The organism is Epibacterium sp. MM17-32, assembly GCF_022348205.1.
Taxonomy (GTDB): Bacteria; Pseudomonadota; Alphaproteobacteria; order Rhodobacterales; family Rhodobacteraceae; genus Epibacterium.
Window position 1 is genome coordinate 388953 of the sequence record NZ_JAKRFC010000003.1, and the last position, 55892, is coordinate 444844.

Consider the following 55892-nt stretch of genomic DNA (forward strand, 5'->3'; position numbering starts at 1 on the left):
CACATCCGCAGGCAGCAGAGACGGGACAAAAGTCGCCACCAGAGAATAGATCCACGCGGCCCCTGCCCCCAGCGCCACAAGGCTGTTCATATCCGGCGCGCCCTTGCGCAAGGCGGGCAGCCCCAGCGCGAAAAAGGCCCGCCCCGGAAGGAACAGCACCGCCGTGGTCAGCACGGCCTGGATCACCCATGAGGTCTGCATGCCGATGGTCTGCGCGATCCAGTGATGCACCGCCGGGACCATGTGGCCGCCCATTTCCAACAAAAACACCGGCAGGGTCAGCATGCCGGCGATCCAGACCTGACGACGCAAATCGCGCGCCTCACGGTGCTTGCGGGCGCCGCGGTCCTCACTGTCGCGTGCCTCTGCCGGGCGGGCGCGATAGCCGGCCTCGGTGCTGGCTGCCGCCACCTGCGAGGGCGTCACCACCCCTTGCAGGATCTCCACCTGCGCACTCTCGGCGGCGAGGTTCACATTGGCCGAGACCACACCGGGCAGCGCCTTGATGGCGCGCTCCACCCGGCCCACACAGCCGCCGCAGGTCATGCCCGCGATGGACAGCTGCACGGTCTGATGCCGTGCCGGTTTGCCCAGATCGCGCAGGGCGCTGTCGGCCTGCTCCAGCGCCTCGGCGGTGTTGGCGGTGATCTGCGCGGTCTCATTGGCGAGGTTCACCGAGACATCGCTGAGCCCCGGCAGTGCGGCCAGGGTGCGGTCGACACGCCCCACGCATCCAGCGCAGGTCATGCCCTCAATCGAGAGGCGGGCGGTGATCGGTTGGGTCATGGAACGACTCCGTTATTGCCTGTTGTGTTCCATGTAGGGGTTCCAGTCACTGGAGGCTCAAGGGGCGATGTGAGATTTTTTGCCGCTCATGAGGAACAGGCCTCCGGACGCAGTGATTGCCGCGCCTGCTTCACAATTCAGGCATAGCGCGAGATATACCAACTGTCGTCCGCCGGGACCGGGAGAACATAGGTCTGCATCCGATCCTCAACCTGCAACTGAAGATGCAATTCCTTGCCGCCCACCTCGGCACTGTCATAGACCGCAAAATCATCACCGCATGTCACCAGATAGGAGAAAATCTTCTGTTGCGTCAGAGGCGTGCCGTTTGTGTCAGGCTCGATCGGGTGCAGGATCTGGTCTGCGTCCACATCGTCCGGGATAGACCTAAACCGGATCTTATCGCCTTGGGACAGTTTGGCAGGCGTCATCAGCCTTTCCTTGCGAAATAGCCAGTAAAGACCCCCCAAGTGGACAACCCAATAAAAAAGCGACACCAGTAGGCGCGCCACATAGGCGCTCCCATAGGCCGCGGCAACGCCACTCATCAGCAGCCACACGCAAAAAGGCCCAGCCGCATAAGCCCCAAAGAGAATAACCGTGAACCGTTTGGTCTTTGAAAAATGCCACTGCCAGAATGTCAGCGGTTGTCGTGTCGCCACAGCGGCCCCCTACTCCACGTCCCAGTCATCCTCGAACGGCATATCGCCGATGGCCATCCAGGCGGCGCGGACGCGGGCGACGCGGCTGTCGGACCAAGTGCGAAAGACCACGTCGAAGCCCTCGGCAGTGATCTCTTCGGCGATCAGTTCGGCACGATAGGCGGCGGCGTGGTCCATGTCCATCAGCGAGGCGGTCAGGTGGATGGCTGGCGGGGCCGCAAAGGCCTCATCAAAGCGCAGGTGAAGGCGGCGTTCCCGCTCCCCCTCGCCTGTCCACATGGTGCCGCCCGAGTCGAACTCGGAAAACACCTCCACATCGCCCTGAACGATGCTGGTACGGGGATTTCGCAGTCGGGTGGTGCGCAAGGCGACCTCTGGTTTCAGATCCTCAACAGGTGAAGAGTATCACCCAGGCCTTACCAAAAAGAAACCGGCCCGCAACATGCAGGCCGGTTTCATGTCTGTTGACGTCTGACAGTGGTGTCAGAGGCTCATGTGGGTCCCGAGCGCTTCCATGTCTGCAAGCAGCTTGGCCGCGTCTTCCACCAGACCGTGTTCGGAATCGTCTTCCTTGGCGGTCTTGTACATGGCGCGGGCTTCCTCGATGAGCTCGTCCATATGGGCGCGGGTCATCTCGTCCATCGGAATTGCCCGTTCCGCGAGGACCGACAGGCCCTCTTCGGTGATCTGGGCAAAGCCGCCGGTGACGAGATACTCCGACGCGCCGTCCGGTGCGTCGACCTTCAGGATGCCCGGGCGCAGAGTGGTGAGCGTCGGCGCGTGCAAAGGCATCGCCGTCATGTCACCCTCGGAGCCGGGGATCTGGACCGCGCGGGCCTGAAGCGAAGCAAGGCTCCGCTCCGGGCTCACGAGGTCGAATTGCATCGTATCAGCCATGAGGCCCCTCCTTAGGCCGCGTCAGCAGCCATTTTTTCGGCTTTTGCGATCACTTCGTCGATGCCGCCAACCATGTAGAAGGCGCCTTCGGGCAGGTGATCGTATTCGCCGGCCACAACGGCTTTGAACGACGCGATGGTGTCCTCGAGGGAAACCTGCACACCGTCGGACCCGGTGAAGACCTTTGCAACGTCGAACGGCTGCGACAGGAAACGCTGGATCTTACGCGCACGCGCAACGGTCAGCTTGTCCTCTTCGGAGAGTTCGTCCATGCCGAGGATCGCGATGATGTCCTGCAGCGACTTGTAGCGCTGGAGGATCTGCTGAACGTCGGAGGCCACTTTGTAGTGCTCTTCGCCAACGATCTGCGGGTCCATCAGGCGCGACGAGGAATCGAGCGGGTCCACAGCGGGGTAGATGCCGAGCTCGGAGATCGCACGGTTGAGAACGGTGGTCGCGTCCAAGTGGGCAAAGGTTGTTGCAGGTGCCGGGTCGGTAAGGTCGTCCGCGGGAACATACACAGCCTGGATCGAGGTGATCGAGCCGTTCTTGGTGGAGGTAATACGCTCCTGCATCGCACCCATGTCGGTCGCCAGCGTCGGCTGGTAGCCCACAGCGGAGGGGATACGACCCAGAAGTGCGGACACCTCGGAACCCGCTTGGGTAAAGCGGAAGATGTTGTCCACGAAGAACAGAACGTCGGTACCGGACTGGTCACGGAACTGTTCCGCGAGGGTCAGACCGGTCAGAGCAACGCGGGCACGCGCACCCGGAGGCTCGTTCATCTGGCCGTAAACCAGAGCAACCTGCGACTCTTCGAGGTTGTCGGGCTTAATCACGTTGGATTCGATCATCTCGTGGTAAAGGTCGTTGCCTTCACGGGTCCGTTCACCAACACCCGCGAACACGGAGTAACCCGAGTGCACTTTTGCGATGTTGTTGATCAATTCCATGATGAGAACGGTTTTACCAACGCCGGCGCCGCCGAACAGGCCGATCTTACCACCCTTCGCATAAGGCGCGAGCAGGTCGATCACCTTGATGCCGGTTTCCAGCACTTCGGATTCGGTGGATTGTTCGTTGAACTCGGGCGCAGGCTGGTGGATCGCGCGGGTCTCTTTCGCGTTGATCGGCTCACCTTCGTCCACGGGCTCACCCACAACGTTCAGGATGCGGCCCAGAGTTGCGTTGCCGACCGGGATGGTGATCGGCGCACCGGTGTCGGTGACTTCCTGACCACGAACGAGACCTTCGGTCGCGTCCATCGCGATGGTACGGACAGAGTTCTCGCCGAGGTGCTGAGCAACCTCGAGAACCAGCGTCTTGCCATTGTTGTCGGTGGTGAGGGAGTTCAGGATCGCCGGCAGCTCGCCGTCGAACTGGACGTCCACAACGGCGCCGATGATCTGGGTCACCTTGCCTTTTGCATTTGCCATGTTTCGTCTCCGGTTGTCTCTTAGAGCGCCTCGGCGCCCGAAATGATTTCAATAAGCTCGTTGGTGATGACGGCCTGACGCGAGCGGTTGTACTCGATGGTCAGTTTGTCGATCATTTCGCCCGCGTTCCGCGTAGCGTTGTCCATCGCGCTCATCCGGGCACCCTGTTCGGACGCCCCGTTCTCCAGCAGACCCGCAAAGATCTGGGTGGCGACGCCGCGCGGCAGAAGATCCGCAAGGATCGCCTCTTCGCTGGGCTCGTAATCCACCACACCGGAGGTCGCCTCGGCGCCCTCGGCATCGAATTCCGCCGGGATGATCTGCTGAGCAGTCGGGATCTGGGTCACGACGTTCTGGAACTTCGAGTAGAAGATCGTAGCAACGTCGAACTCGCCCGCGTCAAAGCGTGCAAGGATGTCCTTGGCGATGCCCTGCGCGTCGACATAGCCCACGCGCTTGACTTCGGTCAGGTCCACGTGGCCGACGAAGAGATCGCCGAATTCACGTTTCAGGACATCACGGCCCTTCTTGCCCACGGTGAGGATCTTGACGGTCTTGCCCGCCGCCTGAAGGTCGAGGACCTTCTGACGCGCCAGTTTCGCGATATTGGCGTTGAAGCCACCGCACAGGCCGCGCTCGGCGGTCATGACCACCAAGAGCTGAACCTGATCGGAGCCCGTGCCCGCGAGGAGCTTGGGCGCGGTATCGCTTTGACCGACAGAAGCTGCCAGCCCCGCCATCACGGCATTGAACCGCTCGGCATAGGGGCGTGCATCCTCAGCCGCTTCCTGGGCGCGGCGAAGTTTCGCCGCCGCGACCATCTGCATGGCTTTGGTGATCTTGCGAGTGTTTTTCACACTCGAGATCCGGTTTTTTAGGTCCTTGAGAGAAGGCATGTGCTGTCTCTCTCCTTACGCGAAGTCTGCGGCGAATTCGTCCAGAACAGCCTTCATCTTCTCGACCGGTTCGCCCTTCTTGAACTTGGGATCCTCGTCGGTGATCCACTGCAGGAAGTCGGCCTTCTTGGAGCGCAGGAAGGTCAGAAGCTCGGCTTCGAAACGACCCACTTCCTTGACGTCGACGTTGTCGAGGTAGCCGTTGGTGCCCGCGAAGATGATGCAGACGATTTCAGAGTTGGTGAGCGGCGAATACTGCGGCTGTTTCATCAGCTCGGTCAGACGCGCGCCACGGGCCAGCAGCTGCTGGGTTGCGGCGTCGAGGTCGGAACCGAACTGCGCAAAGGCTGCCATCTCGCGATACTGGGCGAGGGACAGTTTCACAGGGCCCGCAACGGAGGACATCGCATCGGTCTGTGCCGAGGAGCCCACACGAGACACCGACAGACCGGTGTTCACGGCGGGGCGGATGCCCTGGTAGAACAGTTCGGTCTCAAGGAAGATCTGACCGTCGGTGATCGAGATCACGTTGGTCGGGATAAACGCCGACACGTCGCCGCCCTGGGTTTCGATGATCGGCAGCGCGGTCAGCGAGCCAGCACCAAAGTCTTCGTTCAGCTTTGCCGAACGCTCCAGCAGACGGGAGTGGAGGTAGAAAACGTCACCCGGATAAGCTTCACGGCCCGGCGGGCGGCGCAGCAGCAGGGACATCTGACGGTAAGCAACAGCTTGCTTGGAGAGGTCATCATAGATGATGAGCGCGTGCTTGCCGCTGTCGCGGAAGTATTCGGCCATCGCGGTTGCCGCATAGGGCGCGAGGAACTGCATCGGCGCCGGGTCGGACGCGGTCGCGGCCACAACGATGGAGTATGCCATCGCGCCGGACTCTTCGAGCTTTTTCACCAGCTGCGCCACGGTGGAACGCTTCTGACCAACCGCAACATAAACGCAGTAGAGTTTCTTGCTCTCGTCGTCGCCTGCCGCTTCGTTGTAGGATTTCTGGTTCAGGATGGTGTCCAGAGCAATCGCGGTTTTACCGGTCTGACGGTCACCAATGATCAGCTCACGCTGGCCACGGCCAACGGGGATCATCGCGTCCACGGACTTGAGGCCGGTTGCCATCGGCTCGTGCACGGATTTACGCGGGATGATGCCCGGCGCTTTCACGTCTGCAACCTTGCGCTCTTTGGCTTCGATCGGACCTTTGCCGTCCAGCGGGTTGCCGAGGCCGTCGACAACGCGACCCAGCAGCTCGGGACCGGCCGGCACGTCCACGATGGAGTTGGTGCGCTTGACGGTGTCGCCTTCTTTAATGTCGCGGTCGGAGCCGAAGATCACCACACCGACGTTGTCGGATTCGAGGTTCAGCGCCATGCCCATGATGCCGCCGGGGAACTCGACCATTTCGCCCGCCTGGACGTTGTCGAGGCCGTAGACACGGGCGATACCGTCACCGACGGAGAGAACGCGGCCGATCTCGGCCACTTCGGCTTCTTGACCAAAATTCTTGATCTGGTCTTTAAGGATCGCGGAAATTTCCGCAGCTTGGATACCCATTTATCCGACCTCTTTCATTGCATTCTGTAGGGAGTTGAGCTTGGAGCGGATCGAGCTGTCGATCATCTTCGAGCCCACTTTAACGACGAGACCGCCGATGATGCTGGCATCGACGGTGGCATTGATGGTGACCTTCTTGCCCACGCGCTCGGCGAGGGTCTTGGCCAGTTTTTCGCTCTGGGTCTTGGTCAGCGCCTTGGCGGACACCACGTCGGCGGTGACTTCGCCGCGGGCCTCGGCCAGACGGGCGCGCAGGGCGTCGATCAGGGCGGGAACCACAAACAGGCGGCGTTTGGCCGCCATCAGCGCGAGGGTGTTGCGCAGCACCTCGGCAAGCCCCATCTTGTCTGCCACGGCAGAGATGGCGGCTGCCTGCTCGTCACGCGACACCAGAGGCGAGGTGATGAGAGTGCGCAGGTCTTCGCTGTCAGCCAAAGCGGCTGCCAGATCATTGATGCTTGTCTCGAGAGTATCGAGAGCATTGCTCTCGGCAGCGATGTCAAAGATCGCTGTGGCATAGCGGTCGGCAATGCCTGCGGAAATCGAAGCTGGTTCGGACACGTCCACCCTTCCGATATTATTTTGGCCCCGGTTTCTATGCGTCCTGGCAGGTAGCATCCGGGGGCGTGAGGTCGCCCGATTTTGGCCGGGCATCGAAATCAGCGTGGATGTAGCAGAGCCTTTGCGACCTAGCAACTCCCTCTGTCCGCAGGCCGAAAAACCGATTTCGCGATTTTTCAATGACTTAACAAAACCGTGACGCTTTGTGGCAGGGTCAGGTGTAAAAAAATTGCGGCATGGAACAACAGGAATGCGATTCCGCAGGGGGAATTTGCCCCGATGCAGCACACAACCGCATGCGAAGGTACACAATGTCGAATCTAGGCCCGGTCCTGTCGTGTCCGGTCTTCAGGCCGGTTCGGCGGTCGGATTGGACAGCCCTTCCAGCACCCGGATCGGATTGGCGCGGCGGGTCTTGATCATGTGGCCCTTCTGCGGGTGGGTCTGTTTGGAGACCTCGACCAGGAACACCCCCGCCGCCATCATCGCCGGCAGACGGTGGCCCATGCGCTCGATCATGGCGCCGGACTTGAGCCAGAACCGGCGCTGGCTTGGCGGGCGGTAGAGCGCCGCGGCATGCTGCTCGATGGCGAATTGATGCCCCCGCAGCTGGTTTTCCACCTGGGTCAGCGTATAGGGCCGGCCATAGCCAAACGGCGTCGCATCGGAGCGCGCCCAGAAGCCGCCGCGGTTGGGCACGATGAAGATCGCCCTGCCCCCCGGCCCCAGCACCCGCCAGCATTCATCCAGCAGATCGGAGGGGCGTTCGGAGGTTTCCAGCCCGTGCAGCACCACCAGCCGGTCCACCCGACCGGTTTCCACCGGCCAGGATGTCTCCTCGCACAGGACCGAGACATTGGGCAGGCCGGCGGGCCATTGCATCACCCCCTGCGGCCCCGGCATCAGCGCCATGATCCGCCGCGCCTCCGGCAGATAGGGCCGCAACAGCGGCGCGGCAAAGCCAAACCCCGCCACCGTCTCGCCGGTGGCATCGGGCCACATCCGCAGCAATTGGCCCCGCACCGCCGTCTGGGCGGCACGGCCCAGCGTGCTGCGGTAGTAGAAATTCCTCAGATCCTGCACATCCAGATGCATTGCAGACGCCCACTGCTTCGGTCACTCTGGACGCAGTCTAGCAATGTGAAAGCGAATGACCATGCCCGATCAGACTTCCCCCCGCACCACCCGCGAAAATGGCCTCGAAATCGTCACGGTTCCCTGCCTGGCCGACAATTACGCCTATCTGGTCAAGGGCCCCGACGGGGTGGCGGTGATCGACGCGCCGGAGGCCGGACCGATCCTCGCGGCGCTGGAGGCGCGGGACTGGACCCCGGGGGTCCTCATGATCACCCATCACCACCCCGACCACGTGGGCGGCATCCGGCAGATCCGCGAAAAATACGGCTGCCCGGTCATGGGCCCCAGGGCGGAGGCCGACAAGATCGCCGCACAGGGCGAGGCGCTGGATATCGAACTCGATCCCGGTTTTGAGGGCGGCAGCGGCGCGGGGCGCTGTCAGGTGATCGCGGTGCCCGGCCATACGCTGGGCCATATCGCCTTTTACTATCCGGAGGGCGGCGCACTGTTCACCGCCGACAGCCTGATGGCGCTGGGATGCGGGCGCCTGTTCGAAGGCACGCCCGCGATGATGTGGCAGAGCCTGAGCACGCTGGCCGCCCTGCCCGATGACACGCTGGTGTTCTCCGGGCATGAATATACACAGTCCAATGCGGCGTTCGCGCTCAGCATCGACCCGAACAATGCCGCCCTTCGGCAGCGGGCCGAAGAGATCACGCAAACGCGCGCAAAAAATGACCCCACCGTGCCGGCCCGGCTGGGGCTGGAAAAAGCCACCAACCCGTTTCTGCGCGCCGGCGCTGCGGATCTGAAGAAAACCCTTGGCCTGGAGGGGGTTGAAGACGCCGAGGTCTTTGCCCATATCCGGTCGGCAAAGGACAGGTTCTGAGCCCGAAACGGGCCCGCATCCGCAATTTTGCGTAAGATATGTGAGCACAATAACATGTTTTGTGACCACAATCGCACAAAAAGCCCTTGAAGCTTACGCTCTATCAACCAAACTCTAACAGTATGAGGACATGGTCATGGGACAGGACCGGCCCGCCCGGTGGCGACCGATCCCCATGACCCAAGACAGAGGAGCACGCCTGTGCCTTCATTCTCGAGCACTTTGGAACAAGCCATTCACGCGGCGCTGGCGCTGGCGAATGAACGGCGACATGAATTTGCAACTCTTGAGCACCTGCTGCTGGCCCTGATCGAGGAGCCGGACGCCGCCCGCGTGATGCGGGCCTGCAGCGTGAACCTGAACGAGCTGCGATCGACCCTGCTGGAATTCGTCGATGAGGATCTGGCGAATCTCGTCACCGATATCGACGGCTCCGAGGCGGTGCCGACCGCCGCCTTCCAGCGCGTGATCCAGCGCGCCGCCATCCACGTGCAGTCCTCGGGCCGCACCGAAGTGACCGGCGCCAACGTGCTGGTCGCGATCTTTGCCGAACGCGAAAGCGATGCCGCCTTCTTCCTGCAGGACCAGGACATGACCCGCTATGACGCGGTCAACTTCATCGCCCACGGGGTCGCCAAGGATCCCGCCTATGGCGAAAACCGCCCCGTCACCGGCGCTACCGAGGCCGAAGAGGACATCGGCGGCGGCGCGGGCGCTGGCGCGCCAGAGGGCGAGCAGAAGGAATCGGCGCTGGCGAAATACTGCGTCGATCTGAACGCCAAATCCCGCGAGGGCGACATCGACCCGCTGATCGGGCGCGACAGCGAGGTGGAGCGCTGCATCCAGGTGCTGTGCCGCCGTCGCAAGAACAACCCGCTGCTGGTCGGCGACCCCGGGGTCGGCAAGACCGCCATCGCAGAGGGTCTGGCCCGCAAGGTCGTGCAGGGTGAGGTGCCGGAGGTGTTGTCGGAAACCACCATCTATTCGCTCGACATGGGCGCGCTGCTGGCGGGCACCCGCTATCGCGGTGATTTCGAGGAACGCCTCAAGGCCGTGGTCACCGAGCTGGAAGAACACCCCGACGCGGTGCTGTTCATCGACGAGATCCACACGGTGATCGGCGCCGGGGCCACCTCCGGCGGCGCGATGGATGCCTCCAACCTGCTGAAACCGGCCTTGCAGGGCGGCAAGCTGCGCACCATGGGCTCCACCACCTACAAGGAGTTCCGTCAGCATTTTGAAAAGGACCGCGCCCTGTCGCGCCGGTTCCAGAAGATCGACGTGAACGAACCGTCGGTGGAAGACAGCATCGAGATCCTCAAGGGGCTGAAACCCTATTTCGAGGAACATCACTCGATCAAGTTCACCTCGGATGCGATCAAATCCGCGGTCGAACTTTCGTCGCGCTACATCAACGACCGCAAGCTGCCGGACAAGGCCATCGACGTGATCGATGAGGCCGGCGCGGCGCAGCATCTGGTCGTCGAGAGCAAGCGGCGCAAGACCATCGGCGTCAAGGAGATCGAGGCCGTGGTGGCCAAGATCGCCCGCATCCCGCCGAAGAACGTCTCCAAGGACGATGCCGAGGTGCTGAAGGATCTGGAATCCAGCCTGAAACGGGTGGTCTTTGGTCAGGATGCTGCCATCGACGCGCTGTCTTCGGCGATCAAACTGGCCCGTGCGGGCCTGCGCGAGCCGGAAAAACCGATCGGCAACTACCTCTTTGCGGGCCCCACCGGCGTCGGCAAGACCGAGGTGGCCAAACAGCTCGCCGACACGCTTGGCGTGGAACTGCTGCGGTTCGACATGTCGGAGTACATGGAGAAACACGCGGTGTCGCGTCTGATCGGTGCGCCTCCGGGCTATGTGGGTTTTGATCAGGGCGGCCTGCTGACCGATGGTGTCGACCAGCATCCGCACTGTGTGCTGCTGCTCGACGAGATCGAGAAGGCGCATCCGGATGTGTTCAACATCCTGTTGCAGGTGATGGACAACGGCCAGCTCACCGACCACAACGGTCGCACGGTGAACTTCCGCAACGTGGTGCTGATCATGACCTCGAACGCGGGCGCGTCGGAGCTGGCGAAATCCGCCATCGGCTTTGGCCGTGACCGTCGCGAGGGTGAGGACACCGCCGCCATCGAACGCACCTTCAGCCCCGAGTTCCGTAACCGTCTGGATGCTACCATTTCCTTTGGCCCGCTGCCCAAGGAGGTCATCCTGCAGGTGGTCGAGAAGTTCGTCCTGCAGCTTGAGGCGCAGCTGATGGACCGCAATGTCTCCATCGAACTGACCCGCAAGGCCGCCGAATGGCTCGCCGACAAGGGCTATGACGACAAGATGGGCGCCCGCCCCCTTGGCCGCGTGATCCAGGAACACATCAAGAAGCCGCTGGCGGAGGAGTTGCTGTTCGGCAAGCTCGCCAAGGGCGGTGTGGTTCAGGTCGGCATCAAGGACGGCAAGCTGGACCTGCGCATCGAAGGTCCCGGCAAACCGCGCCTCAGCGGCAACAAGCCGCCGCTCCTGACCGCGGAATGAACATCAGGCCGCCGGCCTCCTCCGGGAGGTTGGCGGCCTCTCCCCCCTGATCCGCGTGGTCCACGGCAAATGCCCTAGGTCAGCGCAGGAGAACAGCGGACCTCGGCTGCCGGCCTACTTTGCTGTACCAAAGCCTCTCCGACATGTCTGACTAAAAGCCCGGCTGACTGGACAATCTGGCTGGACTGGTTGATTGCGATCTGCGGCCATATGCGCGTTGCCATCCCTTTGCCAAGGCACGGCTCAGTTCCGACCGCACGCGCACATCCGGGAACAGATGGATCAGACTGTCGCCAGGCCCGGAAACGACGCTCCCGGTCCGGCCGCCCGGGTGAATTCAGGGATCAAGCCCACGGTCAACTCTGGGGCGCGCGATGCCGCAGGGCGCGAAACACCAGCATCAGCACCAGCATCGCCGCCACCAGCCCCAGCATATCCCCCAGCGCATAGGTCACGATCACGCCCAGCTGATGGCCCGGTGACATCAGGCCGGAGAACACCACCGTCTGCCCGATCGAGTTCAGGATCGAGGCCAGCATCCCGGCCAGCAGCAACCGGCGCCAGTCCATCCGGCGCGCGCCGTCACGCTGGGTCAGAACGCCAAGCAGGCGCAAGATCGCAAAGGCGACGGGGGCGGACAGCGCCCCCACCAGGATCGAGAACCAGATCATGTGCTGCATCAGCGCCCGGATGTCGGCCTCGGTGAACCACCATTCCGACAGGAACGCCCCCACGACCAGCGGCACCGCGGCGCGCCCGCCCATCAGCCATGTGCTGAGCACGCGCACCCCGTGCGGCAGGTAGAGGACACTGGCAAAGACGGTGATTTCGCTGAAGAAATAGCCCTGCACCGGCGCCACGATGCGGGCCGTGACGCCGTGGCACACGACGTAGATCACGGTCACCACCGCCATCGCCTTTATGCAGGAAAGAAACCCGTCAACCGCTCTCATGCCTCCGGTCTAACGGCGCCCCACCTGCCAGACAATTGCCCGCGTGCCGAAACACGCGTTTCGTAGCCTGGTGCGACGCAGAGCCGCAACGGATCAATCGTGCAACAGATCGCGACGCACGATGTAGTGCTTTGCCTTGGCCCCTTCGGGCCGTTCCAAAAACCCGAGTTCCAGCAGCGATTTCAACGCCCGGTGAAAGGTGGCCTGTGCCACGCCCTTGACCAGGTCATGCTGCCGGATCTGCTCGGAGCGCACCAGTTGTCCCGGGGTATCCGTCAGCCGATGCGCGGCCTGGAACACATCCTTTTCTGCCGGGCTCAGATCCTCCAGCCCGAGGTCGCGCTCCATGTCACGCAACATATCGCGAAGTTCAAAAATCGCGCGCAGCCTGTCCAATGCGCCTCACCTCCCATGCAGCTTGCAAACGGCAGACAGAACCGTTGCAGTGTTCGCCCCCATTATAGCACAAGAAAATTGTCACGCATGATAATTTATTGAAACTTAGGTATGTTCATGCTACCCCAATGGCGGACGAACCCAATGAGCCGTGAGTGGTGGAGGCGTCCATATTTCAGTCACGTTATAGTAGAGTTCTGGCTCTGGCGGTTCCTGATCGCCGGGGCCAATTTCTTTTGGCTTTGCCAAATCCGGTGCCGCCTCCTACCCTCGCGACTCAGCGTTCCGTGAGCTTGAGTTCGATGCGGCGGTTCTGAGCGCGGGCGGCGGCGGTGTCGGCGGGGTTGATGGGCTGGAATTCGCCAAACCCGTTGGCGGCGAGGCGGCTGGGCGGGATGTCCAGCTCATCAATCATGTAGCGCACCACGGAGAGCGCCCGGCCCTGGCTCAGCTCCCAGTTGTCGGCGTATTTGCCGGTGCCGAAGAACGGCTGGTTGTCGGTATGCCCATCGACGCGAATGATCCAGTTGATCTCGTCCGGAATGGCGGCGGCGACGTTCTGCAGGATGCGGGCCACCTTGGCGATCTCGCGCTTGCCCTCTTGTGACAGCTCCGCACTGCCCAGCGCAAAGAGCACCTCGGAGGCAAAGACAAAGCGGTCGCCCTCGATGCGCACCCCCTCCTGATTGCCCAGCACGTCGCGCAGCTGGCCGAAGAACTCCGACCGGTAACGCTCCAGATCCTCGGCCTGATTGGCAAGCTGTTCCCGTTCGGCCTCCAGCCGTTTGCGCTCCTGTTCTTCGAGCAGGCGCCGGCGGCGTTCTTCGGCGGCAGCGCGGGCCAGCGCGGTGTTGAGATCCTGACCGAGGCTTTGCAGTTGCACGTTCTGGGCGGCGTCGCGTTCCTTGAAATCATCCAGAAGCGCCTGCAACCCGCCAAGCTGTTCGCGCAGCGCCGCCACCTGTTGGTTGAGCAGCGCGGTTTCGCGGCGGGCCTCTTCGGAGACCTGTTTTTCCTCGGCCAGAGCGGCGCGGGCCTGGGCCAGCAGATCGGCGCGCTGTTCGGCGAGGGTCTTCTGTTCGGTGATTTCCTCGGCAAAATCCTCCTTGTCGGCCAGCGCGGCCAACAGGCGGCTTTGCAGGACCTCCTGATCGGAGGCCGCCGCCTGGGCCCGTTCCAGCGCCTCCAGCGCCACCAGCAGGCGCTGTTCGACAGAGGCGCGTTCCTCGGCGGTGGAGGTGGCGGCGGAGCGTGCCGCGGCCAGATCCGCTTCGGCGCGCGCCAAGCGGGTCTCGAGCCCGCTGCGGGTCTCCTCCGCCTCGGCACGCAGGGCGGCGAGCTGGTCCTCCAGCTCCCGGCGGCTGTCCTCGGCCTCGGCCTGAAGCGCCGCCACCCGGTCTTCGAGCGCGCGGCGTTCGGCATCAAACCCGTCCTGAAGCGATTGCAGCTGGTCCTGATACTGGGTCTCGGTCTCGACCGTGGCGGCGCGCTGCCGGGTCAGCTCCGCTTCGAGCTGGCTGCGGGTGTCGGCGGCCTGCTGGCGGGCGGTGTCCAACTCCGCATTGAGCCGCGCGCGGGTGGCGCTGCTGTCGCGCCGCACCCGGTCCAGCTCCGCCTCCAGCGCGGAGACACGGGCGCTGGCCTTGCTCTCGGTCACTTCCATCTGTGCCAGCACCCGGGTCAGCCGCTCGGCCAGTTCATCGCGGTCCTGCGCCTGTGCCTTGGCCTGTTCGATGGCTGAGAGCGCCTCGTCCAGTTCCGCGTCGAGCCGGTCGCGGGCGGTCTCGGCTGCGGCCAGCAGGGTCAACGTGTCTTCGGCCTTCTGGCGTTCTTCTTCCAGCGCCAGCGTCATCGCGGTGAGTTCCGCATCCGCATTTTCCAGCCGGTCGCGCAGCGCCTCGGCCGCTGCCGCCTCGGCCAGGCGGGCGGCCTCTTCTTCCGACAGAGTGTCCTCAAGATCAGCAACCCGGGCCGATTGCGCCTCGCCCTCGGCGCGCAGATCCGCCACCAGCGCCTCGAGCGCCTCGGTGCGGGCGGCGGCCAGACGGGCGGCCTCGGCCTCGGCGTCGACCTCGTCCCGCAACTCTGCCAGGGCGAGGTTCAGCGCCTCCTGTTCCGACAGGAGATCGGTGCGTGCGGCGTCGAGCGCCTCACGCTCGGCGGTGAGATCGGCAATCTGCGCCTCGGCCCGGTCGCGCCCGGCGATCAAGGCCGCCACCTGGGCCTCGAAATCGGAAATCTGCGTCTGCGCCGCCGCAAGATCGGCGGTCGCCGCGTCCCGCTCCTGCGTCAGGGCACTGATGCGGTCCTGTTGTGCGGTGATCTGATCGCGCGCCGCGTCCAGATCGGAGCGCGCCGAATTGAGCGTCGCCCCCAGCGCGCCGAGACGGGCCTGCAACTGGCTGGCCTCGCGCTCCTTGACTCCCAGCGCCTGCGCCAGCGCGCGCACCTCGGTGGAGAGTTCATCCAGTTCGGTTTCCTGACCGGAGATCGTCTCGCGCAGGACAAATTGCACCACCATGAAAATGGTGAGCACGAACATCAACACCAGCAGAAGCCCGGTCATCGCATCCACAAAGCCGGGCCAGATCGAGCCCTGGAAACGTTGGCCGGTGCGGCGCGACAGGGCCATGGATCAGCTCTCTTTCCGCGTCGCCAGACGTGCTGCGCGATCCATGCCCCGGGGCCCGGCAAAGGCCTTGACCAGAAGGTCGATGTCCTTTCTGAGCTCGGCGAGGCTCTCCTGCCGCCCGGCGGAGATTTCCTCAAGGATGCGCAGCATCTGCACGTCGATCGAGCGCAGCCGCATGCGGCTTTCGGCGTCGATCCCCACATCGCCGTGGGCGCGCATCAGCTCGGCCAGGGTTTCCTGCCCCACCGCCACCCGTTCCAGCGCCGAGGAGATCGCGGCGGTCTCATCCTGGCGGCGGTTCATCTCTTCGATGGTGTCCACCAGCCGGGCCAGTTTTCCGTCCACTTCGGCGCGGCCCTTGGCGGTCTCCAGGAACATCGCCTGAAGCGCGTCCATCTGCTCTGCCATGGTATCGAGCACCCCGGCCACGAGGTTGTTGTCCCCGGTGCCGCCTTCCTCGCCGGAGGAGAAGCTGACGCGGGTGAACGAGGACAGCCATTCCTCCAGTTCGCGGTAGAACCGGTTCTGGCCATGGCCGGCAAACAGCTCCAGCAGCCCCACGATCAGCGAGCCCGCCAGCCCCAGCAGCGAGGAGGCAAATGCGACCCCCATGCCCCCGAGCTGCGCCTCAAGCCCGGTCATCAGGCGGTTGAAGATGGCGATACCCTCCTCGCCCTCCTGCGGGGCGAGGCTGCGGATGGTGTCCACAACCGCCGGAACGGTGGTGGCGAGCCCGTAGAAAGTGCCGAGAAGACCGAGAAAGATCAAAAGGTTGACGATATAGCGGGTGATTTCGCGTTCTTCGTCGATGCGTTCCGCCACCGAATCGAGGATGGAGCGGGTCGAGGCCGATCCCAGCTGCATCCGCGCCCCGCGCGAGCGCAGCAGCGCCGCCAGCGGCGCCAGCATCGAGGGCGCGCGATCCTCATCCGTGGTGACCCCGGCGGCGAAGCGTTCAATCCAGCGTACCGAATTGATCAGCTGCAACACCTGCCAGAAGGTGGCCAGCACCCCGATGACAAAGACAAAGGCGATAAACCCGTTCAGATAGGGGTTGGCCTCAAAGACCGGCATTACCCGTGGCAGCGCCATGAAGGCCCCTGCCCCGGCCAGTCCCAATGCGATCAGCATCATCACAACCTGACGCACCGGCTGTGAAAACTGCGGCCGGCGTTCGCGTTCCTGATGCGCCATATGCGTGCGGCTCCCGATAGGCTTGCTCGTGGTTCTGCGCCCGCAGCCTAGACCGAAAGTCCCAAGATCGCCAAGGATTTATGATAAAATCTGCTGCACCCGCTGCGTGAGCCAGCTGAGGTCCGGATCGCTGAGGCCGATTTCATCCAGATGCCCGGCGGTGTTGAACAGATATTCGCTGTTGGGACCACGCCCGCCCACCGCATGGGCGATGATCTGCGCCTGTTCTTCCAGCTCAAGATGGCAATATTGCACATGGTGCGGGTCGATCACATAGACCACCGCGTTCACCACCTCGCCGCTGGCCAGTTCCACATCGAGAAAGCGCTCCACATAGGCCGAGGAGATCAGTTCGCGCTCGCGCAGGGCGGCCAGCGTTGTCTCCTCGTGACCGGGTTCGACCCGCAGGGCCAGCCCCTTGCAATGGGCCGCGTCCTGCGCATCCAGCGCCAGCACCAGGCCGGGGATCTCTTCGCTGCCGCGGTGGTGGATCGAGCGCATGCAGAACGAGCGGGCATAGCCATGCAGCGTTGCCACCTCGCTCTGGGCGATCGGGAACTCCGGGTTCCACAGGAGAGAGCCGTATCCAAATACCCACATCGTCATGTTACTGGTCCTTTGTTTCGGGCGCCTGTAAACAGCAAAACGGGCACGAACAAAAGGGGCAGTGCGGCATGAAACGCGGTCTGAAGATCCTTCTGGGGCTCTGTGTGATCTGGGCGCTCTACTGGGCCGTGGCCGCCTGGGGTCTGCGCCAGAGCGTGGCGGGCTGGTTTCAGACGCAGGCGACGCGTGGCTGGCAGGTGGAGGTGGGCGAGATTGCTCCCGCTGGCACGCTGGGCGGTTTTCCCTGGCGGCATGTGACCCGCATCGATCTGCCCGCGCTGGCGGACCCCGGCACCGGGGCGGCCTGGCGCGCTCAGTGGCTGGAGCTGCAAAGCCCCGCGATCTGGCCCGGACATCAGAGCCTGCGCTTTGCCGATGGCGATCAACGCCTGTCCTATTATGACCAGACGGCGGTGATTTCGACCGAAGGGTTGCAGGCGGATCTGTTCCTGGCCCCCGGTCTGGCGCTGGAGCTGGAGGAGTTGGGGCTGACCTCAGGCACGTGGCGCATTGGCGACGGGCAGCAGGACATGCTCTCGGCCGACGACCTGGATCTGCGCATGGTGCAGGGGGAGGCGGCCGAATTCTATCGCATCCACGCCGCGGCGCAGGCGTTCCGCCCCGGTTCCGGGCTGCGCCGCCTGCTGCGCGCCGCGCCCGAGCTGCCGCAGACGTTCGAGACGCTGACGCTGCAAGCGGATGTGACCTTTGACAGGCCCTGGGATCGCAGCGCATTGGAAGAACGCCGCCCGCAGCCGCGCCGGATCGACCTCGCTTTGCTGGACGCGCGCTGGGGCGAGATGCGGCTGAAGGTGGCGGGCACGCTGGATGTGGATGCCGCCGGGATCCCCACCGGCGAGTTGGCCTTGCAGGTGGAGGCCTGGGCGGCGTTCCTCGACATGGCGCAGGACACCGGGCTGATCTCGGCCACGGCGCGGGACCAGGCCAGCCGGGTGGTGACCCTGCTGGCGCGGGCCAGCGGCAACCCGGAGGATCTGGACATCACGCTGGGCTTTCGCGGCGGTTATATCACCATCGGTCCGATCCCGCTTGGCCCCGCACCGCGCCTGATCCTGCGTTAAAGTCGCCGCCGCTGCACCAAGAAGGGGACGGGGGCGCTCCCGCCCCTTGCCGCTGCGCCCTTGCAGGGCACATCGTCCCGCGTTGGGCATGGCGCCGGGCCAGTCGGCCCGGCGCCGCAGCCAGTCCCGACCCGGGACTGGCTGCCCGGCCCTACCCCGCCAAGGGGTGCGACTGCAACAGTTGAGCGAGGTCCTCGCCCGGCCAGTCCGCGCCGAGGCCCGATCCGGCGCGCCCGGCTGACGAGGGTCGCGCACCTGCGGGGGCGGGAGCGCTCCCCCCTCCCCGGCACCCTGCGGGATCAAACGTCGCGCGCCGGATCAGCGGCAGTAGCGTCCGCGGCGATGACGCGCGACATCAAGGTGGAAGTGGTCGCGGTGATAGATGTCTGCTTCCGGCCCCAGCACGGTGCGAAACGGCCCGCAGGCGGATTTCCACATGCGCCGCAGCGCCTTGCGTGTCGGTTTGTCGCGCCACCCTTTCAGCACGCTCACCGTGGTGCCGTCAGCCAGGACAAAGCCGGAGATATCGATCGCCCGGCCCCGCCCGTGTTCGGAGATCCGTGCGCCGGGGCGGTTGTTGCGCGTCCGGCAACTGTAACCGGCCGCCACCCGCAGCTGCACCACCCGGTTGGCGCGGCCAAAGGCTTTCTCCACGTCGCGCGACACCCATTTATTCAGCGCCTTTGCCGTCTCGCAGGTCATCAGCGCCGACCGGCTGAGCGTCACCCCCGACACCGACCGCACCCGCACCGCATCACGCGCACCGCAGCCCTTGAGCTTGCCGGGAATATCCCCCGCCTTTTCGCCCTGAATGTCGATATCGCCGCAGACAGAGCCGCGTCGCCGTTTGGCGCGCCCAAAGAGCACCTGCTGCATGAACTCCGGCGTGCGCATCATCGGGCGCAGGGTTTCACCCGGCGCCACCGGAACCAAGTCCACCGGACGGGCGGCGGCGGCGAGGATCTGTGCAGACACGGGCCGGATCTGCGGGCGCATCTGCGGCGTGGGCGCCGTCAGTGTCGCCGCCACAGCAGAGACCTCGGTGACCTCGGTCAGCGCCGGGTCTGCCCCGCGTTCCAGCGGCGGGCGCGGGGTGGTTTCAGGCGCGGCGGCAACCAGCCCGCAGCCGGCATGGATCAGCACCATGGCAACGCCAGCCAGCCGGACCACCCCGCGCGCCCTCATTTTTTCGGCCCGCGACCAAAGTCCGGCGCGGCAGTGTCCTGACCGGCCTCGATAATGCCCCGCCGAATGGCACGGGTGCGGGTGAAATAGTCGTGCAGATGCGCGCCATCCCCGGTGCGGATCGCCCGTTGCAGGGCAAAGAGCTCCTCGGTGAACCGGCCCAGAATTTCCAGCGTGGCGTCCTTGTTGGTCAGGAACACATCGCGCCACATGGTCGGGTCCGAGGCCGCAATCCGGGTGAAATCGCGAAACCCCGCCGCAGAATACTTGATCACTTCGCTATCGGTCACGCGGCGCAGATCATCTGCCACACCCACCATTGTGTAGGCGATCAAATGCGGCGTGTGGCTGGTCACCGCCAGCACCAGATCATGATGATCGGCGTCCATCTCATCCACATGCGCGCCCATCCCTTCCCAGAGGGCGCGCAGCCGCGCCACCGCCTCCGGCGCGCTGCCCTCCACTGGCACCAACAGGCACCAGCGGTTGTCAAACAGCTCGGCAAAGCCCGATTCCGGACCGGAGTGCTCGGTCCCCGCAAGCGGGTGTGAGGGCACAAAATGCACGCCATCCGGAATATGCGGCGCCACTTCCTCGATCACATGGCGCTTGACCGACCCCACATCGGAGACCGTCGCGCCTGGCATCAACGCCGGTGCAATCTCGGCCGCAACCGCGCCCATTGCCCCAACCGGCACGCAGAGCACCACGAGATCTGCGCCCTCAACCGCCGCACGTGCGGTGTCGCAGACCCGATCACACAGACCAATCCGGCGCGCGGTATCGCGGGTCTCGGCGCTGCGCGCATAGCCGGTGACTTCCCCCGCCAGCCCCGCCCGTTTGATGGCCCAGAACATCGAGGATGCAATCAGCCCAAGACCGATCAGTGCCACGCGGTTGTAGACGGGTTTGGCCGACATATCGCTCATTGTGCCGCCCCGGCCTTGAAGTCCTGAACCGCGCTTGCAACCGCGCGGCAGGCGGTCTCGTCTCCGACGGTGATCCGCAAGGCGGTGGGCAGGTTATACCCAGCCACCCGGCGCACGATCAGGCCGCGTTTTTTGAGGAAATCGTCACAGGCTTCCGCCTCTGCTTGGGAGGCAAAGCGCGCCAGAATGAAGTTGGTACAGGATGTGTCCGACGGCACGCCCAGCCCGGCCAGTTGATCCGCCAGCCAGCCGCGCCATTTGGCGTTCTCGACGCGGCAGGTTTCGACATACGCACGATCCCGCACCGCGGCCTCGGCCCCGGCAAGCGCCGTCACCGAGACATTGAACGGCCCGCGCACGCGATTGAGCACGTCGATGATCGGCTTTGGCCCGTAGCCCCAGCCCACACGCGCGCCCCCCAGTCCGTAGATCTTGGAGAACGTGCGGGTCATCACCACGTTTTCACGCGCCTCAATGAGGGATGCCCCGGCGTCAAAGCCCTCGACATACTCAGCATAGGCCCCATCCAGCACGAGGATCGCACCCTCTGGGATACCATCGGCAAGGCGCGCCACCTCGGCCTCGGAAATCATGGTGCCGGTGGGGTTATTTGGGTTGGCGATAAACACCAGCTTGGTCTGCGGCGTGCAGCCTGCCAGGAGCGCATCCACATCCGTGACACGCTCGCGCTCCTTGACCTCGACCGGGGTTGCGCCCGCGGCCAGCGCAGAGATGCGGTACATGGCAAACCCGTGCTCGGTATAAAGCACCTCATCCCCCGGCCCGGCATAGCACTGGCACAGAAAAGCGATGATCTCATCACTGCCCGCCCCGCAGATGATGCGCTCGGCATCCAGCCCGTGGGTTTCGGCAATGGCGGTGCGCAGGGCGGTATGGTCGGAGCTCGGATACCGATGCATGCTGGTGACAGCCTGCGCCATCGCCTCCACCGCCTTGGGGCTCGGGCCCAGCGGGTTCTCATTGGAGGAGAGCTTGGTCACATTGCTCACCCCGTCCACATGGGCTGCGCCACCCTGATAGAGGGCGATGTCCATGATACCGGGTTGCGGTGTGATTTGGGTCATATCGTTGAGCTCCTTCGCGAACCTGTTTGTCATAGCGCCCTCGGCGCAATGGGAAAAGCCGCAACTGTGCTCAATGCTTCATCAACACACCTATGGGGCAGTCTGTCGCTGCCAGAGCACGTCCCCCTTCGCGCGCACGGGGAGGCTCCCGCCCGTCGTCCGTGCCCCTTTGGCCACGTCCGCGCCACACATGCCCCCGTGTTCTCGCTTGCCCCGGATCTGGCAGATCCACCGCAGCAGGGCACATCCTCCCGTTGGGCCGGGCCGCGCCGCGTGCCCTTCGGGCACGCGGCGCGGGTCGCCTCGGGCAAAGCCCGAGGCGAAACACCTCAATCACAACGTCTATTCATAGATTATACTGAGGGATCAGGCCGCACGCGGCTGGAAGCGTGCGGTGCTCGGGTCGGCATCATAGGCGGCAGCGATTTCTTCCGCCTCCGCCACCAGCCTTGCAACGCTCTCGATCACATAGTCCGCGGTCGCCTCCTCCATCAGATAGGAGAAGTTGAGCCGCACCCAACCGGGTTTTTGCAACTCCCGCCCGGCGAGAAGATCCCCGAGCAGGGCCTCGGACTGTGGCTGGTCGATCTCCAGCAGACGATGCGCATAAGGCCCCGCGCAAGCACAACCGCCGCGCGCCTGAATGCCATAGACATCGCTCAACATGCGCGTAAACAACTGCTGATGCACCGGCGCGTCGGATGCCCCGGCCACGGTGAAGGAAAAGATCGGCAAGCGATGGGCGCTCTCATGCCCCAGAAGCGTCAGCCCCGGCACATCCGCCCAAGCCGCGCGCGCCTTGGCGGCATAGCGGGCTTCGCGCGCCTCAATGTGGTCCTGCCCCACGGCCTCCTTGACCAAGAACGCCAGCGCCGCGCGGATGTCACCCACCACATTTGGGGTCCCCGCCTCCTCGCGCGCAGCCAGACTGTCCGCATAGCGGTGCGACCACGGCGACACAAAACTCACCGTGCCACCACCCGGCCACGAAGGATTACACACGCGCACCGCATCCCGGCGCAGCACCAGCACGCCCGAGGCCCCCGGCCCGCCCGGAAACTTATGCGGCGAGACCACCACGGCGTCCTTTGGCTCTGCCCCATGCGCGCCCATATCGATGGGCAGATAGGGCCCGCCACCGGCGTAATCCCAAACCGCAAGTGCGCCGTGCGCGCGCAACAGCCGGGTCACCGGATCGGGATCGGTGATAATCCCCGTCACATTCGAGGCCGCCGAGAAACTGCCGATTTTCAGATCTGCATCCGCATGCGCGACCAAGGCCGCCTCTAGCGCCACCAGATCTACCCCGCCATCGATGCCTTCGGGAATTTCCACCACCTCGGCGCGGCTCTCGCGCCACGGCAGGATGTTGGAGTGATGCTCATAGGGGCCGATGAACACCACCGGGCGCGTGGCCTCATTGATCCCCAAAAGCTTCACCAACCGGTTCAAACCCGCCGTGGCACCGGAGCCTGCAAAGATCACCTCGCACTCCTCCCCCGCCCCCGTCAGCCGCGCAATCTCAGCCCGTGCGTCGCGGCGCAGGCGGGTAACATACTGGCCGCAATAGGAGGCCTCGGTGTGGGAATTGGCATAAAACGGCAGCAGTTTTTCGGAAATGAACGTTTCGACCGGGCGCATCGCACGCCCCGAGGCCACGTAATCCGCATAGACCAGCGGCACATCGCCGTTGAGACCGGGGATCATCACCCCCTCGCCAATCAGCGTCTGAGCCAGCTCCCCAGCATCCGCTGTGTCTTTGATCGCCGTTTTGAACTGTTCAAGGATCATTTTCACGCCCTCATTGCCATTTGAGCAATGATAGACCACCAGTGATTGGTCATTTTCACACAATTCCACAGATGACAGTCCCAAATTCATATCATATGCTCCACATATGTCGAAAAACATCGATCAAATTGACCGCGATCTTTTACGGGCCCTGCAACGGAATGGCAGCCTGTCGCAACGCGACCTTGCCGAACGAGTCGGCCTGTCGCAAAACGCCTGCTGGCGGCGGCTCAAGGCCTTGCAGGACAAGGGCATCTTGCGCGGCACCCGCGCCGAAGTGGATCGCAGCCAGCTTGATCTCGGTCTGGTGGTCTTTGTGATGCTGCGCACCCGGCATCACTCGGCCGAGTGGCTGGCGCAGTTTCGCCGCCATGTGCTGACGATCCCGGAGGTGGTGGATTTTCACCGCATCGGTGGCGATTACGACTACCAGCTCAAGGTCGTGACCCGCGACATGGCGAGTTATGACAAGGTCTATCAACGCCTGATCGCGGGTGTCGAACTGGACAGCGTGACCTCCTATTTCGCCATGGAAGCCATTGCCGAAGGACGCCCGCTGCCGGTCTGATGGGCGCGCGCCTCGTGATCACAACGCGTGGTCACAACGCATGACCTCAGGTGGTGAGAACCAGTTTCTTGCCCACCGCTGTGGGCGTCTCGCGATAGTCGACAAATCCCATGGCGCTGTAATAGCCCAAGCCCTGTGCGTTATCAGCACCGATCTGGGCGTCGATGGCGGGTAAACGCGCATCCTCTGCCGCCGCGCGCGTCACGGCAAACAAGGCGCGCCCAATCCCCTGCCCGCTGGCATCGGGATGCAGATGCGTGCCGATCACGCCCCAGCCCACCGGCGCGCCATAGGGATTGCCCTCCGGCGCGATCTGCAGGGACTGAAACCCCAACAGCCGCCCCGCAGCATCAACCGCGACCGAACAGGCGATGCGATTGTCATTCTCAATGTAAGTCTCGCGTACAAATGCCGCGTCTCCTGCGGTCTTACGCCTGCCCGCCTGACGCAAGGCCTCCAGCACGGCGGCAATGCCGTCGGCGTCCGCTGGCACGGCCGGACGAATGTCTATCATATGTGTTCCAATGGCTTACGTGAAAAATGAGGGGCACAGGTCGCGGCAAACCCGCCCCTGCTCCCTTTCGAAATCAGTGCCCAAACGCCGCATTCGGCATCCATTTGGGACGTTTGCCCGCAGGCCCCGCCCGCATGTGCAGACAGGCGGTATTGGTGCGCTGGAACCACAGCGCCTTGAGCGGATACCACCCGGCCTTCGGCACCTCGACCTCAACCGCAAAGGTCTCCTCGCAGGGCTGGCGGCCATCAAACTCACCCACCACCTGACCGCCGACCACCGCGTGCAGGCCATCATTGGTCAGAAAATCAATCGTGTAGACGCCCGGCGCATCAAAGCGCACATAACCGCGAATATCGGCCACCACCCGCTCGGCACGTTTGGCGGTCAGCACATTCTGCCCCAGCTCGGTGTCGCGGTAATCCAGCCCCGTGAGCGGCGATCCCTGCTCCACCCGGTATTTCAACGCATTGCGGGCCGCGCCCAGGCTCTTGACGTCGGAGGGATAGGCATAGCGCACCGACAGCCCGGGCTTCAGCCCCGAAGGCTGCGGATCCGCCGGTGTCAGCTTCAGCGGCGCCGCAAACGCCATCGCAGAAAGCCCCGCCACGCAGGCTGCGGCCAGGGCAACGGATCGAAGGGCGGCGGATGTGATCGACATGATATTCTCCCAATCTGTCCGGTCCGCGCGTGACAATATCGGTCCCGGCGCCGGTGTCAGCGCCACCATAGGCCCCGCAACCGCCGTTTCCCAAGCGATTCCTGACGTCACCCCCAACCGCGCCGTTCCCATGCAAAAAGCCGCCCCGGGCAGGAGCGGCTTTTCCATGTCTCGTCTCCGGAGGGCCCGCCAGGGGCCGTCGGATCAGTTCTTGGCGTAGAATTCGACCACGAGGTTCGGTTCCATCACCACCGGGTAGGGCACATCGGCCAGCGCGGGCGCGCGCACGAAGGTGGCGGTCAGTTTGGAGTGATCGGCTTCGATGTAGTCCGGAACGTCACGCTCGGCCAGCTGCACGGCCTCCAGAACGGCAACGTTCTGCTTGGACTTTTCACGCACCTCGATCACATCGCCTTCTTTGACGCGGTAGGAGGGGATGTTGACGCGCTTGCCGTTCACCAGCACGTGGCCGTGGTTCACGAACTGACGGGCCGCAAAGACGGTCGGCACGAATTTGGCGCGGTAGACAACGGCGTCCAGACGACGCTCCAGCAGACCGATGAGGTTCTCACCGGTGTCGCCCTTCACACGCTCGGCTTCGCCGTAGATGCGACGGAATTGTTTCTCGGTCAGGTCACCGTAGTAGCCTTTCAGCTTCTGTTTGGCGCGCAGCTGAATACCGAAGTCGGACAGTTTGCCTTTGCGGCGCTGACCGTGCTGGCCGGGGCCATATTCACGACGGTTCACCGGGGACTTCGGACGGCCCCAGATGTTTTCGCCCATGCGGCGGTCAATTTTGTACTTGGCAGACGTGCGTTTGGTCACGGCTGATCTCCTTCTTTAGTGGCATTGCAAGGTAGATCCGAAAACCGGTTCCCACTTTTCGGCTTGCAATCGCGTCTGCCATTGCACCGTCAGCGTTCCCCTGCTCCAGAAAACCTGCAACAAACGAAGGGCGTTGTCCTCTTGGGTTTGGGTCTTGCGACCGCCCACCATGACAGGCATCCCCTTGCGGGGGCCACCAACACCAATGAAGCCGCGCTTCTACAGCACCCCCTGCCCGTGTCAAGAGCGATCCGGCAGTTTTATGCCCGCCCCTTTCGCAAGAGCAACCGCAACAGCCGCAGCCCAGATCAAGGGGCGCAGGAGAGCCCCAACGGCTTTCCCCTTGTGGGAAAGCTCCGGCCTGTGCGCCGCAGGCGCTCCGCTAGGCTGCGTCGTGCAAGAGGATTGCGGCCTCGGACGCCGACAGGTTGCGCCGCGCAAACGCCCCGTAGCTGGCCGGATCCTGTTCGACCCCCGGCAAGCGACGCAGCAAGCGCTTGCGGTCGCTGTCATCCAATGCGGTCAGGGCGGCGTTTGCAGGATGGAAGCTCTCGGTCTCAACCCCATTGGCCCAGATCACCTGATGGTGCTCCAGCAGCAGATGCACATAGGTCACCTCGCGCACGCCGTGATCGACCGCGATGGTGCCGCCATTGATCAGGTCGCGCGCCGCCACCAGCACCTCCGGCGCGTTGAACAGCGCCTGCGCGGCACGGCCACGCACCAGCATGCGGTGTTCCGGCGACACCAGCAATTCGCATTCGGGGCGATCAATCCCCAGGGCCCCGGCCCGGATGCGCACCGGTCGCAGCTGCGGCATCACAAACAGCCGCGCCCCGCTCATCCGGCGCGTGCCGATCCATTGCACCACCTGGGCGCCGTTGTCGCGGGTTTGCACCCGATCGCCTTCGCGCAGGGTCTCCACCGGCTTCGGCCCGTCCGGTGTCGCGATACGGGTGCCGGGGGTAAAGCAGATCACGCCGGGGTCTCGCGGCGCCTGATCCGCCCCCATTCGGCCCAAGGCCTGATGCACCACCCAGAGGTCGGTGTTGCGGGGCGGGATTTCATCGACAAACATCAACAGCGGCGACCGCCCGGGGCCGGCCTCGATCACGGTGACGGTATAGCTCTGCACCCCATTGGTGACGACAAAGCTGCTGTCCATGACCGGATCATCAACATCAATGGCATGAATATCACTGCGATTCTGCACGGCCGCGCCGACGAGGCGGCGCACCGTGCGCGCCGCACGACGCCGAAGGTCCTGTTCCCCATCTGCCATATCCAGACGCAACAGCTCTGATGGCCCGTCCACGCGCACGGCCTCCCCATGCCAAGACCACGCAGCGCCCACCTCGAGCGCCGCAACAGGTGCCGCCTCGAGACCATCAATTTCCGTTTGCGTCCAGGAGATGACAAACGTGCCGCAAAAGCCCGTCTTCATCCGCTCTAGCCTGCCTCAGTTGAGTTTATCTCAATTATTAATGAAGCGTTAACAAATCAGGCCCCTAGGTGGAAGACTTAATCCCCGGGGCCGGTTTGCTTTTGACCCGGAGACCGTGACGAAAAAACCACGTCAGAAGGTCCAGCGCAGCCGCAGGGAGCCGACGATCTGGCCTGTGTCCTGACCAGAGAACTCCTTGCCCAGATAGGTGATGCCATAGAAGAAATCGCGCCCGTCGCCTTGCCAGTGCAGCCCCGCGCGCAGGCGGTCGCGACGTGAATTCAGCGCGTATCCGCGCCCTTCCGGCAGGTAGACCGACTGTGCCACATGCGCCACATCGCCCCCCAGCGTGAAACTCAGGCCACGGGTATCATACATCGTCCGGTAGCGCTGGCCCGTCACCGGATCGCGCACCAGGAGTTCGCCCTGCCCGGCCGTGCCCAGAGTCAGGTCCGCGCCGATTCGCACCAAGGTCTCATCCCCGGCGCGCGCCTCGACAAAGGGGCGCAGACGGCTGCGCGGGCCCAGCGTGATGGTTTTGCCCAGCTCCCCGACCAGCGTGGGGCGTATCGTGTTGGGGATCTGCGCATCGCGCACCGCATCCGACGGGCGCGTGGTGTTGGCCAGATCATGCAGCGCATCCTGAAACCCGTCGAGCCCGGTTTGCGGGCCGATAAAGACCAGATCGCCGCCAAGCGAGATCTCCAGTGACCCGCGCTGCATATGCGTGTGCAGCCCGAGCGACAGGGCCCCCGCCCAAGGCCGATCACCGGCAGCCGGATTGCGCAGATTGTCCGGGGCGATGATCTGGCCAAGAAAGCGCAGCTCCAACAGCTCTCCGAAGGTCGCAGGGGCCTGCCCGTCCCAGCCATAGCCGTAAATCCGCGACGAGGCGACAGACCCGGTGCGCCAACGATCCTTGCCATCGCCGATCAGATCATTGTCGATCAGGTGGCCATAGCCGATCCGGTGACGTTTCTGCGCCTCTGACGGGGCCGCCTCCGCCGCCTGCACAGTGCTGGCCAAAGGAAGCGCAATCGCGGCGCAGAGCGCCAGCGCAAGGGATCGGATCATCTGAATACCTGCTGGTGGGTTATTGGTGTCTTTAGGCCCCAACTGGTTAACCAACACTTAATGGCGCCACTAGTGCAGCCGGGCCACAGCATCCCGCAAAGACCAGCACGCACGCCCCGGAAATGCCGCGTTTTTGTCGCGATATGAACCCCTTGGCCTGCTGTCGGGACGGGGCGCTAGCCTTCGTCGACCGGGGCCACCACCGGGCCGCCTGCCTTGAGCCAGCCGGAGAACCCGTCGCTGATGTGCGCGGCCTCAAACCCCATGTCCTGCAACATCGCCACCGAGAGGGCCGACCGCCACCCCGAGGCGCAATGAAAGACAAAGCGTTTCTCCTCGGCAAAGATCTCTTTGAAATAGGGGCTGTCGGGATCGACCCAGAACTCCAGCATGCCGCGCGGACAATGAAAACTACCGGGGATAAACCCCACGCGCTGGCGTTCCCGCACATCGCGCAGGTCGACAAACACCACTTCCGGCGTGCCATGCAGGGCAATCGCCTCTGCCGCGGTGATTTCCTCGATGCGGGCGCGGGCTGCGGCGACCATCTGCGCCGATGTTGTCTTGAGCTGTGCCATCCGGACCTCCTGCGGCGTGTGTTTCCAACATTCTAGGGGCAGCTTTGCCCCCACGCCAGCCCCGGCGATAGGGCGCGCGATCACAGCGATTGACAGCCGCCCTGCCCTGCCCCAGTGTCGCCCGCAGGCTGGTAAATTATGGCCCGGTACATTGATGCACCGACCCTGCCCCCGAACATGCGAGGAGATCAGCGTGACCACAGACACGTCCCTTTCCCAATCCGCCAGTCAGCCGCGTTCTGAACCCATCTCTCTATGGGACCGCTCATCCGAGGAACCCACCTATGCCAATCCCCTGGCACAGGACGCCCGCGTCGATGTGGCCATCGTGGGCGGCGGCTACACGGGGCTGTCGACCGCGCTGCACGGCGCGCTCAAGGGGCTGTCGTGTCACGTGCTGGAGGCCGAGGAGATCGGCCATGGTGGCTCCGGGCGCAACGTGGGGCTGGTCAATGCCGGTCTGTGGCTGCCACCGCAACAGGTGGAGCAGATGCTGGGCAAGGCGCATGGCGGCGCATTGGTGCGCGAGCTGGGCGAAATGCCCGACTATGTGTTCTCGCTGATCGAGCAATATCAGATCCGCTGCGAGGCCACCCGCGCAGGCACCATCCACGCCGCACATGCCGCATCGGGCCTGCGCGATCTTGAGGCCCGCGCCGCAGGCTGGCAGGCGCTTGGTGCGCCGGTGCGCCTGCTGAGCGCGGGCGAAACCGCCGAAAAGACCGGCACCGCTAAATTTCACGGCGGGCTATTGGATGCACGCGCCGGCACCATCAACCCGATGGGCTATGTACGCGGATTGGCCCGCGCCGCACGAGCTGCCGGGGCAGACATTTCCACCGGGACCAAGGTGCATGCGCTGAAGAAAGACGGCGCAGATTGGAAGGTAGAGACAGACCGCGGCGTGATCACCGCCGGGCGCGTCGTCATCGCCACCAACGCCTATAGCAATGACCTGTGGCCGGGGCTGGCGCAGAGCTTCACGCCGATCCATTTCTTCCAGATGGCCACCCAGCCCCTCGGCGCCGAGGCCGGTTCAATCCTGCCCGAGGGTCAGGGCCTGTGGGACACCGGCAAGATCATGTTCTCGCTGCGCCGCGATCAGGCGGGGCGACTGATTATCGGCTCCATGGGGTCGGTGGTGGGCGGCACCGAGGGCCTCACCCGCCGCTGGGCCGAACGCAAGCTGCGCCGCCTGTTCCCGGACCTCGGCGCGCTGGAGTTCGCGGACGCATGGCACGGGCAGATCGCCTTCACCCCCGATCACCTGTTCCGTATCCACCGGCTGGACGACGGGCTCTATTCCCCGGTGGGCTATAACGGGCGCGGCATCACCACCGGCACGTTGTTTGGCCGGGCGCTGGCGGATCTGTTCTCCGGCGCATCAGAGGACAGCCTGCCGCTGCCGATCACCGACCTGAAACCCGACCGGGGGCGTGCGGTGAAAACCCAGTTCTATCGCAGCGCGTTTCTGGCCAAACAGGCGGCGGAAAGCCTGCTCTGACCACCACAGGGGCGGCGCTCAGGCCGAGGTGCTCAGGCCGGGGGGGCTGTCCCAGACCTGATCCAGCCCTGCGTTGATATCTGCTGCCGCCTGCTGCAAAGCATCAAGATGGAGTTCTGCGAATTCGGGCACGGATTTATAGGTGCGCAGCCACAGCACCGACAGCCCGCCCAGAACCTGCGCGCCGGCCCGGATCGGCACCGCAATGGCGCGCAGGTCGGTGTCCCATTCGCGCTCGCTGAGGTGAGCGGGCAAACGCTCGGCATAGCCGCGGGCGCGGACCTCCTCGATCCGCCGCATCAGCGCGGGCAGATCCAGCCCAAAGCGCACAGGCCCCCAGTGCAGATCGGATTTCAGCGCCTCATAGGTGGCGGCAATTTCGCCATCGCTCAGGGCGGCGAGGCAGGCCAGACCGGTGGCCGAGCCGAAGTGGCTGACCCGGCGGTTGATCTGGCCCTGTTCAACGTGGAAATTGCTGACCTGCCGGGTGCTGTCGATGATCCGCATCGCACGCGCCTCGCGGATATGGATGTCCGACGGCCAGCCGATCGCCTTGGTCAGCGCCAGCGCCCGCGGGATCGCCGCATCCGCCACCTGCAACATCCCCTTCGGCATCACCTCGGTCGAGATGTCGGGAAACACCAACAGCGTGCGATAGAGCTGATCCGCCAGCGAGCGGCGCACGATCTTGCGCGCGATCAGGGTCTGCAACAGCCGCCGGATGGTGCTCTTGGGCAGGCCGGTGGCACGGTGCAGATCCGCCAGCGACATCGCCCCCTCGCGCGCGAGGGTTTCCAGGATCTCGATGCCACGATCAAGGGAGCGGTTTTCTTTCAACATGCCCTGTCATGCCACTGAGCGGCACGATTTGACAAAGGTTTTCTGCGCGCCCGTCCCTCTTCTAGGCTGGCCGCCAGCAGGATGGAGCCGTGCGATGAATATCCTCTTTATCATGTTCGACCAACTGCGCTTCGACTACCTGAGCTGCGCCGGTCATCCGCATCTGAAAACGCCCCATATCGACCGGCTGGCTGAGCGCGGTGTGCGGTTCACCAACGCCTATGTGCAATCGCCGATCTGCGGCGCCGCACGGATGAGCTGCTACACCGGGCGCTATGTCTCCAGCCACGGGGCGCAATGGAACAACTCGCCCCTGCGGGTGGGCGAATGGACCATGGGGGATCACCTGCGCAAGGCGGGCATGGGCTGCTGGCTCATTGGCAAAACGCATATGAATGCCGACAGCGAGGGCATGGCCCGCCTCGGCCTCAGCCCCGACAGCGTGATTGGCGCACGACAAGCCGAATGCGGCTTTGACGTCTGGATCCGCGACGATGGTCTCTGGGCCGAGGGGCCGGACGGGTTTTATGACCAAAAACGCAGCCCCTATAATGAATACCTCAAATCAAAGGGCTACGCGGGCCATAACCCGTGGCACGACTTCGCCAATGCGGGTCTTGAAGGCGATGAGATGGCCTCCGGCTGGTTCATGGCCAATGCGCAGAAGGCCGCGAATATTGCCGAGGAAGACAGCGAAACCCCGTGGCTCACCACCAAGACCATTGAGTTTATTGAACAGGCCGAGGGACCATGGTGCGCGCATGTGAGCTATATCAAGCCGCATTGGCCCTATATCGTGCCCGCGCCCTATCATGACATGTACGGGCCGGAGCATGTGCTGCCCGCCGTCAAGGACCCCGCGGAGCGCGACGATCCGCACCCGGTCTACGGCGCCTTCATGGGCAATGCCATCGGTCAGGCCTTCTCGCGCGAAGAAGTCCGGCAGGCCGCCATCCCCGCCTATATGGGCCTGATCAAGCAATGCGATGACCAGATGGGGCGGCTGTTTCAATACCTTGAGGATACGGGCCGGATGGATGACACGATGATCGTGATCACCTCTGACCACGGCGACTATCTGGGCGATCACTGGCTGGGCGAGAAGGATCTCTTTCACGAGCCCTCCGTCAAAGTGCCGATGATCGTCTATGATCCCCGCCCCGAGGCCGACGCCACCCGAGGCACCACCTGCGACGCGCTGGTGGAAAACATCGACCTGCTGCCGACCTTTGTGGAGGCCGCAGGTGGCGAGATCGCAGATCACATCCTGGAGGGCCGCGCGCTTACACCATGGCTGCATGGCCAGACGCCCGAGGTGTGGCGGGACTACGCAATCAGCGAATACGATTATTCCGGCACACCAATGAGTGTGAAGCTTGGCATCGCCCCCCGCGATGCGCGGCTCTTTATGGTGACCGACACGCGCTGGAAGTTCATGCACGCCGAGGGCGGCCTGCCGCCAATGCTGTTTGATCTGGAAAACGACCCGCAGGAATTTCACGACCTTGGCCGCAGTCCAGACCACAGCGAAGTGATCGACATGATGTATGCGCGCCTCGGCCAATGGGGGCGGCGCATGTCACAACGCATCACCCGCTCAGACGCGCAGATCATCGCGGGACGCGGCGCATCGCGCGGCAAGGGCATTCTGCTTGGGATCTATGAACCCGATGACGTCCCCGCCGAGCTCACCGTGAAATACCGCGGCAAGCCCCCGGTATAAACGCACGCACCCGATGCCTCCCCTGTGGCACGCCGGGAAGGGAGGCTCCCGCCCAGGCCGCAGGGATCACAGATCCCCTTGCCCGGTTGGGCCCGGCGCCGCGCTGGCGCGCGGCGTGCCACCGCCCCACCTTCAGCTTTTTCCAAATATCTCGGGGGTGAGGGCCGCAAGGCCCGAGGGGGCAGCGCCCCCTGGCGCCCGGACCCCGTCCGGGCGCTCGGCCCAAGGCCGCTAACGGGTCCTGCCGCAGGCCGGGCACGTGCGGGCGCGGGAGGCCTGCCGGGTCTATACGCCACACTCAGCTCACATCATAATCCAGCGCGCCGATCGCCGCGTGCAGCGCTTTGAGGAACACCCCTTCCAGCGGCGTCCGCTCTGCATCCTGCCGCAGCATCAGCCCGACCGGCCCCTTGGTCAGCGACATGTCGAAGGGCAGTTCGACCAAGCGCCCGTCGGCAAGCTCATTGCGCACCACCCCGCGCGAAATCATCCAGATCGCATCGGTATCGCGGGCATGCACCCGGGCAAAGGCGCCCGAGACCGTTTCGATCCGCTGCGGTGGTTCCGACAGGCCATGGCTGATCAGCCACCGCTCCACCAACGGGCGAATGGCCGCCGTGGAGGGCGGAAAGATCACCGGCCAGCGGGTCAGATCCGACAGGCTCGGGGCCGCCAGACAGGGATGGCCGGGCCGCACCGCGCACACGACCTCTTCGGTATAGAGCTGGGTAAAGGACACCCCCTGCATCACCGCGGGATCGCCGAGCCGCCCGATCACCATGCTCACCGCGCCGCTGCGCAGCAGGTCGATCAGCATCCCGTGCGGCCCGTCGGACAATCGCAACACCGCCTCGGGCGCGAGTCTGCGAAACTCTTCCGCGACCCGCGGCAGCAGCCCCGCCGCCACGCTGGGCAAGGCGCCCACGGTGACCTCCTGGCGCAACAGGCCGCCCTGGGTGCGATCCACGCTGTCCAGCCCGTGATCGAGCGCGGCCAGGCTCATGCGGGCGAAATGGGCAAAGATCTCCCCGGCTTCGGTCAGCTCAACCCCGGCCCGGCTGCGCCGCAAGAGCGTGGCCCCGAGGATCTCTTCCAGCTCCTTCAGGGTGCGCGACATCGCCGGTTGCGTCAGCCCCAGATGCTCTGCCGCGCCTTTCAGACTGCCGTGCGCCACCGCCTCCGACAGGCATTGCATGTGGCGGATCTTGACCTGTCGAGAACGCTTTAAATTACCCATATCGGCATCTATAAAGCCGTATTTCTCATTTTAGAATACAAAAACCGCATGGTACGCTGCACTCAAAGCGGGAGGCTTGGATGCGGACACAGGTGGTTATTGTCGGCGGAGGTCCGTCGGGAATGTTGTTGGGGCAATTGTTGCACCTGAATGGGATCGACACCGTCGTGCTGGAACGGCGCAGCAAGGCACATGTGCTGAGCCGCATCCGTGCGGGCATCCTGGAGCAGGGCATGGTCGAACTGATGCACAAGGCGGGCGTCGGTGCGCGGCTGGAGCGCGAGAGCTTTCACCACGAGGGCACGCAGATCGCCCATAATGACCAGATGTTCGGCATCAATTTCAAGCAGCTGATCGGCAAATCGGTGATCCTCTACGGCCAGACCGAGGTCACGCGCGATCTCTATGAGGCGCGCGAGAAGGTCGGCGCACAGACAATCTTTGACGTGGCGGATGCCGCCATCCACGACGCGGACACCGATGCGCCCTATGTGACCTTCCACAAGGACGGGCGGGAACAGCGTATTGATTGCGATTTCATCGCCGGTTGTGACGGGTTCCATGGCGTCAGCCGCCGCACCATTCCGGCCTCCGTGCGCACCGAATATGAAAAGGTCTATCCCTTTGGCTGGCTTGGCATCCTGTCGGAAACCCCGCCGGTCAACGACGAGCTGATCTATGCCAATTCCGAGGACGGCTTTGCGCTCTGTTCGATGCGCAATGCCAACCTCAGCCGCTATTACGTGCAGTGCTCCCTGGGCGATGACGTCGGCGACTGGACCGACACGCGGTTCTGGGACACGCTGCGCCGCCGCCTGCCCGCCGAGGTCGCCGAGGCGCTGGTGACAGGTCCCTCGATCGAGAAGTCCATCGCGCCGCTACGGTCGTTTGTGAGCGAGCCGATGCGCTGGGGGCGGTTGTTCCTCTGTGGAGATGCCGCCCATATCGTGCCCCCCACCGGAGCGAAGGGTCTGAACACCGCCGCCTCTGATGTGCATTACCTCTATACAGGGCTGCTCCGGTTCTATCAGGACAAGGACAGCGACGGGCTGGATCGCTATTCCGAAAGGGCGCTTGCCCGGGTCTGGAAGGCGGAGCGGTTCAGCTGGTGGATGACGTCGCTGCTGCATCGGTTCCCGGATCAAAGCCCGTTTGATGTAAAAATGCAGGCGGCGGAACTGGCCTTCCTGCGCGACAATGAGGACGCCCAGCGGGTGCTGGCAACCAATTACGTCGGGTTGCCCTACTGATGCAGGCGGCGCGACTGACACATGCCACGCTGCATTGGCGCGGGGATGGCCCTCCGGAAGGGCCTGCGGTGGTCTTTGCCAACTCTCTGGGCACGGATTTGCGGCTCTGGGATGCGGTGATCGACCGCCTGCCCAAACATCTGCGGCTGATCCGGTATGACAAGCGCGGCCATGGCCTCAGCTCCTGCCCCAAAGGGCCCTATTCCCTCGACGATCTCGCCGAGGATGCGCTGGAGCTGTTGGATCATCTGGGTGTTGAGACTTGTATCTTTGTCGGCCTGTCCATCGGCGGCATGATCGGTCAGACGCTGGCCGCCCGCGCGCCGGAGCGGATCTCGGCGCTGGTGCTGTCCAACACCGCAGCCAAAATGGGCGAGGCGCAGATGTGGCAGGACCGGATCGCGGCCATTGAGGCGGGCGGCATTGCGGCCCTGTCGGATGCGGTGATGGAGCGCTGGTTTGCGCCTGCTTTCCTGAGCACCAACGCGCATCTGCCGTGGCGGCATATGCTGGAGCGCACACCGCAAGCCGGCTACATCGCCTGTTGTCAGGCCATCGCGGGCGCAGACCTCAGCGAGATCACCAAGACCCTGCGCCAACCAACCCTTGGCATCGCGGGCAGTGCGGATGGCGCCAGCCCCGCCGCGCTGGTGGAGGCCACCATCGACCTGATCCCCGACGCCGCGTTCACCGTGATCGAGGACACCGGCCATTTGCCCTGTGTCGAGGCGCCCGAGGCCTATGCCGGGGTGCTATTGGAATTCCTGAAGGAGTTGGGCCATGTCTAAACAGTCCCAAAGCGACCGCTATATCACCGGCATGAAAATCCGGCGCAAGGTCTTGGGCGATGACCACGTGGACCGGGCCGAGGCGAAGAAAACCGCCTTTGACGAACCGTTTCAGACGCTGATCACAGAAACCGCCTGGGGCAATGTCTGGGCCAGCGACGGGGTGTCCGACCGTGAACGCTCCATGCTGACGCTGGCGCTTTTGGCCGCGCTTGGCAATTTTGACGAGATCCCCATGCACATCCGCGCCACCGCGCGCACGGGCGCGAGCAAGTCCGACGTGCTGGAGGCGTTTCAACATGTGGCAATCTACGCAGGTGTGCCACGCGCCAACCACGCGCTGAAACTGGCCAAGGAGACTTACGCCGAGATGGAACAGGAGGCGGGCGAGAAATGAGCAACGGCTATGTAAACCGCGACCGGCGCTGGCACCCGCCCAGCATCACGCCCGACTACAAGACCTCGGTGGCGCGCGGCCCGCGTCATGCGCCGCTGTCCTTTCCCACCACTTTGGTCGAGGAAACCGGGCCGGTCTTTGGCCACGACATGCTGGGCGAGCGGGACAACGACCTGATCCTGAACTTTGCCAAGGACGGTGGCATGGCGATCGGCCCGCGCATCATCGTGCATGGGCAGGTGCGCGACGAATTTGGCCGTGGTGTTCCGGGTGCGCTGATCGAGGTCTGGCAGGCCAATGCAGGCGGGCGCTATCGCCACAAGAAAGAAAGCTATCTAGCGCCGTTGGATCCGAACTTTGGCGGATGCGGGCGCTGCATCAGCGACGAACAGGGATTCTACGAGTTCCGCACCATCATGCCCGGCCCCTACCCCTGGCCCAATACGATGAACGATTGGCGCCCGGCGCATATCCATTTTTCCATCTTTGGTGCGGGATTTGCCCAGCGCCTGATCACCCAGATGTATTTCGAGGGCGACCCGCTGATCTGGCACTGTCCCATCGTCGACACCATCCCGACCCGCGAGGGGATCGAGAGCCTGGTCGCGGCGCTCGACATGGCGCGCACGGTGCCGATGGATGCGCGGGCCTACAAGTTCGACATTACCCTGCGCGGTCGTCGCCAGACGATGTTTGAAAACCGCATGGAGGGGCTGTGATCATGGTACAACCTTTGTCCTACCTGAAGGAATCCCCCTCGCAGACTGCGGGGCCTTACGTCCACATCGGCTGCACGCCGAATTTTTCCGAAATCGAAGGCGTCTACCCGCAGGACCTCGGCCATGAGATGATCACCGGCGACGTGCAGGGTCAGCGCATCCGCATCACTGGCCGCGTCATCGACGGCACCGGCACGCCGCTGCGCGATGCGATGATCGAGATCTGGCAGCCGGACGCGGCCGGGCTGTTCAACTCCCCGGCCGAGACGCGCGGCACGGCAGATCCGAACTTCACCGGCTGGGGGCGCTGTGCCTCGGATATGACCACGGGCGAGTTTGCCTTTGACACGATCAAACCCGGCGCGGTGCCCTTTGTCGATGGCCGCATGCAGGCGCCGCATGTGACGCTCTGGATCGTGGCGCGGGGCATCAACCTCGGCCTGCACACGCGGATGTATTTCCCCGACGAGGCGGAGACCAATGCCGCCGACCCGATCCTGAGCCGCATCGAACATCAGACCCGCGTCAAAACCCTGATTGGCGAGGATCAGGGCGACGGGCACATCCATTTCGACATTCGCCTTCAGGGGCACAATGAAACCGTGTTTTTCGACATCTGAGGCCAGATCATGAGCAATCCTTGCATCCTCTGCGTGGCGATCACCGGCTCGCTGCCCACCAAGGCCAACAATCCGGCGGTGCCGATCACCGTGTCCGAACAGATCGAGAGCACCCATGAGGCGTTTGAGGCCGGGGCCAGCATCTGCCACGCCCATGTGCGCAATGACGACGAGACGCCCTCCTCCGATCCGGAAAAATTCGCGGCGCTGAAAGAAGGGCTGGAGAAACACTGCCCCGGCATGATTATCCAGTTCTCCACTGGCGGCCGGTCGGGCGCAGGTAAGACGCGCGGCGGCATGCTGCCGTTGCAGCCCGACATGGCCTCCCTATCGGTGGGGTCGAACAACTTCCCCACCCGCGTCTATGAAAACCCGCCGGATCTGGTCGACTGGCTTGCAGGCGAGATGCGCATGCACCGGATCATACCGGAGGTGGAGGCTTTTGACCTCAGCCATATCCTGCAGGCGATCCGGTTGCATCAGGAGGGCGCGCTTTATGGCAAGCTCTATGTGCAATTCGTGATGGGCGTGAAAAACGCGATGCCCGCCGACAAGGAGGTGTTCGACCTCTATGTCGATCTGGTCCAGCGCCGCGCGCCCGGGGCCAATTGGTGTGCGGCGGGCATTGGGGCGAACCAGCTGATCGTGAACGAATGGGCCATTGCCGCCGGTGGACACACGCGCACGGGGCTTGAGGACAATGTGCGGCTGGATCGCCAGACACTTGCGCCCTCCAATGCGGCACTGATCCGGCGCGCGGCAGCGCTGTGCGAGAAATACGAACGCCCCGTCGCCACCTGGCAACAGGCGCGCGAGATCCTTGACGTGCCCCTGCGCGGCTGATCTGGTTTCATCATTCCGCCTTAAAGGACCACCTGCCCTGTGAACCCGCTGACGTCGACCAACCCCTATTTTGCCGGCCTCTTTGCCGATGATGAGATCACGGATCTGTTCGGTGGTCCCGCGACCGCAGAGGCTTTCCTCGCCTATGAGGTGGCGCTGACCCGCGCGGCGGCAGAGGTCGGGCTGATCGAAGCGGATCTTGCGGCGCGGGCAGTGGCGGCGATGGCGGGGTTCGCGCCCGATGTGGTGGCAGTGCAAGCGGATCTGAAGACAGACGGCATGGCGGTGCCCGGTTATGTGCGGCAACTCAAGGCGCATGTGGGCGCAGAGCTTGCCGCCGCTGTGCACCCCGGTGCCACCAGTCAAGATCTGATCGACACCGCGCTGGTGCTGGCGATCCGTGCGGCAAACGCGATCTACCTGTCCCGGCTGGACGCGTTGAGCACCGCGTTGAAGGAGCTGGGGCGAACACACGGCGAAAACGCCCTAATGGCGCGGACTCGGATGCAGGCGGCCCTGCCGATCACCGCCGGGCATCGGATCACCACCTGGGCCGCGCCGGTGCAGCGCCATGCAAAACGGCTGGAGACCTTGCGCCCCGAGGTGGAGCTGTTGCAGTTCGGCGGCCCGGTGGGGGATCGCCAGCGCAGCCAGCCACATGGCGACGCCATTGCCCGGCTCATGGCGGTCGAGTTGGGGCTGAGCGCCCCTGAGCGCGCCTGGCACACCGAGCGCGACGGGCTGGCGACATACGCCAGCTGGCTTTCGACCCTGACCGGCAGTCTCGGCAAGATCGGGCAAGACATATGCCTGATGGCACAACAGGGCGTGGATGCGCTGGCGCAGGAGGGCGGCGGCAGCAGCTCTGCCATGGCGCATAAACAGAACCCGGTGACGGCGGAACTGTTGGTGACTCTCGCGCGCTATAATGCGGGCCAATTGCCCCTGATGCATCAGGCGATGGTGCATGAACAGGAACGCTCTGGCGCGATGTGGACGCTGGAATGGATGGTGCTGCCGGCCATGATGACCTGCACCGGCGCGGCGCTGCGTCTGGCCACCGAGCAGATACAGGCGATTACCCGGATCGGGGACGCCGCCTCGCCCATCTGACCCGCCGCCCAGAACTTTTTTCAAAAATATTGCCACCTGCTGCATCCAAATGCGGCGCTGACGGAGTCTCCCCTCTGACAGCGCACGGATGGTCCGTGCCTCAGTCAAACAGAGAGGAGCTTTTTATGCATTCCCTTAAGACCGCTTTTGTGACCGCATCCATTTTCGCAACCGCCCAGCTGGCGCAGGCGGACGACCATGCCGCCCCGATGGCGATCGGGCTGAGTGGCGACAACATGCTGCATATGATCAACGCCGAAACCGCAGGGGTCACCGGCTCCATGCCCGTCAAGGGCGTCGACAAGCTGCTGGGCATCGACCTGCGCCCGGCCACCGGTCAGCTGATCGGTGTCACCTCCACCTTTGACATTGTCGAGATTGATCCAATGACCGGCGAAGCCACGGTGATTTCCACCATGGACAAGGAACTGCCGATTGCCGAGGGCGCACCGGTGATCGTGGACTTCAACCCCAAGGCCAACAAGCTGCGCTTCATGAGCGGCACCACCAACCACCGGGTGGACATCGAAAGCGGTGCCGTGACCGTGGATGGCTCGCTCGCCTTTGAGGAAAAAGACATGCACGCAGGCGAGGCTCCGGCGATCGTCGCGGCGGCCTATATCAACTCCTACGGGCAGCCGGATGCGACGGCGATGTATGACATCGATTCCACCATCGTGGCGCTGATCCAGCAGACCTCGCCCAATGACGGCACGCTGGCGGCAATCGGCAAGCTGGGCATTGACGGGGCGCAGACCTATGCCTTTGACATTGCAACCGATGCAGAGGGCAACAATACCGCCTGGCTCGCGGCTGGTGGCAGCCTCAACACCGTTTCCCTGGAGAGCGGCAAGATCATGGAAAGCTGGGAGATCAAGGGCGCGGATGCTCCGCTGCGCGACATCACCTTCATGACGGCGAAGTGACATCAGGGTTGCACACCATGATGCAATTCGTGTTATGGTTGTGTGAGTGAGTGCGAGTAACCCCATGGTGCCGCAAACACCGGGGACATGTTACCCGAGGGGGCGCAGGCGTTATCGCCCGGCGCCCCCTGTTGCCCCCTCCCGATGCCTCTGCCGCTGGCGATCATGACGTTGACCGGGTCCGCCGGTGCCAATACGGTTGCCCGGAGCGCGCCGTCCCGCCTGCGTGCAAGACCGACGCGGATGGCCGCGGGCACCGGGACGCGCCACAGGCATGAGGACAGGCGATTGAGCGAATTGGCAGAGCGCATCGAGGCCTGCGCAAACGGGGATCGTGCAGCGCTGCGCGCCCTGATGGACACCGAAGGGTCGCGGCTGCTGGGGATTGCGATCCGGATGCTGCGCCGGCGGGATCTGGCAGAGGATGCGGTGCAGGAGTGTTTTGTCTCGCTCTGGCGCAAGGCACATCAGTTTGATGCGGCGCGGGGTTCTGCGCGGGGCTGGCTGACCACCATCCTGCGCAACCAGTGCCTGACGATGCTGCGCAAGGAAAGCTGGGAAATCGCCGAGGACGCCGGGACGCTGGAGCGCCGGCAAGATGAGGACATCGTGATGGAGGCCTATGGCAGGCTGGACATGAACAGCGACCTGCGGCGCTGCCTCGACCGGCTGGAGCCGCGCAAGCGGGTGGCGATACTCCAAGCCTATGTGCTGGGCTACACCCATGGCGAGATTTCCGGCCGCATCCAGGCGCCGCTCGGGTCGGTCAAGGCCTGGGTCCGGCGTGGCCTCAGCGCCCTGCGGGAGTGCCTGTCATGAGTGATGCAAGACCCCTGGCCGATCAGGCGATGGAAGTGGCGCTTGGCCTTGCAGAAGAGGCCGAGGCGGCCGAGCTCGAAGCCCGCGCGCTGCGCGATCCCGAGGTCGCCGCAGCGCTGGCACAGGCGCGCGTGCGGCTGTCGGAACTGGATGACACCGCCACACCCGAGGCGCTGCCCGACGACATGTGGGCGCGGGTTGCGGCCCGGCTGGATGCGGGGTCCGCAGCGGCAGAGATTGCGCCCGCGTCGGTGCCGCAGTTCGACGCCGAGACCGACACCATCCTGCCCGCCAACGAGCCGCGCGCCCCGCGCAACTGGTTCATCGCCGCCTGCACCGGGCTGGCGGCGTCGATCATACTCGCACTGGCGCTGGGATGGTCGGTGATGATGCGGCCCGACCCGACGGTGATCGCGGTGTTGATCAACGACACCACTGGTGAGGCCGTCGCCGTGGTCGAAGGCACCGAAGAGAACCTGACCCGGGTCACCCTGCTGGGACAGGCCGCAGTGCCCGAGGGTCAGGTGATGCAGGTCTGGACCAAACCCGAGGACGATGGCCCGCCGGTCTCGCTTGGCCTGCTGGCGGACAACAGGGGCACCGCGCTGGCGGTGGAGGGATTGCCGCCGCCGGGGCCGGAACAGCTCTATGAGATCACGTTTGAGCAGGCGGGCGGCTCGCCCACGGGTCTGCCGACGGGGCCGATCCTCGGCAAGGGGCTGGCGAAGGAACCGCTCTGAGCGACGCCGGGCCCGGACCTGACACTGCCACACCAACGCAAAGGGGCGCCCCGCCGGGCGCCCCTTTGTTTCTGCATCATCCCTGTCAGACGACGGCTATATCATGCGTCAGGCTGCTGCTTTGATCGACTTGTCCTGTTTCGCAGGCTTGCCCTCGACCAGCACCCGGTGCAGCGCACCGATGACCGGCTTCAGGTCCTCACGCTCGACGATGTACTGCACGTCTACATTGCGCGGCCCCTGCGAAGCGCCGAGGCTTTCCAGCCCCACATCGGCAATCGCCTGCAACCCGCGCGTCAGCACCGACAGCCCCTTGAGGTCGCGCCCGATGGCCGAGGCCATGGACAGCAGCCGCGCGGAAATCTCGGCATTGGGATAGAGGCGGGCCAAGTCCTTTTCCACCCGTTTCAGCACCGTCAGCGAGGTGTCGACGTAGTGGGTGATGGTATTGGCATTCGAGGTCTTGGACACGATACGCACATCGTGACGCGTCAGCACCTCAAGGATCGCAGCATCATAGCCCTTCACCCCGACCATATCCTGCTCGAAGACCTCCAGCGCGATGATATCCAGACCGGTGATCATCTCCACCGCCGGGCTTTCCGCCGGCTTGTCGTCGATCAGCGTGCCCGGATCTTCGGGTTCGAACGCGTTGGTCACCCGCAGCGGCACATCGGCCTGCCGCAGGGTCTTGGCCGCCTTGGGGTGGATCGCCTCCATCCCCATGTTCGACATCTGGTCCGCCACGTCATAGTTGGTGTGGCCCAGTTTCTGCGCAACGCCCTCGCCCACGAGTTTCGGGTCGGCAGAGGAGAGGTGAAACTCCTTGTGGATGATCGCCTCGCTGGCGCCGGTGAGGGCGGCCAGACAGGAGAACGTCACCTCGGAATAGCCACGATCAAACTCGCGCATCAGCCCCTCGGCGCATTGCGCATAACCTGTGACGATGGGCATCTCGGTGGCGGGATCGACGTCGTTGAGCGCACCGGAGATACGCTCCTCCAGCGTCACGTCACCTTCGTCACGCCAGCCGGAGAGATCCACAAAGCGGGCATTCACCCCCACGCGCTGCAACAGCAATGCGGTGACAAAGGCGGAATGCGCCTCGCCCAGCCCCGACAGCAGCTCGCGGATCTGCAGCATGTGTTCCGCCAGGCGGAAGTGGCCATAGCTGCACAAGCGTTGCAGGTCGATCAGGCAGTTGCGGGCGCCCTCGATCCGTTCGGCGACAAAGGCATCGGCCTGCGCCACATCACCGGCGTTGTCGAGCACCGACTCATGCGCCTTGCGCATCTCGTCGCCGACGCGGCTCAGGGCCTCGTGCCAGCCATGGTCGGATTCGGCGTCGGCAAACCGGGCGTAGACGCCCGGCTCACCGGTTTTCTTGTGTTCGAGCAGCAGATTGGTGATGCCACCAAAGGCGGAGACCACAAAGACGCGACCATAAAGATCATCCGCCTTGCGCCCGCCGGTAAACAGCGTGTCCACCAGCTCGTTCACGCGGGACATCGAGGTCCCGCCAATTTTTTCAACAGTATGTGTCATGCGTCACCTGTTCCTCAGGCCAGCTCCTCCGCAGGAGCATAAGAGCCGTCCTCGCGATGGACTTCGGTGCCGGTCACCGGCGGGTTGAAGCAGCACGCCATGTGCAGTTCTTCCTCGGCCCGCAGGATGTGCTTGTCATGCAGGTTCAGCGCATACATGACGCCGGGCTTGATCTCGTGGGTCTCGCCGGTCGCGATATCGGTGATCGAGCCCTTACCCTTCATGCAGTAGACACTCTCGAAGTGGTGCTTGTAGTGGAACTGATGCTCCGAACCCGCTTCCAGAACGGTGATGTGGAAGGAGAACCCCATCCCGTCATCAGCCAGCAGCATGCGGGTGGAGGTCCAGCGCGCATCAGAGACGGAGCGGTCGGTGTTTTTCAGTTCGTTGAAATCGCGTACGATCATGGGTCTTGGTCTCCGGTCGTCTGGTTATTGCGCGGCAATTTTGGTTTTGGCGGCCACTTCGCGGGCGGCGGTGCTGAGAATGGCAAAGCCTTCGCAGAACAGCTGCTCGGAGGTGGTCAGCGGGGCGAGGATCTTGACGACCTCGTCATTCGGACCGGAGGTTTCCACCACCAGACCCAGCTCATAGGCGCGGGCGCAGATGTCGCCGGCCAGCTCGCCAGAGCCCACATCAACACCCTGCATCAGGCCACGGCCCTTGAGATAGGCGCCGGGGATGTGGCTGGCCACTTCCTGCAGCGCGCTGGTGACCAGTTCGGTCTTGCGGGCCAGTTCGGAGGTGAAGGCATCATCGGCCCAGAACTTCTCGATCGCGACACGCGCGGTCACAAAGGCATGGGTGTTGCCGCGGAAGGTGCCGTTGTGCTCGGCGGGGCCAAAGACGTCATGTTCCGGGCGCACCAGAACCAGCGCCATCGGCAGACCAAAGCCGGACACGGATTTCGCCATGGTGACGATATCGGGCTTCACACCCATTTCCTCAAAGGAGAAGAAGGTGCCGGTCCGACCGCAACCCGCCTGGATGTCGTCGATGATCAGCAGCGCGCCATGGGCATGGGCGATCTGTTCCAGTTTCTTGACGAACTCGGCAGAGGCCGCGTTGAGGCCGCCCTCGCCCTGAACGGTTTCCAGCATGATCGCCGCCGGGGCGTCGATACCGCCGGAGGGGTCGGAGAGCATCTTGTCCAGCAGCGCGGCGCTGTCGAGACCGTCCACATAGGCGTCAAAGGGCACACGGGTCACGCCGGATTTGTCCATGCCGGCGCCACCGCGGTGGTAGCTGTTGCCGGTCGCCGCCAGCGCCCCCATGGTCACACCGTGGAAGCCGTTGGTGAAGGAAATCACATTGGTGCGGCCGGTGACCTTGCGGGCGATCTTCATCGCCGCCTCAACGGCGTTGGCACCGGTCGGGCCGGTGAACATCACCTTGTGATCCATGCCGCGCGGCGTCAGGATCAGGTCGTTGAAGCTGTGCAGGAAGGCTTCCTTGGCCTCGGTATGAAAATCGAGACCATGGGTAATGCCGTCCTTCAGGATGTGCTCAACCAGCGCATCCTTCATGTCGGGGTCATTGTGGCCGTAGTTCAGCGAGGAACAGCCCGCCAGAAAGTCGATGTAGCGGGTGCCGTCTTCGGTGAACAGCTCGGAGCCGCGTGCGGTATCGAAGGACGCGGTGAAGGAACGGCAGTAGGAACGCGCATTGCTTTCGCGGCGCGTGTAGATAGACGTATTGGTTTCCATGTCTTTGGGCATGGGGGAATCCTTTTCGGATAAGATAAATTCTGGATGAGGGGGGAGGCGTTCAGGCCGCGCGCTTCAGGACCTTGGCATCACTGTCAAGCGTGATGGTCACCATATGCTCGGTGTCATGCGCGCCGTCGAAATGGGCCTCTTTCTCGAAATGCGGCTCGTCGCTCAGCTCGCCGCCGATATCGCGGGCAAAGCTGCGGAAGAGGCCCCAGGAGGCCGCATTGTCCTTGGTGATGGTTGTTTTCAGCACGGACGCGTCAGAAATGCCGTCGCGCGCGATCAGCGCCTTCAGCATCTTCTTGCCCAGTCCCATGCCGCGCGCGGCTTCACCCACCGCGACCTGCCAGACGAAGAACGCATCATCGCCCGGGATCATGTGGCCGGAAATCCAGCCGACGATTTCGCCATCAAGCTCCGCCACCACGCAGGTGTCGCGGAAGTGATCCGCCTGGATCAAGTTGGCATACATGGAGTTGCGGTCGAGCGGCTCGCAGGCCTTGACCAGCTCCCAGATTTCGGCCCCGTCCGTCGCGTTTGGCTTGCGCAGGCGGGGCTGGCAAGTTCGGGGGCTTTCGGTCTCAGTCTGCAGGATGTCTTTGGGCATCGCTCACCGTCTCCATTTTTCGTTCGCCTATCTAAATATAGGGAAGATGTAAAAACTTCAAGAACCTCAGTAATTTTCTTCCCCTGAGTGATTAACCACTGTTTTTAAAGGGCAATACTGCTTAGCCAGACAAATGATGGGCGAAATAACATGCTTCGACTTCGAGAAACGTCGCGACAATACTTAGTGTATTGAAGGAAATCGCCATCCGTGACACTTTAAAGCGCTATGAATGACCGCCCGCGTGACAGAACCGATGAAAGCCTGATTGCGCTCAGACGAATCCTGCGCGCAACCGAGCTGTATTCCCGCAACCTGGCCCAGGCCTCCGGCCTGACGCCGGCACAGTTGCGGGTGTTGCAGCTGCTTGCGACCAGTGGCGGCAGCGCCACCCCAAAGGAGCTGGCGCAAACCATGGGCGTGGCCCAGGCAACCGTGACCACGCTGGTGGACAAGATCGTCTCGCGCGGGATGGCGACCCGGATGCGGTCGGACGCGGATCGCCGCCAGACCAATGTGGTGCTGGAGCCGGCTGGCCGCGACGCGGTCAAGGCGGCCCCGGATGCGTTGCAGCAACGCTATGTCCGCGCCTTCGAACAGCTCAAGGATTGGGAACAGGCCCAGCTGCTGGCCTCGCTGGAGCGGGTCGCGGCGATGCTGGATGCCGACGACATCGACGCCGCCCCGGTCCTGACCACCGGCGAGATCAAGAGCAGCGACCGCCCGGTCTGAGCCCTGCCCGGGGTGCCACAGAGATCCGGGTCAGGCTGACGTCAGCCGCGCATCCAGATCCTCGAAATAGGCGCACCAGGTCGACAGGCTGTTGCTGTGCCGGGCCTGCGCCTGCGCCAGATCGGCCCGGTGCCGCGCGTCCTGCGGCGCTTCGATCAGCGCATCCAGCGCACGGGCCATCTCCGTCACCTCTCCCGCGGTCACCATCTGTGCGGTACGGTCGTCGACATAGTCCCGTACACCCTCGGACCGTGTCACCACCAGCGGAATGCCGAGGTGCTGCGCCCCGACGATGCTGACATGCCCGTTCGGCGTCCGGTCGGAGCGCAAGGGAATCGCCATGCCCGCTGAGTGCGCCGCGATGGCCCAGGTGACCGGCGCAGGCAGATTGGTGTGCACCGTCACATTGTCGGGAAAGGCGATCCCGACAAGACTGGCCGGACGCGCCACCACCACCATCCGATGCTGCGGCAGGCGGCGCATTGCCGCTGCCAGCACCTGATAGTCCCGCCCCTCGCCGCCGATCGCGCTCAGATAGGGGCCGGGAAACGGGCGCGGATGGCGGGCCGCCACCGCAGGGGCCTCCATCGCCCAGGGCAGATAGGTGAAGCGCCCGGGCGGCAGATCAAACAGGCGCGCGTAGAGGTCGATCTCGTAGCGCGAGAACACCACGAACTCCTGCACATGCCGGAACCCGCGCCGCGCCAGCTCCAGCCGCCGCCCGGTCGGCAGGTCGGTGTAGTTGAAGGCAAAGGCCACATGCGGCGCCGCGGGCGCAAGCGCGCGCGCCAGCAACGCGGTTGCCAGCGTCACGTTGGGCAGATGCGAGACCAGCACCGCGTCTTTGTGCCGCCGCGCAGCCCGGATCGCCGACAGGCAGGCCCGGTACCGTCCCAGCGCCGGACGGGTGATCCGGCGTTCGATCCGATTGGCGGGCTGGCCGCTGAACGTCTCCCAGCGGAGCCGGGGCGCGTCGCAATAGGGCTCCAGAAACCGCCAGCCCGGCGCTGAAAGATCCGAAATATTGAGATACTGCATCCGGTCCTGTCCGCTTGCCCGCCGTGCCGAACCGGAGACTGCCCCAGCCATTCGGGACTGGCAATGGCTCAGACGCCCGGCACCGACATCCTATACCTCTGCGCGGCTCAGCCCTGCGGCGCCGCTTCGGTTCCCCCGATCGCCTGCGTCAGGAACCGGGCCGCCTCGATCACCGGGCGGCTCAGCCGGTCGATGTCGTCTGCACCGATCCGGCTGGTGGGGCCGGAGACCGAAATCCCGGCGATGGCTTCGCGGTTCATGTCGAACACCGGCGCCGCGATGCAGCGCATGCCGGCGTTCTTTTCCTCGTTGTCGACCGCAAAGCCCTGCGCGCGGATCGTCGCCAGATCCTGTTTCAGCGCCTCATGATCGGTGATGGTGTGGTCGGTAAAGACCTCCAGCCGGGTCGCCGCCAGTAGCCGGTCCAGGCGACTGGACTCCATCTGCGCCAAGAGCGCCTTGCCGATGCCCGACGCATGCATCTGCGACAGGGTGCCGGGCGGAAAGAAAGCGCGAATGCTCGCGTGGGTCTCCACCTGGCTGAGAAACAGAACATGGCCCTCCTTCTCGATGCCGAGGTTGGCGGTCTCGCCCGTTTCCTCCATCAGCTTGCGCAGGATCGGGCGGGCGCGATCCACCAGACTGGTGCGGCGCAGGAACCGCGCGCCGATCACGAAGGCCTGCGCGCCGATGTGCCAGAGCTGTTCCTCGGTGTCGAACTCCACCAGCCCGCGCCCTTCGAGCGTCACCAGGATGCGATAGACGGTGGCGGGCGACTGGCCCATGTCCTCGGCAATCGATGTCAGGGGCTTGCCCTGCGCCTCGCTCAGGAACTCAAAAACCTCCATCGCCCGGTCGAGCGACTTGATGGTGTTTTGCGCCGTCTTGTCGTGCCAGTCCCGGGGCCGTCCACGCGCCCGCCGGGTGGTCTTGGGGCCAGTTCCTTGCGAATCCATCAGATCCCTCCGGTTTTGTGCGAAATTCGAATTCACGATATGAAAAACTCAAGCACCTGACAAGGAACGATATTTCGGGGAACTTCCATTTTCGAAAAACGATTTCAAAAAAATTTCATCGCCGGCGGGTCCGGCCTAGGGTGTCTCAACGACGGAAGGAGACATTCCATGAGCTTTCAAAATCCCGTTTTCATCCCGGGTCCGACCAACATCCCCGAGAGCCTGCGCAAAGCCTGCGACATGCCGACGATCGACCACCGCTCGCCGCTGTTTGGTCAGATCCTGCATCCGGCCCGCGACGGCGTGCGCAAGGTTCTGAAAAGCGAAACCGCCGAAGTTTTCATCTTCCCCTCCTCCGGCACCGGCGGCTGGGAAACGGCGCTGAGCAATACGCTGTCGGCAGGCGATACCGTGCTTGCGGCGCGCAACGGCATGTTCAGCCACCGCTGGATCGACATGTGCCAGCGCCACGGGCTTGATGTGCAGATCGTCGAGACCCCTTGGGGCGCGGGCCTGCCCGCCGACCGCTATGAGGAGATCCTGAGCGCCGATAAAGCCCACAAGATCAAGGCGGTGCTGGCCACTCATAACGAGACCGCAACCGGCGTGAAATCCGACATCGCCGCCGTGCGCCGCGCCTTGGATGCCGCTGGCCACCCGGCACTGTTGTTTGTGGATGGCGTCAGCTCCATCGCCTCGATGGATTTCCGCATGGACGAATGGGGCGTCGACGTGGCCGTCACCGGCTCGCAAAAGGGATTTATGCTGAGCGCGGGCCTCGCCATCGTCGGCTTCAGCCCCAAGGCGATGGAGGCGACCAAGACCGCCCAGCTGCCGCGCACCTTCTTTGACGTGCATGACATGGCCAAGGGCTATGCCAACAACGCCTATCCCTACACGCCCGCCGTGGGTCTGATGAACGGGCTCAATGAATCCTGCAAGATGCTGCTGGCCGAAGGGCTGGAGAACGTCTTTGCCCGCCACCACCGCATCGCCGAAGGGGTGCGCGCCGCCGTCGGCGCCTGGGGGCTGGAGCTCTGCGCCGCGTCGCCGGAGGTCTATTCCGACACCGTCAGTGCCATCCGCACCCCCGAAGGGTTCAACGCCACCGATATCGTCACCCATGCCGCCGACAAATACGGCGTCGCCTTTGGCGTGGGCTTGGGCGAGGTCGCGGGCAAGGTGTTCCGCATCGGCCACCTCGGCAGCCTGACCGATGTGATGGCGCTCTCCGGCATTGCCACCGCCGAGATGTGCATGGTCGACCTCGGCCTTGATATCCAACTCGGCTCCGGTGTTGCGGCAGCGCAGGACTATTATCGCGGCAATGCGGCCTCGGCGCAGCAGGACGCCGCGTGATGAAGGACAGCGCGATGTATATCCCCACCTATGAGGACATGCTGGCGGCGCATGAGCGGATTGCCCCGCACATCCGCCGCACGCCGATCCGCACCTCGGCCTATCTGAACGAGCTGACCGGGGCGGAGCTGTTCTTCAAATGCGAGAACTTTCAGGAGCCGGGCGCCTTCAAGGTGCGCGGCGCCAGCAACGCGGTCTTTGGTCTGGATGAGGCGCAGGCGGCCAAGGGCGTGGCGACGCATTCCAGTGGCAACCATGCCTCCTGCCTGTCCTATGCGGCGATGCTGCGGGGCATTCCCTGCAACGTGGTGATGCCGCGCACCGCGCCGCAAGCCAAGAAGGACACCGTGCGCCGCTATGGTGGCAAGATCACCGAATGCGAGCCCTCCACCTCGTCGCGCGAGGAGACCTTTGCCCGCGTGCAGGCCGAAACCGGCGGCGATTTTGTGCATCCCTACAACGACCCGCGTGTGATCGCGGGCCAGGGCACCTGCGCGAAGGAGTTCGTGGAACAGACCGATGGGCTTGATTTTGCGCTCGCTCCGATCGGCGGCGGTGGCATGATCTCTGGCACCTGCCTGACCCTGTCGACGCTGGCGCCCGAGACCAGGATCATCGCGTCCGAGCCCGAGCAGGCCGATGACGCCTATCGCAGCTTCAAGGCAGGCCACATCATCGCCGATGACGCGCCCAAGACCATCGCCGACGGGCTGCTGGTGCCGCTGAAGGATCTGACCTGGCATTTTGTGTCGAACCACGTGTCCGACATCCTGACCGCCTCCGACCCCGAGATTATCGACGCGATGAAGCTGATCTGGAAGCACCTGCGCGTGGTGATGGAGCCCTCCTCTGCCGTGCCCCTCGCCACCATCCTGAAAAACCCCGATGTGTTCAAAGGCAAACGCGTCGGCATCATCATCACCGGCGGCAATGTCGACCTCGACAAGCTGCCCTGGACCCTGTGAGACCCAGTAAGGGAGTGACCAAAATGAATGCACCCGTGAATTTCGACAATCTCGAAGTTGGCTATGACGTCCCTGCCCTGCCCGGCATGGACGAAGCCGACATCCAGACCCCCTGCCTGGTGCTGGATCTGGACGCGCTGGAGCGCAACATCAAGAAGATGGGCGACTATGCCAAGGCGCATGGCATGCGGCATCGCGTGCACGGCAAGATGCACAAATCGGTGGATGTGGCCAAGCTACAGGAATCGCTGGGCGGCGCGGTGGGTGTCTGCTGCCAGAAGGTCTCCGAGGCCGAAGTCTTTGCCCGCGGCGGCATCAAGGACGTGCTGGTCTCCAACCAGGTGCGGGACGCGGCCAAGATCGACCGTCTGGCGCGGCTGCCGAAACTGGGCGCGCGCACCATCGTCTGCGTCGATGACATCGCCAATGTGGCGGATCTGTCGGCAGGCGCGCAAAAGCACGGCACCGAGATCGAGTGCTTTGTTGAGATCGACTGCGGCGCGGGGCGTTGCGGTGTCACCACCACCGAAGCCGTGGTCGAGATCGCGCAAGCCATCGATGCGGCAGCAGGCCTGAAGTTCACCGGCATCCAAGCCTATCAGGGCGCCATGCAGCACATCGACAGCTACGAGGGCCGCAAGGAGAAACTCGACATCGCCATCGCGCAGGTGACCGAGGCCGTCGAGGCGCTGAAAGCTGCGGGCCTGGAGCCCGAACTGGTCTCCGGCGGCGGCACCGGCTCTTACTACTTCGAGAGCAACTCCGGCGTTTTCAACGAGTTGCAGTGCGGCTCTTACGCCTTCATGGACGCGGATTATGGCCGTATCCTCGACAAGGACGGCAACCGCATCGACCAGGGCGAATGGGAGAACGCGTTCTTCATCCTGACCCAGGTGATGAGCCACGCAAAAGCCGACAAGGCGATCTGCGACGCGGGCCTGAAGGCACAATCGGTGGACAGCGGTCTGCCCTTCATCTTTGGCCGCACGGATGTGGAATACGTCAAATGCTCCGACGAGCATGGCGTGATTGCCGACCCCGACGGCGTGCTCAAGGTCGGCGAGAAGCTGAAGCTGGTGCCGGGCCACTGCGACCCCACCGCCAATGTGCACGACTGGTACGTCGGCGTGCGCGGCGGCAAGGTCGAGACCCTGTGGCCGGTGTCGGCGCGCGGCAAGGCCTACTGACGATCAACCCCGAACTGGCGGAGGTGCGCATCGCCGCCCTCCGCCGACTTTTTATTTGCCCCGCGACCCCAACAAGCGGGTCGCGCCCAAGCCTGGGTGGGTGCGCAAGCGCCTGCCCGTGGGGAGGGTCGGGCGCGGCCCGGGCACACAGCCCGCGCCAGACGAATGGAGACATCCCATGTATATCGTTCCCGAACGGGCGATTGCCGACCTGATGACGCGCAAGGCCGCCTTTGATGCGGTGGAACAGGTCTTTGCCGCCATGGCCGCCGGTGACGCCTACAACTTTCCGGTGGTGCGCGAGGCCATCGGTCATGAAGACGCGCTCTACGGCTTCAAGGGCGGCTTTGACCGCGCCGGCCTGTCGCTGGGGCTGAAGGCCGGCGGCTACTGGCCCAACAACCTGGAAAAGCGCGGGCTGATCAACCATCAGTCTACCGTTTTCCTGTTTGACCCCGACACCGGCAAGGTGCGCGCGATGGTCGGCGGCAACCTCTTGACCGCGCTACGCACGGCGGCGGCGTCTTCGGTCTCGATCAAGCACCTTGCGCGCGAGGATGCCAAGGTGATCGGCATGATTGGCGCCGGGCATCAGGCCAAGTTCCAGCTGCGTGCCGCGCTGGAGCAACGCGAGTTTGAAAAGGTGATCGGCTGGAACCTGCATCCCGAAATGCTGGCGAACCTCGAAGAGGTCGCAACCGAGGCGGGACTTCCGTTTGAGGCGGTGGAGCTAGATGGTCTGAAAGAGGCGGATGTGATCATTTCCATCACCTCCTCCTTTGATGCCATCCTCAAGGCCGATCAGGTCAGCCCCGGCACTCACATTGCCTGCATGGGCACCGACACCAAAGGCAAGCAGGAGGTTGATCCCCAGCTGCTGGTGCGCGCCGATGTCTTCACCGACGAGGTGGCGCAGTCCATTTCCATCGGCGAGGCGCAGCACGCGGTGGCGCAGGGGCTGATTGCCGAAGCCGATGTGGCGCAGCTCGGCGCGGTCATCAACGGTGCCCACCCGGGCCGGACCTCGGCCGAACAGATTACCCTCTTTGACGGCACCGGCGTCGGTCTTCAGGATCTGGCCGTGGCCTCCTCGGTCGTTGAACTCGCGGTCAAGCAGGGCATCGCCATCGAGGTGGATTTCTGATCTCGACCCGGCGTCAAAGCACCACCACTCACAAAAACGCCCCGCAGATCTGCGGGGCGTTTTTGTGTGCTTCAGGCCGGATCGGCGCGCGGCGCCTCAAGCCCTTGCAGATAGGCCTGCCCCCGGCTGGTGATGAAATCCACCAACAGCCTGACTTTGGGATCCTGGAATTTCTTGTGCGGGTAAAGACAGCCAAATGTCGCCGGGATCGGATGCGCCTCGGGCAGGATTTCCACCAGCGCGCCGCTGCGCAGTGCCTGCGCCACCTCGAACCGCGGCTTGTTGATGATGCCGCGCCCGTCCAGCGCCCAGTTCAGCAGCACATCGCTGTCATCGGCGTCATATTTGCCCTTCACCTCGAATTTGCGAAAGCCGGACCTGGTGTTCAGGGTCCAGTAGTATTCCGGCGAGCGCGGGTAGCGCAGCAGCAGGCAATTGTGCCCCTTCATCAGCTCTTCGGGCGCCTCTGGCGTGCCGAACCGCTCCAGATAGGCGGGCGCGGCGCAGAGCACCCGGTCACAGGTGGCGATCTTGCGCATTTTCAGGCTGGAATCATGCGGATTGCCCACAAAAAAAGCCACATCGATGCCGTCGGCCAGAATATCCACCTTGCGGTCCGACATCCGCATGCGCACCTCGATATCGGGATGCGCCTCGACAAAATCCGGCACCAGGGGCGCGATGATGCGCCGCCCGGCGGCGAGTGGCGCGGTCACCCGCAGCGTGCCGCGCGGTGCCCCGGAGAATTGCGCCACCACGGTTTCGGCCTCGTCCACGGCGCTCAGGATGCGCAGCGCTTCCTTGTAGAACTCGCTGCCCACCTCGGTCGGGGTCAGCGATCGGGTGGTGCGATTGAACAGCCGCACGCCCAGATGCTGCTCCAGTTCCTTGATTCGTTTGCTTGCCACAGCCGGAGTCAGACGCAGGTCGCGCCCGCCGGACGTGATGCTGCCCAGCTCCACCACCCGGCAGAACACCCGAAGGCTCTCAAGATACGCCATTATAAGCCATTCAAAATCCTCAACACTTGCGCCGAAGCCCAGTATACATGCACGCTCGGCCGGCTTCTTTCAACGATCTGTTGAAAGTATTTCGCAAAGCCCACCATATTTCGAGGCAGTCAGAAACAGTAAACTCCCGACACTCCTGACAATCAGGAGCAGGAATTGGGAGGGCAAATGGCTCAGCAGAACGATATTCGCTTTCTTCTGAATGGTGAGGAAAAGACCGTCACGGATGTGAAGGCAACGCTCACGCTTCTGGACTATCTGCGGATCGAACAGCGGCTGACCGGCACCAAGGAAGGCTGCGCCGAGGGTGACTGCGGCGCCTGCACGGTTCTGGTCGGACGTCTGCACCAGGGCCAGCTGCATTATGAGACGGTGAATGCCTGCATTCGATTTCTGGCCTCGCTCAACGGGTGCCACATTGTCACCATCGAACACCTCTCCGGCCCCATGGGCCGCCTGCACCCGGTGCAGCAGGCCATGGTCGACTATCACGGCAGCCAGTGCGGCTTTTGCACGCCGGGCTTTGTGATGTCGCTCTATGCGCTGTGGATGGGCAATCCGGAGCCGTCGATGCAGCAGGTCGAGACTGCCATCCAGGGCAACCTCTGCCGCTGCACCGGGTATGAGCCGATTGTTCGGGCCGCGATGGCCGTCACCCAATACGGCTCCCCGGCGCATGACCATCTGACCCGGGAGCGCACGGATGTGACCGCGCGGCTGATGGCGCTGCAGCCCAGAACGCGCATTACCACAGGCCCCGAAGACGACCGCGCAATCCTGCCGCTGGATGTGGCGGATCTGGCAAAGGTGCTGGCCGACACCCCCAAGGCGACCATTGTAGCTGGTTCCACCGACGTGGGACTGTGGGTCACCAAATTCATGCGCCCCATTTCGCCGGTGGTGTTCATCACCCATCTCGAGGGCCTGAAGTCCATTGACCTGACTGATGACGCGCTGACCATCGGTGCTGGCGTCACCTATTCCGAGAGCGAGGCCGCGATCCGCGAGGCCTTCCCGCATCTCGGCGAATATTGGGACCGCATCGCCGGCTGGCAGGTGCGCAACATGGGCACCATCGGCGGCAATATCGCCAATGGCTCGCCGATCGGGGACACGCCGCCGGTGCTGATCGCCCTCGGCGCCGAGGTCATGCTGCAAAGCACCCGTGGCACCCGCATCCTGCCGCTGGAAGATTTCTTTATCGACTATGGCAAACAGGACCGCGAGGCGGGTGATTTTGTCGCCGCCATTCGCATTCCGCGCGGCCAGCCGGGTCAGAACGATGCTGCCTACAAGATCTCC

General features: G+C 64.0%; 55 protein-coding genes (2 of these 55 cut by a window edge). 22 read left to right on the plus strand and 33 right to left on the minus strand.

Annotated features, from left to right (window positions below):
• The 9 genes from MHM88_RS07640 to MHM88_RS07680 all read right to left on the minus strand — a co-directional run.
• A protein-coding gene (locus MHM88_RS07640; RefSeq protein ID WP_239362234.1) for a heavy metal translocating P-type ATPase crosses the window boundary here: on the minus strand, positions 1 to 786 show its 5' end (the start). It extends 1662 nt beyond the left edge of the window; only the first 786 of its 2448 coding nucleotides appear in the window; the start codon lies at positions 784 to 786; the stop codon falls past the left edge of the window.
• 137 nt (positions 787 to 923) lie between these two features.
• Positions 924 to 1217: a hypothetical protein gene (locus MHM88_RS07645; protein ID WP_239362236.1), complete on the minus strand. Its 294-nt coding sequence runs from the start codon at positions 1215 to 1217 to the stop codon at positions 924 to 926.
• A gap of 240 nt (positions 1218 to 1457) precedes the next feature.
• Positions 1458 to 1814, minus strand: coding sequence for an H-type lectin domain-containing protein (locus tag MHM88_RS07650; protein ID WP_239362239.1), 357 nt, complete (start codon positions 1812 to 1814; stop codon positions 1458 to 1460).
• A gap of 117 nt (positions 1815 to 1931) precedes the next feature.
• Positions 1932 to 2345 carry a F0F1 ATP synthase subunit epsilon gene (locus MHM88_RS07655; RefSeq protein WP_239320445.1) on the minus strand — a complete coding sequence of 138 codons (414 nt, stop codon included), beginning with the start codon at positions 2343 to 2345 and terminating at the stop codon, positions 1932 to 1934.
• 11 nt (positions 2346 to 2356) lie between these two features.
• Complete coding sequence (atpD, locus tag MHM88_RS07660) at positions 2357 to 3781, minus strand: F0F1 ATP synthase subunit beta (RefSeq protein WP_239320443.1); 1425 nt, start codon at positions 3779 to 3781, stop codon at positions 2357 to 2359.
• A 20-nt stretch (positions 3782 to 3801) separates the two neighbouring features.
• Positions 3802 to 4677 (minus strand): F0F1 ATP synthase subunit gamma, encoded by an 876-nt coding sequence (locus tag MHM88_RS07665; protein WP_011539411.1) that lies wholly within the window; start codon positions 4675 to 4677, stop codon positions 3802 to 3804.
• Between the two features lie 15 nt (positions 4678 to 4692).
• Positions 4693 to 6234, minus strand: a complete 1542-nt coding sequence (gene atpA, locus MHM88_RS07670; RefSeq protein ID WP_239362249.1) for a F0F1 ATP synthase subunit alpha — start codon at positions 6232 to 6234, stop codon at positions 4693 to 4695.
• Positions 6235 to 6795 carry a F0F1 ATP synthase subunit delta gene (locus tag MHM88_RS07675; RefSeq protein WP_126136533.1) on the minus strand — a complete coding sequence of 187 codons (561 nt, stop codon included), beginning with the start codon at positions 6793 to 6795 and terminating at the stop codon, positions 6235 to 6237.
• A gap of 348 nt (positions 6796 to 7143) precedes the next feature.
• Complete coding sequence (locus MHM88_RS07680; RefSeq protein WP_239320441.1) at positions 7144 to 7890, minus strand: class I SAM-dependent methyltransferase; 747 nt, start codon at positions 7888 to 7890, stop codon at positions 7144 to 7146.
• Between the two features lie 55 nt (positions 7891 to 7945).
• On the opposite strand from MHM88_RS07680, the gene gloB reads away from it, so the two are divergent.
• Positions 7946 to 8761: a hydroxyacylglutathione hydrolase gene (gene gloB, locus MHM88_RS07685; RefSeq protein ID WP_239362277.1), complete on the plus strand. Its 816-nt coding sequence runs from the start codon at positions 7946 to 7948 to the stop codon at positions 8759 to 8761.
• Positions 8762 to 8962: 201 nt separating this feature from the next.
• Positions 8963 to 11299, plus strand: coding sequence for an ATP-dependent Clp protease ATP-binding subunit ClpA (gene clpA / locus MHM88_RS07690; RefSeq protein ID WP_239362287.1), 2337 nt, complete (start codon positions 8963 to 8965; stop codon positions 11297 to 11299).
• A gap of 356 nt (positions 11300 to 11655) precedes the next feature.
• Here clpA and MHM88_RS07695 read toward each other — a convergent pair whose 3' ends face one another.
• From MHM88_RS07695 to MHM88_RS07715, 5 genes are all read right to left on the minus strand, one after another.
• The gene (locus MHM88_RS07695) at positions 11656 to 12252 is read right to left on the minus strand and encodes a hypothetical protein (protein WP_239362290.1); all 597 of its coding nucleotides are present in this window, start codon (positions 12250 to 12252) and stop codon (positions 11656 to 11658) included.
• Positions 12253 to 12345: 93 nt separating this feature from the next.
• Positions 12346 to 12648, minus strand: coding sequence for a hypothetical protein (locus MHM88_RS07700; RefSeq protein WP_239320435.1), 303 nt, complete (start codon positions 12646 to 12648; stop codon positions 12346 to 12348).
• A gap of 277 nt (positions 12649 to 12925) precedes the next feature.
• Positions 12926 to 15280, minus strand: coding sequence for a peptidoglycan -binding protein (locus MHM88_RS07705; RefSeq protein WP_239362297.1), 2355 nt, complete (start codon positions 15278 to 15280; stop codon positions 12926 to 12928).
• Between the two features lie 3 nt (positions 15281 to 15283).
• Positions 15284 to 16474 (minus strand): biopolymer transporter ExbB, encoded by a 1191-nt coding sequence (locus tag MHM88_RS07710; protein WP_239320430.1) that lies wholly within the window; start codon positions 16472 to 16474, stop codon positions 15284 to 15286.
• Positions 16475 to 16552: 78 nt separating this feature from the next.
• Positions 16553 to 17080, minus strand: a complete 528-nt coding sequence (locus tag MHM88_RS07715) for a gamma-glutamylcyclotransferase (RefSeq protein ID WP_239362308.1) — start codon at positions 17078 to 17080, stop codon at positions 16553 to 16555.
• A gap of 68 nt (positions 17081 to 17148) precedes the next feature.
• On the opposite strand from MHM88_RS07715, the gene MHM88_RS07720 reads away from it, so the two are divergent.
• Positions 17149 to 18162: a DUF2125 domain-containing protein gene (locus MHM88_RS07720; RefSeq protein ID WP_239362310.1), complete on the plus strand. Its 1014-nt coding sequence runs from the start codon at positions 17149 to 17151 to the stop codon at positions 18160 to 18162.
• Positions 18163 to 18480: 318 nt separating this feature from the next.
• Here MHM88_RS07720 and MHM88_RS07725 read toward each other — a convergent pair whose 3' ends face one another.
• From MHM88_RS07725 to MHM88_RS07740, 4 genes are all read right to left on the minus strand, one after another.
• Positions 18481 to 19308: an extensin family protein gene (locus MHM88_RS07725; RefSeq protein WP_239362541.1), complete on the minus strand. Its 828-nt coding sequence runs from the start codon at positions 19306 to 19308 to the stop codon at positions 18481 to 18483.
• A gap of 35 nt (positions 19309 to 19343) precedes the next feature.
• Complete coding sequence (locus MHM88_RS07730; RefSeq protein ID WP_370687467.1) at positions 19344 to 20276, minus strand: prephenate/arogenate dehydrogenase family protein; 933 nt, start codon at positions 20274 to 20276, stop codon at positions 19344 to 19346.
• Entirely contained in the window at positions 20273 to 21361 is a 1089-nt protein-coding gene (gene hisC, locus MHM88_RS07735; RefSeq protein WP_239362313.1) for a histidinol-phosphate transaminase, read from the minus strand. The genes MHM88_RS07730 and hisC overlap by 4 nt, the downstream gene beginning before the upstream one ends.
• A 366-nt stretch (positions 21362 to 21727) precedes the next feature.
• The gene (locus tag MHM88_RS07740) at positions 21728 to 23152 is read right to left on the minus strand and encodes an aminotransferase class V-fold PLP-dependent enzyme (RefSeq protein ID WP_239362316.1); all 1425 of its coding nucleotides are present in this window, start codon (positions 23150 to 23152) and stop codon (positions 21728 to 21730) included.
• 106 nt (positions 23153 to 23258) lie between these two features.
• Here MHM88_RS07740 and MHM88_RS07745 point away from each other — a divergent pair, with 106 nt between their 5' ends.
• Positions 23259 to 23720 carry an Lrp/AsnC family transcriptional regulator gene (locus MHM88_RS07745; protein ID WP_239362318.1) on the plus strand — a complete coding sequence of 154 codons (462 nt, stop codon included), beginning with the start codon at positions 23259 to 23261 and terminating at the stop codon, positions 23718 to 23720.
• A gap of 46 nt (positions 23721 to 23766) precedes the next feature.
• On the opposite strand, the gene MHM88_RS07750 is transcribed toward MHM88_RS07745, so the two are convergent.
• The 6 genes from MHM88_RS07750 to MHM88_RS07775 form a co-directional block, all read right to left on the minus strand.
• Positions 23767 to 24234, minus strand: coding sequence for a GNAT family N-acetyltransferase (locus MHM88_RS07750; protein WP_239362331.1), 468 nt, complete (start codon positions 24232 to 24234; stop codon positions 23767 to 23769).
• A 73-nt stretch (positions 24235 to 24307) separates the two neighbouring features.
• Positions 24308 to 24895 carry a PA14 domain-containing protein gene (locus tag MHM88_RS07755; RefSeq protein WP_239362342.1) on the minus strand — a complete coding sequence of 196 codons (588 nt, stop codon included), beginning with the start codon at positions 24893 to 24895 and terminating at the stop codon, positions 24308 to 24310.
• Between the two features lie 204 nt (positions 24896 to 25099).
• Positions 25100 to 25720, minus strand: a complete 621-nt coding sequence (gene rpsD / locus MHM88_RS07760) for a 30S ribosomal protein S4 (RefSeq protein ID WP_239320413.1) — start codon at positions 25718 to 25720, stop codon at positions 25100 to 25102.
• 382 nt (positions 25721 to 26102) lie between these two features.
• Positions 26103 to 27164, minus strand: coding sequence for a Hint domain-containing protein (locus MHM88_RS07765; RefSeq protein ID WP_239320411.1), 1062 nt, complete (start codon positions 27162 to 27164; stop codon positions 26103 to 26105).
• Between the two features lie 132 nt (positions 27165 to 27296).
• The gene (locus MHM88_RS07770) at positions 27297 to 28238 is read right to left on the minus strand and encodes a lipid A-modifier LpxR family protein (RefSeq protein WP_239362345.1); all 942 of its coding nucleotides are present in this window, start codon (positions 28236 to 28238) and stop codon (positions 27297 to 27299) included.
• 176 nt (positions 28239 to 28414) lie between these two features.
• On the minus strand, positions 28415 to 28816 hold the full coding sequence (locus tag MHM88_RS07775) for a rhodanese-like domain-containing protein (protein WP_009176636.1): 402 nt from the start codon (positions 28814 to 28816) through the stop codon (positions 28415 to 28417).
• A gap of 193 nt (positions 28817 to 29009) precedes the next feature.
• Between MHM88_RS07775 and MHM88_RS07780 the strand changes: the two genes are divergently transcribed.
• Positions 29010 to 30320, plus strand: a complete 1311-nt coding sequence (locus tag MHM88_RS07780) for an FAD-binding oxidoreductase (protein WP_239362347.1) — start codon at positions 29010 to 29012, stop codon at positions 30318 to 30320.
• Between the two features lie 18 nt (positions 30321 to 30338).
• On the opposite strand, the gene MHM88_RS07785 is transcribed toward MHM88_RS07780, so the two are convergent.
• The gene (locus MHM88_RS07785; protein WP_239362350.1) at positions 30339 to 31160 is read right to left on the minus strand and encodes a helix-turn-helix domain-containing protein; all 822 of its coding nucleotides are present in this window, start codon (positions 31158 to 31160) and stop codon (positions 30339 to 30341) included.
• Positions 31161 to 31254: 94 nt separating this feature from the next.
• Between MHM88_RS07785 and MHM88_RS07790 the strand changes: the two genes are divergently transcribed.
• Positions 31255 to 32883: a sulfatase-like hydrolase/transferase gene (locus MHM88_RS07790; RefSeq protein WP_239362354.1), complete on the plus strand. Its 1629-nt coding sequence runs from the start codon at positions 31255 to 31257 to the stop codon at positions 32881 to 32883.
• 298 nt (positions 32884 to 33181) lie between these two features.
• Here the strand turns inward: MHM88_RS07790 and pcaQ are convergent, their stop codons facing one another.
• A complete protein-coding gene (gene pcaQ / locus MHM88_RS07795; protein WP_239362365.1) occupies positions 33182 to 34120 on the minus strand; it encodes a pca operon transcription factor PcaQ in 939 nt (312 codons plus the stop codon).
• A gap of 80 nt (positions 34121 to 34200) precedes the next feature.
• On the opposite strand from pcaQ, the gene pobA reads away from it, so the two are divergent.
• The 10 genes from pobA (at position 34201) to MHM88_RS07845 (ending at position 42335) form a co-directional block, all read left to right on the plus strand.
• The gene (gene pobA, locus MHM88_RS07800) at positions 34201 to 35370 is read left to right on the plus strand and encodes a 4-hydroxybenzoate 3-monooxygenase (RefSeq protein ID WP_239362375.1); all 1170 of its coding nucleotides are present in this window, start codon (positions 34201 to 34203) and stop codon (positions 35368 to 35370) included.
• The gene (gene pcaD / locus MHM88_RS07805; protein ID WP_239362378.1) at positions 35370 to 36158 is read left to right on the plus strand and encodes a 3-oxoadipate enol-lactonase; all 789 of its coding nucleotides are present in this window, start codon (positions 35370 to 35372) and stop codon (positions 36156 to 36158) included. Before pobA ends, pcaD begins: the two co-directional genes overlap by 1 nt.
• Positions 36151 to 36555, plus strand: a complete 405-nt coding sequence (gene pcaC / locus MHM88_RS07810; protein WP_239362389.1) for a 4-carboxymuconolactone decarboxylase — start codon at positions 36151 to 36153, stop codon at positions 36553 to 36555. Before pcaD ends, pcaC begins: the two co-directional genes overlap by 8 nt.
• Positions 36552 to 37274, plus strand: coding sequence for a protocatechuate 3,4-dioxygenase subunit beta (gene pcaH / locus MHM88_RS07815; RefSeq protein WP_239362400.1), 723 nt, complete (start codon positions 36552 to 36554; stop codon positions 37272 to 37274). Before pcaC ends, pcaH begins: the two co-directional genes overlap by 4 nt.
• Before the next feature lie 2 nt (positions 37275 to 37276).
• Complete coding sequence (gene pcaG / locus MHM88_RS07820) at positions 37277 to 37894, plus strand: protocatechuate 3,4-dioxygenase subunit alpha (protein WP_239362402.1); 618 nt, start codon at positions 37277 to 37279, stop codon at positions 37892 to 37894.
• A 9-nt stretch (positions 37895 to 37903) separates the two neighbouring features.
• A complete protein-coding gene (locus MHM88_RS07825) occupies positions 37904 to 38737 on the plus strand; it encodes a 3-keto-5-aminohexanoate cleavage protein (protein ID WP_239362405.1) in 834 nt (277 codons plus the stop codon).
• Positions 38738 to 38776: 39 nt separating this feature from the next.
• Positions 38777 to 39850 carry a 3-carboxy-cis,cis-muconate cycloisomerase gene (locus MHM88_RS07830; RefSeq protein WP_239362407.1) on the plus strand — a complete coding sequence of 358 codons (1074 nt, stop codon included), beginning with the start codon at positions 38777 to 38779 and terminating at the stop codon, positions 39848 to 39850.
• Between the two features lie 125 nt (positions 39851 to 39975).
• Positions 39976 to 40776: a DUF4394 domain-containing protein gene (locus MHM88_RS07835; RefSeq protein ID WP_239362418.1), complete on the plus strand. Its 801-nt coding sequence runs from the start codon at positions 39976 to 39978 to the stop codon at positions 40774 to 40776.
• Positions 40777 to 41064: 288 nt separating this feature from the next.
• Entirely contained in the window at positions 41065 to 41595 is a 531-nt protein-coding gene (locus tag MHM88_RS07840; protein ID WP_239320385.1) for a sigma-70 family RNA polymerase sigma factor, read from the plus strand.
• Entirely contained in the window at positions 41592 to 42335 is a 744-nt protein-coding gene (locus tag MHM88_RS07845) for an anti-sigma factor domain-containing protein (protein ID WP_239362420.1), read from the plus strand. Before MHM88_RS07840 ends, MHM88_RS07845 begins: the two co-directional genes overlap by 4 nt.
• Before the next feature lie 108 nt (positions 42336 to 42443).
• On the opposite strand, the gene MHM88_RS07850 is transcribed toward MHM88_RS07845, so the two are convergent.
• Genes MHM88_RS07850 through ectA form a run of 4 tightly spaced genes read right to left on the minus strand, consistent with a single transcriptional unit; the run spans position 42444 to position 46199 of the window.
• Positions 42444 to 43880: an aspartate kinase gene (locus MHM88_RS07850; protein WP_239320383.1), complete on the minus strand. Its 1437-nt coding sequence runs from the start codon at positions 43878 to 43880 to the stop codon at positions 42444 to 42446.
• Positions 43881 to 43894: 14 nt separating this feature from the next.
• Positions 43895 to 44287 (minus strand): ectoine synthase, encoded by a 393-nt coding sequence (locus MHM88_RS07855; protein ID WP_005620964.1) that lies wholly within the window; start codon positions 44285 to 44287, stop codon positions 43895 to 43897.
• 24 nt (positions 44288 to 44311) lie between these two features.
• Complete coding sequence (gene ectB / locus MHM88_RS07860) at positions 44312 to 45598, minus strand: diaminobutyrate--2-oxoglutarate transaminase (protein ID WP_239320381.1); 1287 nt, start codon at positions 45596 to 45598, stop codon at positions 44312 to 44314.
• 49 nt (positions 45599 to 45647) lie between these two features.
• Positions 45648 to 46199 carry a diaminobutyrate acetyltransferase gene (gene ectA / locus MHM88_RS07865; RefSeq protein WP_239362423.1) on the minus strand — a complete coding sequence of 184 codons (552 nt, stop codon included), beginning with the start codon at positions 46197 to 46199 and terminating at the stop codon, positions 45648 to 45650.
• 228 nt (positions 46200 to 46427) lie between these two features.
• Here ectA and MHM88_RS07870 point away from each other — a divergent pair, with 228 nt between their 5' ends.
• A complete protein-coding gene (locus MHM88_RS07870) occupies positions 46428 to 46931 on the plus strand; it encodes a MarR family winged helix-turn-helix transcriptional regulator (protein ID WP_239320379.1) in 504 nt (167 codons plus the stop codon).
• 30 nt (positions 46932 to 46961) lie between these two features.
• Here the strand turns inward: MHM88_RS07870 and MHM88_RS07875 are convergent, their stop codons facing one another.
• Together MHM88_RS07875 and bhcR are read right to left on the minus strand one after the other, a co-directional pair.
• Entirely contained in the window at positions 46962 to 47969 is a 1008-nt protein-coding gene (locus MHM88_RS07875; protein ID WP_239362425.1) for a hypothetical protein, read from the minus strand.
• A 107-nt stretch (positions 47970 to 48076) separates the two neighbouring features.
• Positions 48077 to 48925: an HTH-type transcriptional regulator BhcR gene (gene bhcR, locus MHM88_RS07880; RefSeq protein ID WP_239362427.1), complete on the minus strand. Its 849-nt coding sequence runs from the start codon at positions 48923 to 48925 to the stop codon at positions 48077 to 48079.
• 168 nt (positions 48926 to 49093) lie between these two features.
• On the opposite strand from bhcR, the gene bhcA reads away from it, so the two are divergent.
• The 4 genes from bhcA (at position 49094) to bhcD (ending at position 53580) form a co-directional block, all read left to right on the plus strand.
• Positions 49094 to 50284 carry an L-aspartate--glyoxylate aminotransferase BhcA gene (bhcA, locus tag MHM88_RS07885; RefSeq protein ID WP_239362429.1) on the plus strand — a complete coding sequence of 397 codons (1191 nt, stop codon included), beginning with the start codon at positions 49094 to 49096 and terminating at the stop codon, positions 50282 to 50284.
• Positions 50284 to 51249 carry a beta-hydroxyaspartate dehydratase BhcB gene (gene bhcB, locus MHM88_RS07890; protein ID WP_239362431.1) on the plus strand — a complete coding sequence of 322 codons (966 nt, stop codon included), beginning with the start codon at positions 50284 to 50286 and terminating at the stop codon, positions 51247 to 51249. The genes bhcA and bhcB overlap by 1 nt, the downstream gene beginning before the upstream one ends.
• A 23-nt stretch (positions 51250 to 51272) precedes the next feature.
• Positions 51273 to 52436, plus strand: a complete 1164-nt coding sequence (gene bhcC, locus MHM88_RS07895; RefSeq protein WP_239362452.1) for a 3-hydroxy-D-aspartate aldolase BhcC — start codon at positions 51273 to 51275, stop codon at positions 52434 to 52436.
• Positions 52437 to 52614: 178 nt separating this feature from the next.
• Positions 52615 to 53580, plus strand: coding sequence for an iminosuccinate reductase BhcD (bhcD, locus tag MHM88_RS07900; RefSeq protein ID WP_239362454.1), 966 nt, complete (start codon positions 52615 to 52617; stop codon positions 53578 to 53580).
• Between the two features lie 71 nt (positions 53581 to 53651).
• Here the strand turns inward: bhcD and MHM88_RS07905 are convergent, their stop codons facing one another.
• A complete protein-coding gene (locus MHM88_RS07905; RefSeq protein WP_239362467.1) occupies positions 53652 to 54581 on the minus strand; it encodes a LysR family transcriptional regulator in 930 nt (309 codons plus the stop codon).
• Between the two features lie 177 nt (positions 54582 to 54758).
• Here MHM88_RS07905 and xdhA point away from each other — a divergent pair, with 177 nt between their 5' ends.
• Positions 54759 to 55892: the 5' portion of a xanthine dehydrogenase small subunit gene (xdhA, locus tag MHM88_RS07910; RefSeq protein ID WP_239362469.1), read on the plus strand. It continues 330 nt past the right edge of the window; only the first 1134 of its 1464 coding nucleotides appear in the window; it begins with the start codon at positions 54759 to 54761; the stop codon falls past the right edge of the window.

Excerpts from the sequence above, each read along its gene's own strand:
- MHM88_RS07645 (WP_239362236.1), bottom strand. The coding sequence starts at position 1,217 with ATGACGCCTGCCAAACTGTCCCAAGGCGATAAGATCCGGTTTAGGTCT.
- MHM88_RS07655 (WP_239320445.1), bottom strand. The coding sequence starts at position 2,345 with ATGGCTGATACGATGCAATTCGACCTCGTGAGCCCGGAGCGGAGCCTT.
- atpD (WP_239320443.1), bottom strand. The coding sequence starts at position 3,781 with ATGGCAAATGCAAAAGGCAAGGTGACCCAGATCATCGGCGCCGTTGTG.
- MHM88_RS07665 (WP_011539411.1), bottom strand. The coding sequence starts at position 4,677 with ATGCCTTCTCTCAAGGACCTAAAAAACCGGATCTCGAGTGTGAAAAAC.
- atpA (WP_239362249.1), bottom strand. The coding sequence starts at position 6,234 with ATGGGTATCCAAGCTGCGGAAATTTCCGCGATCCTTAAAGACCAGATC.
- MHM88_RS07680 (WP_239320441.1), bottom strand. The coding sequence starts at position 7,890 with ATGCATCTGGATGTGCAGGATCTGAGGAATTTCTACTACCGCAGCACG.
- gloB (WP_239362277.1), top strand. The coding sequence starts at position 7,946 with ATGACCATGCCCGATCAGACTTCCCCCCGCACCACCCGCGAAAATGGC.
- MHM88_RS07695 (WP_239362290.1), bottom strand. The coding sequence starts at position 12,252 with ATGAGAGCGGTTGACGGGTTTCTTTCCTGCATAAAGGCGATGGCGGTG.
- MHM88_RS07705 (WP_239362297.1), bottom strand. The coding sequence starts at position 15,280 with ATGGCCCTGTCGCGCCGCACCGGCCAACGTTTCCAGGGCTCGATCTGG.
- MHM88_RS07710 (WP_239320430.1), bottom strand. The coding sequence starts at position 16,474 with ATGGCGCATCAGGAACGCGAACGCCGGCCGCAGTTTTCACAGCCGGTG.
- MHM88_RS07715 (WP_239362308.1), bottom strand. The coding sequence starts at position 17,080 with ATGACGATGTGGGTATTTGGATACGGCTCTCTCCTGTGGAACCCGGAG.
- MHM88_RS07720 (WP_239362310.1), top strand. The coding sequence starts at position 17,149 with ATGAAACGCGGTCTGAAGATCCTTCTGGGGCTCTGTGTGATCTGGGCG.
- MHM88_RS07725 (WP_239362541.1), bottom strand. The coding sequence starts at position 19,308 with ATGGTGCTGATCCATGCCGGCTGCGGGCTGGTTGCCGCCGCGCCTGAA.
- MHM88_RS07730 (WP_370687467.1), bottom strand. The coding sequence starts at position 20,276 with ATGAGCGATATGTCGGCCAAACCCGTCTACAACCGCGTGGCACTGATC.
- hisC (WP_239362313.1), bottom strand. The coding sequence starts at position 21,361 with ATGACCCAAATCACACCGCAACCCGGTATCATGGACATCGCCCTCTAT.
- MHM88_RS07740 (WP_239362316.1), bottom strand. The coding sequence starts at position 23,152 with ATGATCCTTGAACAGTTCAAAACGGCGATCAAAGACACAGCGGATGCT.
- MHM88_RS07745 (WP_239362318.1), top strand. The coding sequence starts at position 23,259 with ATGTCGAAAAACATCGATCAAATTGACCGCGATCTTTTACGGGCCCTG.
- MHM88_RS07750 (WP_239362331.1), bottom strand. The coding sequence starts at position 24,234 with ATGATAGACATTCGTCCGGCCGTGCCAGCGGACGCCGACGGCATTGCC.
- MHM88_RS07755 (WP_239362342.1), bottom strand. The coding sequence starts at position 24,895 with ATGTCGATCACATCCGCCGCCCTTCGATCCGTTGCCCTGGCCGCAGCC.
- MHM88_RS07765 (WP_239320411.1), bottom strand. The coding sequence starts at position 27,164 with ATGAAGACGGGCTTTTGCGGCACGTTTGTCATCTCCTGGACGCAAACG.
- MHM88_RS07770 (WP_239362345.1), bottom strand. The coding sequence starts at position 28,238 with ATGATCCGATCCCTTGCGCTGGCGCTCTGCGCCGCGATTGCGCTTCCT.
- MHM88_RS07775 (WP_009176636.1), bottom strand. The coding sequence starts at position 28,816 with ATGGCACAGCTCAAGACAACATCGGCGCAGATGGTCGCCGCAGCCCGC.
- MHM88_RS07785 (WP_239362350.1), bottom strand. The coding sequence starts at position 31,160 with ATGTTGAAAGAAAACCGCTCCCTTGATCGTGGCATCGAGATCCTGGAA.
- MHM88_RS07790 (WP_239362354.1), top strand. The coding sequence starts at position 31,255 with ATGAATATCCTCTTTATCATGTTCGACCAACTGCGCTTCGACTACCTG.
- pcaQ (WP_239362365.1), bottom strand. The coding sequence starts at position 34,120 with ATGGGTAATTTAAAGCGTTCTCGACAGGTCAAGATCCGCCACATGCAA.
- pobA (WP_239362375.1), top strand. The coding sequence starts at position 34,201 with ATGCGGACACAGGTGGTTATTGTCGGCGGAGGTCCGTCGGGAATGTTG.
- pcaD (WP_239362378.1), top strand. The coding sequence starts at position 35,370 with ATGCAGGCGGCGCGACTGACACATGCCACGCTGCATTGGCGCGGGGAT.
- pcaC (WP_239362389.1), top strand. The coding sequence starts at position 36,151 with ATGTCTAAACAGTCCCAAAGCGACCGCTATATCACCGGCATGAAAATC.
- pcaH (WP_239362400.1), top strand. The coding sequence starts at position 36,552 with ATGAGCAACGGCTATGTAAACCGCGACCGGCGCTGGCACCCGCCCAGC.
- pcaG (WP_239362402.1), top strand. The coding sequence starts at position 37,277 with ATGGTACAACCTTTGTCCTACCTGAAGGAATCCCCCTCGCAGACTGCG.
- MHM88_RS07825 (WP_239362405.1), top strand. The coding sequence starts at position 37,904 with ATGAGCAATCCTTGCATCCTCTGCGTGGCGATCACCGGCTCGCTGCCC.
- MHM88_RS07835 (WP_239362418.1), top strand. The coding sequence starts at position 39,976 with ATGCATTCCCTTAAGACCGCTTTTGTGACCGCATCCATTTTCGCAACC.
- MHM88_RS07845 (WP_239362420.1), top strand. The coding sequence starts at position 41,592 with ATGAGTGATGCAAGACCCCTGGCCGATCAGGCGATGGAAGTGGCGCTT.
- MHM88_RS07850 (WP_239320383.1), bottom strand. The coding sequence starts at position 43,880 with ATGACACATACTGTTGAAAAAATTGGCGGGACCTCGATGTCCCGCGTG.
- MHM88_RS07855 (WP_005620964.1), bottom strand. The coding sequence starts at position 44,287 with ATGATCGTACGCGATTTCAACGAACTGAAAAACACCGACCGCTCCGTC.
- ectB (WP_239320381.1), bottom strand. The coding sequence starts at position 45,598 with ATGCCCAAAGACATGGAAACCAATACGTCTATCTACACGCGCCGCGAA.
- ectA (WP_239362423.1), bottom strand. The coding sequence starts at position 46,199 with ATGCCCAAAGACATCCTGCAGACTGAGACCGAAAGCCCCCGAACTTGC.
- MHM88_RS07870 (WP_239320379.1), top strand. The coding sequence starts at position 46,428 with ATGAATGACCGCCCGCGTGACAGAACCGATGAAAGCCTGATTGCGCTC.
- MHM88_RS07875 (WP_239362425.1), bottom strand. The coding sequence starts at position 47,969 with ATGCAGTATCTCAATATTTCGGATCTTTCAGCGCCGGGCTGGCGGTTT.
- bhcR (WP_239362427.1), bottom strand. The coding sequence starts at position 48,925 with ATGGATTCGCAAGGAACTGGCCCCAAGACCACCCGGCGGGCGCGTGGA.
- bhcA (WP_239362429.1), top strand. The coding sequence starts at position 49,094 with ATGAGCTTTCAAAATCCCGTTTTCATCCCGGGTCCGACCAACATCCCC.
- bhcB (WP_239362431.1), top strand. The coding sequence starts at position 50,284 with ATGAAGGACAGCGCGATGTATATCCCCACCTATGAGGACATGCTGGCG.
- bhcC (WP_239362452.1), top strand. The coding sequence starts at position 51,273 with ATGAATGCACCCGTGAATTTCGACAATCTCGAAGTTGGCTATGACGTC.
- bhcD (WP_239362454.1), top strand. The coding sequence starts at position 52,615 with ATGTATATCGTTCCCGAACGGGCGATTGCCGACCTGATGACGCGCAAG.
- MHM88_RS07905 (WP_239362467.1), bottom strand. The coding sequence starts at position 54,581 with ATGGCGTATCTTGAGAGCCTTCGGGTGTTCTGCCGGGTGGTGGAGCTG.